The following is a 57,671-nucleotide window of genomic DNA, read 5'->3' as shown; positions in this document are numbered from 1 at the left end:
TGCGGGAATATCGCTCGAAACCGAGCTAAAACGCGAGATTAAATCGTCCGACACTATTTACTGGCTTGTCTCATTTATAAAATGGACGGGGCTGCGCATATTTAAAAACGAACTTGAAGCGTTTACTAAAAGCGGCAATAAACTCAAAGTAATTACCACCTCGTACATGGGTGCAACGGATGCTAAAGCGGTTGAGTTTTTAGCAAGCCTGCCAAATACCGAGGTAAAGCTTAGTTACAACAATCAGCAAGAGCGCTTACACGCAAAGTCATACTTGTTTATGCGTAATACAGGTTTTCATACCGGTTATATTGGCTCGTCTAATTTATCGCATTCGGCGCTTACCAGCGGCCTTGAGTGGAACTTAAAAATTACCGCGCAAGAAATTCCGCACATCATAGCTAAAACCAAAAGTACCTTTGAAACCTATTGGCAGTCGCCAGATTTCGAGCTGTTTACTGGCAAAGCTGAATGTAAAGAAAAGCTCATAAATTCACTTAATGAGCAACGTGGTATTGGCCAAGCAAGCAGCCAGTTTTATTTTGATATCACGCCAAAAACCCATCAACTCGCTATTTTAGAAAAACTAAGCGTTGAACGTAGCGTGCATAATCGCTTTAAAAACTTAGTGGTTGCTGCAACGGGCACGGGTAAAACCATTATATCGGCGTTCGACTTTAAAACTGTTTACGATAAAAACCCAAACGCACACTTTTTGTTTGTAGCCCACCGCGAAGAAATACTTAAACAAGCGCAAAGCGCTTACCGTGGCGTGCTTAAAAACAACGATTTTGGTGAGCTGTGGGTAGGTAACTATAAGCCACAACACTACAACCAATTATTTGCGTCAATCCAAACATTAAACAGCCAAATTGAATCGCTTAATCTAACCCACGATTACTACGACTACATAGTTATTGACGAAGTTCATCACGTAAGCGCAGCTAGTTATCGCGCTATATTAAATCACTTTACGCCCACAATATTAATTGGCTTAACCGCCACACCAGAGCGTCAAGACGGTGCAAATATACTCGATGATTTTTGCGGCGTAATAGCCACTGAAATTCGCTTGCCAGAGGCAATAAATCAACGCCATTTATGCCCATTTCAGTACTTTGGGCTAGATGATGACACAGACCTAAGCCAAATAACATGGCGCGGCGGCCGTTACGATATAAGCGAGCTAAGTAACCTTTATACAGGCGAGAACAACCGCGCTAACAAAATTATATCCAGCCTTGTTAATATAGCGACTAACGTTCAAACCATTAAAGCACTCGCATTTTGCGTAAGCCAAAAACACGCAGAGTTTATGGCATCTAAGTTTAACTTAGCAGGCATAAGCGCCGATGTGCTAACCAGTAAAAACACTAATGAGCGCGCAGCCAAACAACAAGCACTTCGTCAAGGTGAGATACAAATACTTTGCGTGGTAGATATTTTTAACGAAGGGGTCGATATTCCAGAGGTCGATACACTTTTATTTTTACGCCCAACTGAAAGCCTAACGCTGTTTTTACAGCAACTCGGCCGTGGCCTGCGCCTGCCCGACAACAGCCAAAAGCAATGCTGTACCGTGCTCGATTTTGTAGGCAACTCCCGCCCAGAATACGACTTTGCCAGTAAGTTCCGCGCGCTGATTGGTAAAAGCAACCAACCAATAAAAACCGAGATTGAAAACAATTTCCCGCATTTACCGCTGGGTTGCCGTATTGAGCTACAAAAACGCACACAACAAACAATATTAAAAAATATTCAGCAAGCAATAAACTCTAAACGCCGTTTACAGCAGCTGATAAATAGCTATCCACAACATACTAATGATGCGCTTACGCTCAGTAATTTTTTACGCATAAACCCGCAAGTCACGCTTGAAGATATATACAAACCAAAAGATAAAAAGCTCGGTGGCTGGCACTGGCTAAAAGGCGATGAAATACCCGCAGAGCAAGCCGATATTTACGCCGCGTATTACCGCGCTATAAACACACAATTACTTGGCTGCAACTCGCTCAGCTACTTATGCTTTTTACGTGATTTATGTAATAACGACTTTAACTTTACCCCTACGCCACAAAACCAACAGTACGCGCTTATGGCGCATTACAACTTTTGGGATAACACAGGCACAAGTTTAGGGTTTAAAACGCTTGATCAAAGCTTACAGGCACTTAAACACAAAGAGCTACAGCAGGAACTCGCGCAAGTGATCGCTCTGTTAATAAACCGTATTCACCAGCAAGAAAGCGATTTAGCGTGCTTACCTAATCACGCAATAAAATTACACAGCCGCTACACGCGCCAGCAAATACTCGCCGCATTTGGGGCGCACTCGTTTGATAAAAAATCGACCGCTCGCGAAGGCGTACTAGAATTTAAAAACCAAAACCTCGAGCTGTTATTTGTAACACTCAACAAGTGCGAAAAAACCTACTCGCCCACCACGCTGTATCACGATTACGCAATCAGCCCCACCCTGTTTCATTGGCAAACGCAAAACAGCGCCCGTCCAGAACACGGTCGCGGCCTGAGTTACATTCAACACCAACAAACAGGCAAAACCATCCTGTTATTTGTGCGCGAACAGGGCAAAGACGAAAACGGCCGAACTATGGGATTTGTAAACTACGGCGAGGTTAAATACCAAAGCCACAACGGCAGCCAGCCGATGAATATAACGTGGGAACTAACCAACCCCATGCCAAGTGAAATGTGGCACGAGGCTGGGAAATTAGCGGTTGGATAACTACCAGTTTATTTTTTATCTGTATTATATAGGTTATAAGGTAAGTTATTTGCCGCCTAATTTTTAATTTAAATGATTCGATCGTTATCATTCATTTTTAAAAACATCAATTGTTTCTCACCTTGGTATTTCGGGTTCCACTCTATGTCTTGATTATCACCCTGATAATGATACTCGGTAGTAGAGAAAACAACTTGAACAGAATGCTGAGCACATAATACTTTAAGTGCTTTGATGTATTGGTTTAGGTCATCATTGTGAATTTCGTGTTGCTTAGGCGTATCTAAAATTAAGAATTTAAAACAGAACGAATTATGCAGTGCCATTAACTCAATTAAAGCTGCGTGGTACGCTAATACAGCTCTAGTTCTGGTACTTCCCTTAAGTTGAGATATAGTTTCTGTACCGAGGTAAGGAGTAAAATCGTCTTTAAAAGTAATATTTCGGCTAATGTTGTTGGTATTTAGTACTTCTAGCCAGTTTAAAAAGAACTCTCGAAGATCAGCTTTGAGCTTTACTAATGCTGGTATTGAGTTTTTATCCGTACCAAAAGACTGATACTTTTCTAGAGCTTTATTACGCTCAGCGATAGTTTGAAAATGTTTATTTTCCAGTAATTCAACTTTTTCGATATCACTCTTTTGGCTTTGCAGTTCAAATATTTGATTTTTTAGTGCTGATATTGCATCTACCAGAGCCGATATCTCACTTTTTTCTAAAGATTGATTTCTCTCATCGATAATCGTTTGGATTAAACCTTCTAAGCTTTCACGTTGTTTCATGATTTGCTCGATTTTAATCTTATCTATATCTGCATTTCTTTCGAGATCTTTAATTTGGTCTTTTAAATACAATAAATTTTTACTGTAGGCATCTGAGCTTGAAGAAAACAAATGGCAATTACTAGAGCCACAAATTTCATTAAATGATAGGAATACTCGCCTAGCTTCTTCGTTCAAGTTAAGTGTTTCAACTTCTGTGTTAATCTCATCTACTATCTGTGCAATACCGCTTGTTCTCTTATTAATTTCAGCGATTTCAAGCGTTAAGTCTCTTATCGAAGCTTTATGTTTTGAAATTAAACGATCTAAAACATTAATCGAGTCATCATGGTTTGCGCCTGAACTCTTGAGTTGCTCTATTTCACTTTCTAACGTGCTAATTTCATCTTCTAATTCTTCTGAGCTTTTAGATATTAATGCGGCTTCCTGCTTAGCAATTTCAGCATGGCGTGAATGCAGCTCTACTTGCTTATCTAAATAATCTAAACGTTCTTTAGCCTTAAATTTTTCTTTCTTTTGGTCGAATGAGTGTTTGACTGGCAAATCAAATATCATTCTCATCATTTCTGAGAACTGGTCTTTGATAAAGTTACTTGGTGGGCTATAAAACTTGTTATAACCGTCATCTTGATCTAGGTAGTAGATTGGCAACATTGATGCTAAATAGGGACTAGTGCTTTTGTTATTATTGGTTACTAGGTTATCTACTGTCAGACCCAGCGTTTCAAACAGATATGCCGAATACTCCTTTTCATCATAAAACCTCTGTTTCTCGCCATTAGGCTCTGTAACCTGAATATCTATACCTTTGCTGTAAATTCTCTTTAATTGCAAATTTCCGATAGGAGATGAAACTTCTAAAATAGCGTGATTGCATCGTTCATAAATATCATTTCTAAATACGCTAGGATAGCCTAAGCAAAAAGCAATTGACTGTACTATAGGAGTTTTACCACAACCATTCTTACCAAATAGCTGAGTAATATTGTCGCCAAACTTTAGTAAATCTGATTGCCAACCAGAAAGACCATTTGAAAAAATTTGTATACTAATTAACTTCATTCCAACTCCATGTCTAATTGCTTAGAAACACATAGGTTTCTGTATGCTTTAGCTATCTCAGCTAGGTTACAAGCGAGGATATCCTCTTCATTAAAGGCTTTATCAATCACCTTCTTACCTAAAGTTGTGATTTTAATTCGCCCTTTATTATTCGGGATTTCTATCAAGTTTGAATATTCCAAAAAGCTAACTGCTTTCACGGTTCTAACTCGTAAGTTTGCTGACCAACCAACGTGTTGAGCCGAGCCTTTAAAGCCGGGCATGCTTGTTTCTAAGCTTTCACCAACAAGTTGGCCGATTTCTGATACTTTGGGTTTTCGTTTATCTTTAGCCATAAGTAGCACTATCAAACTGATCAGTGGGAGCTGAAATAGTGCTTCGTTATTTAACAAATTTGGCTTGTTATAACTGGAGCTATCAACGCGAATTTCGGTACCAGATTGTGCAATCTTTTCAAAAAATGTATCGAAATTCATGATTTCCCCTTAACTAATTCCGCAAATATGCCTCCGAGAATGAGCTCAGGGTTTAGATCATACATTAAGCCCTCAGACTCAAGCTTACTGACTAAATCTTTTATTGGAGATCTTAGGCTAGCTAAATGAAGTGAGCCATCACTACGAATGGAGCTATTTAAAAGTTCTCTTACCATGCTATTGATAGACTGTAAGTCGAACTCTAAAAGCACATGGCGGTTTTTTCTGTGCCATAGATCCCAATTAGTTTTGCATCTTGATATATACTCAACTTCCTCAATGCTAGCCCCAGCCGAGGACAGCGTTCGTTGAATGATTGATGCGCTTTTTATAACTTTACTATCTCCGCTTTCAAGCAAGTTATTGTATGCGTCCTTTGATATACTTAGTATCGATAGTAAGTCTTCAATAGCTATTCCTGCATATTGCTCAATACTTTCTTGAGTTAGCTCAGCTATTACACCACTTGATTTATTTTCTACTAGTTCAAGCAGTTTCATCAGTATTTCACGAGTTTCAGTGTGGCCTAAATCTACTTCGCTAAATTTGTAAATCGCATTCTTTGCAATAGGTTCGAAATTATCATCACCACTTTTTAAATGCTGTACATCAGTTTCAAACTTGAGCTTTGATAATCTTAATTTGATTTCATCTTCGGATAGTTCATTAGAGACTTCTTCTGGGAAACATTTGTTGAACCTATCAATTAACACTTCCGAGAACTTATTTTGAAAAGTCCCCGCTTCAATGTCTTCTATTACTTTTTCAACGTCATCTCCATTATTGATGTTGGTCTGAAAGACAACTGAATTGCAGTAATTATCGAAAACTACGGTATGTAAAAGCAGCTTACCAATAAAGCTATTTTTTATTTTCTCTGTACACTGCTTTTTCTGGTCTTTAGTTCTGGCTTTAAGGCCAAATAATTCATTTAAAGTCCAATTGTGGTTTTGCTTGCCATTAGTTTTAACTTGGTAAAAAACATAACTAAATCCATCGTCATCTTTTTTACGAATAACAAAATCATCGTGCAAGTCACAGTAAACCCTATCGATACCATCGTTTTCTAGAATAGATAGTGATGCCATCGCAGCTGATCTCACCTGTGCTCTATATGCAGCAAATGAATGACGCCCGCTTTGCTCCCTTGGTTTCTTTTTTTCTAACATCCTTTCGCCTTAGCTAAGCAGTTCGTTATTTATTTAAGAATTTTAAAAACACTAAATTACTACTTTTAAACACCAAAATTTCGCAACATTTAAAAGCTTCGCTTTTCGCGCGAGCAAGCTCTGCGCCTACAAGTTAAAGCGCGAGGTAAACTCCCGCCTACATTCATAAACACCAATCTACCAACATACTCCAACTCCCCGTGAGCACACCCGAAAGTTATCAATTGATGAGTAATCACTTGCATGGATGCAAGTTAAGCCGTGACTGGCACATGGATGTGCCTTACACGGCGCTTACGTTCACATCAATTTTTAACTTGAGGACACAGTGTGATCCTCGGGTGCGCCGAGAGAGTCCAGAGAGAGGTCGGCGGTAGCCTCTCTTTGGTTGCCATCGCCAACGCGATAAAACCTCGAATAGAGGTTTTTAATCCCTTTCCCAAAATCATATATAAATCACGGCTCAAGCCAATTCCTACACTTTAAAAGCGCTAGGCAAACTCACGCCTACGGCACATCCTACAAATTTAAAAGCTGCGCTTTTCGCGTGAGCAAGCTCTGCGCCTACAAACTAAAACGCGACTACAAACTAACCTGCAACCACTTGTTTAAACCGTGCGAATGTTCGCATGCTTTCATCAGCAATCATTACCTCATAATCTGGGTTTTGAGCAATTAGCTCATATTGCCCGTTTGGTAATTTATTAACTTTACGCAGTAAATATTGCCCTTCCCCGCCTATATCATCCCGCTCTATCGCCACTATTTGGCCGCGTAGCGATCCTGCTTTATCGGAAGTTATAAGCTCAAGTAGTAGTAAATCACCATCAAGTATTGGGTGTTTACCACCATTCATTGAGTTACCCGATGCGTGTGCAAAAAAATGCACTTGCGGGTCGAGCTTGCCCGCGCCAAGTGGTGCGTCCATCAATTCCATATCGCTTTCATCCCCTGTTTTAAAATGCCCACAGGCTATTTTTATATTGGGGAAGTACGGCAGCTTTAGCGCATCATCAATTGATTTTAAGTTAACTTCGGGCTCAGCGACTTGATCTAATTCAGGTTGTGGTGCATTTGGAAACGTAAACAACTCAGCAGTTGGTTTTGCTTGTTCAAAATGGTCTTTATTCCCAAGCCATAATTTTGCGTTGTTGGCTTGTGCCACCTGATAGGCCCAATTGCTTACTGCGAGAGATTTATCTGCATCGCAGTGAAAATACGCACTTAGCTCGTTACTAATAATTTGGCTGTTAACAACCAAGTTTTGCTTTTGCCAACGCTCGCGGTGCTGCTGTGCAGCTAAAAAGTCACGTTTATTGTTATTACATGTGCGATGCGCTGCCACAAAATTATGGCCTAAGTCGTTTGCGTAGCGGGCAAACGGTATAAAATGATCGACTTCAACATCGTTTTTCATTGGCTTTTGGCAATAAAAACAGCTGTTTGATTGCAGCTCTACCAAAACAGGTTTTGCTTTGGTGAGTGCGTTACGGTCAAAGCCAAATAAAAAATCATGCAGTTGGCTTTGCGGGCCAATAAGTGTTTGGTTGTGCTTTATGCTTTGAATTTTTTGTAGCCACGCATTTTTAGCTAAATACGTTACTAGATCGTAAAAACGCCTAAAACAACTAGCAATGCCTGCATTCAAAGTAATGTATTTAGGGTTTTTAGTATGCGGATATAAAAAGCACTCTTCTTGCTTGGCAAGTATTTGTAAGCGCCAAAGTGGGCCACTTTTTAAGGTTGCCATAGCGGCATTAAAAGTCGGCTTGTAAAAACCACTTTGCTTTAGCTGGCGTAAGTTACGAATATTGTTTTGTTGGCATTCAAACAATACGCTAATTACTTTTGATTGCGCACCGGTATTTTGTAAAAGCAATGCACTTTCACCAGTATGTTCTGAGGGAAACGGCATTGCATGATGCCAATACAAGGTAATGAGTTTGTCAGCAAGCGTTGGCAGTTCTATGACCAATTCACTTTGCTCTGATTGAAGTGGCTGTTCAACACATACATCAGCCAAAGCATGCAGCAATGCAAATTTGTAGGTTGCACTAAAATCGCCCTCAACCAGCATGCGTTGAATATACGCAATAAAGTCGAGTTGTTGTTGCATTGTGCTCATCATAAAACAGGCACTGCTTTAATTAGGGCATTAAGCCACACTTCGCTTTCGCGCTCTGCTCGTTGGTCGACCGTTTGCCATTGTTTTAGTATTTTAAGCTCGGTGTGGTGGGCAATTAATGCGGTTAGGCCATCTTCATTTAAATCGGTAAATTCGCGGCCATTGTGCACACGCTCTTGCGTGCCGTATTTAAACGACACATACAAAACACCGTTTGGTTTTAGGGCATTTTGTAGTTTTAAAAACACCTGTGGTAACTCTACTTTTGGTACGTGCAATAAACTGGCGCAACACCAAATGCCGTCGTACTTATTGGTACAATTTAGCTGCTGAAAGGTTTTAACCTCTACGGCTTGTTGTAAGTAATTACTGGCTAACTTTGCAAGCTCGGGACTTGCGTCAAATGCGCTAACAGTAAAACCTTGCTGTTTAAAATACATGGCATCGCGGGCGCTACCGCAGCCTGCATCTAATATATGGCCGTGTTTAGGGATAAGCGGTAAAAAATCAACGTAAAGCGCCGACATATCAACATTGAGCGTTGAGTCGCTAAAGCTTTGTGCGTTTTGATTGTAGTAACTGAGTGTTTTAGTGAGCACTAAATTCACCGCTCCTTGGTTTATTTATTAATCTGGCATTCATTTATAACTAATCTACAGTATCAACATTTAAAAATATAGAGCTACAACAATATATACGCCCTAAGTAGTATGTTTTCATTACAAAAAAGCACTGTTTAACCTTATAAATTCATGTTATTTACACTTTTACCTAATAGCTCTACACCTTTGAAAATGTTTAGGTTGTATAAAAAACACCCGCAGCTGTTTAAATCATTATCGCTTGTAAAACTTTACGAACACTTGCTTTAATCCCCTTAAAAACAGGGGTATTAATTAAATGCTTTAGGGTTAAAATGATGCTATTTTACACCGTTCACTTATTGGTCATTATAGTGTGCTATGTTTACCCATAAGATCGTTATTCAACTTTTTCTAGTATGAATATACTGTTGGTGTTGCTGTGTTTAAGTACCGAGGTGTTACTTACAATGAATGTTAGGTTTAGGTGGTTATTAGCTGTACTTTTAGCGCTTTGTTTAGGCGTGCCTAGCAGTGGTTGGGCGTCGAGCGATATTAAAAAAATTATACTGGCTACCGACACCATTGACGGGCTGGTAGAAAAAGACGGCTCTGGGCTTTATGTTGATATTCTTAGCAAAATTTTTGCTGCGCAGTCGATTGAACTCAATATTATGATTGTGCCTCAGTCTCGTGCTTATTTATGGACGGCCAATGGCAATGCCGATGCAATGTTAAGCGCAAGGCAAAATGAGGTAGAAGGCTTGTACTTTCCGGTGTGGCATTACGATATTACTTTTGTGTCGGCGATGTTTAAAAAAGATCGGTTTAAAGATTGGCAAGGCGAATACTCGTTACAAAACAGATCGGTGGGTACGTTAAGGGGTGCTAACTACAATAATTATTTGTATGTGCCGATTGATTTGCAGCAGGTTACCCAGCGAATTGAAGGCGTTAAAATGCTTAAGCTCGATAGGCTTGATTTCTTTTTAGATAACCGTAAAGCGCTGCAGCAAACCCTGATTGCTAACGCCACTAAGTTATCAAAAATGAATTTTGACCCACAGCAGTATCAAATCGAAAACATTGTGCCTGTAAAACAATACATTGCCTTTACCGATAACGCCAAAGGCCGCGAGTTAGCACAAATTTTTGACGCCGGATTTGCAAAATTACTTGCCAGTGGTGAGTTAGAGGCGTTGTTTATTGCTTACAATTACCTGCCTTTTCCCTTTCCGCAAAATATAGACTAGAGTAGTAATTACATATTGCTGTGGTTGAGTTTTTTATGAGAGTTGTATTTGCTTTAGTTATAAGCTTAATGTTGGCTTTTCAATGCGTTGCACAAATTACCCTGCCCCACTCTAAAATAGAAAGCCAACCAAGCACACCACAACAAGCCACTACCCAGCTCAATGTGCTTACAGTTGATTTAGGCACCCTCATTAGTAAACCTTTAATTCAACGAGGCTTAGAGTTTGAACAACAAACTGGTATTAAAGTTAATGTCACCAAAGTGCCTTTTGGCCAGTTATATAACGAAATAAACAAAGATTTAAGCTCGCCAACGAGCCAATACGATATTATTGCCTACGCCTCACTCTGGATGGTGGATTTTGCAGAAAATAATTACTTAGCGCGTTTAGATAATTACATAGCCTCCGACCCTTTAATTGAATGGAATGATGTATCGCGTTTTTTTAGAGACTTTAGCTCTAAATATAACGGCCAAATTTACTCGATTCCGCTCGATGGTGATATACATTTACTTTATTACCGCCTCGATATTTTAGAAAAATATGGTTTGGCTCCACCTAGAACCTGGGATGATTACCTTGCTATTGCTAAGCAATTAAATGGCGTTGATATGAACGGGGATGGCGAGGGCGATTTTGGTTCGTGCATTTCTAAAAAAGCCAATGAGCAATCGTATTGGTCTTTGCTTTCGATTGCGGGCAGTTTTTTGCAAAGCAAAGGCACTTCTCAAGGCATATTTTTTAATACAAGAACTATGGCGCCATTAGTGAATAACGATGCCTTTAAAAAAGCCTTAAAAATTTATAAAAAAACCACTGAATTTGGCTCTGCTGATGAGCTTAATTTTGATACCAATGATGTAAGGTATGCGTTTATAAGTGGGCGCTGCGCCTTAGCCATTGAATGGGGCGACATTGGTACTATGGCCGTGTTACCTGAATCTAAAGTAAAAAACAAAACAGGGGTGAGTATATTGCCCGGAGCTACTGAGGTATTAAACCGTAAAACAGGCCAGCTTGAACGTTGCAATGCTAACTTATGCCCGTTTGCCATTGGCGATATTAATTATGCTCCTTATGCAGCTTTTGGTGGTTGGGTAGGCTCAATTAATAATGCCAGCTCAAAACACAAAAAAAACCTCGCTTATAACTACTTGTCGTATGTTACTCAGCCTTTGCAATCGAATGAAGATGTGACCATAGGTGCCACCGGTATGAACCCGTATCGCACCTCTCAATTAGTTAACCACAAAAACTGGCTTAAACAAGGCATGAGTAAAAGTACGCTGCATTTTTACTTGGGCTCTATTTCTAAAACCGTTAATAACGCCAATATTATTCTTGATTTGAGAATTTTTGAAAACAACCGCTACTTTAGAGACATACTCGACACTGAAGTGGCTAAATACCTAAGGCACACCCAGTCTGTTGAGCAAACCGTGATTAATATAGAACAAGGCTGGAATAAACTAACCGATGAAATTGGCCGCGACAAACAGCTAAAAGCTTATAGGGCGTCGTTAGGATTAGTACCGACCCCTTAGTGATAGTGTTATTTAACTTATTGGCTATGCGGTATGCCTATACCAAACACGATTCCTAAATTCGTGAATAACAAGAGCTAATTTCCTATATTTGCCAACTATTAAATAAAACATAGGTAGCTAACATCGCTGCTTTAATTGATGTAAAACGGGCTAAATTTGTAGTCTGGTTTATACTTTAGTAATGATAACGCTGTAGCCTCGAGTAATAAAATGCTTAAAATCGCTTTTGTTGTATTACTGCTTAGCAGCTGTAACGTATTTGCTTGCTTTAAAACACTTAAAGTAGGCACAAATGAAAACAATTGGCCACCCTATGTAATTGCCGTTAACGGTAACCTGACGGGCGTTGAAATTGACGTGTTAAACACGATTTTTAACGGCTCATCTTTTTGTTTAAAATTTATGTTGCTGCCTACCTCATCGCGCGCTTTTGAAGAATTAAAAGAAGGCCGTATTGATGTTATTTTTGCCGCCAGTAAAACATTAGCAAGAGCTGATTTTGCCTATTTTAGCGATGCCTATCGTGATGAAGTAGTTCGCCTGTATAAATACACCGAATCGCCTGATTTAAATAACATTAGCGATATTTTTTATAAAGATTTAACCTTGGCGGTTAACCGTGGCAGTTATTATGGCGTTGCGTTTGAGCTGTTTAAACAGAACCACCCCGCTAACGTTATTATGATGCCTACGGCCGAAAAACGTTTTGCAATGCTCAATAAAAATAGAGTTGATTACGCAATTGAAGACGAACTAGCAGCGCAATATTTTATAAACCAATACCCAGCAATAGAAGCGGTTACTAATATGGCGGCCATCAATAAGAGTTCTATTCATTTAATGCTAAGTAAAAAAACCATTAGCCAAATAGAGTTACAAGCTATAAATGAGTTAATTAAGCAAAATAAATCCGCTATACAAGCCATTTACCCACATTACTGAACCCGTAGATTATTCTTTTACCTTTCATCTTGAAGCGCGGATCTGTATAATTCGCGGCCTATTATTTACTCTATTGCTTGTTTATTTATGCGGCGCCTTGCTGCAGCTTAACCCTGCCATTATTTTTCTAGGATTACTTTTTTTGATCTCCACCGCAAATATTACGATGCAGTTTGGCGCAGAGCCGTTGTTTGAAAACATTTCAGCTAAATTTGGTAACGGTAACCGTTACGGTTTAATTGGCGCTAACGGCTGCGGCAAGTCGACATTTATGAAAATTTTAAGCGGTGCGCTTACGCCTAGTGCAGGTAATGTGTCTATTACACCTGGGCTAAAATTAGGTAACCTAAGCCAAGATCAGTTTGCGTTTGAGCAATACAGCGTGGTTGATGCGGTAATTATGGGTGATGTGGAGCTTTGGAAAGTAAAACAAGAGCGCGACCGTATTTACTCTTTGCCTGAAATGAGCGAAGAAGACGGCATGAAAGTGGCCGAGCTTGAAAGCATTTTTGCTGAAATGGACGGTTACACCGCAGAAAGCCGCGCAGAAGAAATTCTGCTTGATGCGGGTATCGATAAAGAGTTTCATTATGGCTTAATGGCAAACGTAGCCCCAGGTTGGAAATTACGAGTGCTGTTAGCACAGGCGTTATTTGCAAACCCTGATATTTTGCTACTTGATGAGCCTACTAATAACTTGGACATTCATACTATTACGTGGCTTGCCAATGAGCTTAACCAACGTAAATGCACCATGATCATTATTTCCCATGACCGTCACTTTTTAAACTCGGTATGTACTCACATGGCCGATATTGATTACGGTGAGCTGCGTATTTACCCAGGTAACTACGAAAAGTACCTTGAAGCTTCAGGCTTACAACGCGAGCAATTACTTGCTGAAAACGCGAAAAAGAGCGCTGAAATAGACGAGTTACAAGACTTTGTTAACCGTTTTGGTGCTAACGCCTCTAAAGCGAAACAAGCCAGCTCGCGCGCTAAAAAAATGGATAAAATTAAGCTTGATGAAGTTAAATCATCGAGTCGTATGAGCCCATCACTCAACTTTGATGAGGGCAAAAAAATGTATCGCCAAGCGCTTGAGCTAACCAAGCTCGGCCATGGGTTTGACGGTGAAACGTTATTTACTGGTGGTGATTTACTACTCGAAGCCGGTGCTAAACTGGCGGTTATCGGCGAAAACGGCGTGGGTAAAACCACCTTTTTACGCTGTTTAGTTAACGAGCTTAAAAGCAACGAGGGCGAAGTTAAGTGGTCAGAAAACGCCACGTTTGGTTATTGCCCACAAGACAGCACCAAAGACTTTGATAACGATTTAACCTTGTTTGATTGGATGTCGCAGTGGCGCACCGCTAAGCACAACGATTTAATGGTACGTGGTATGTTAGGGCGTTTATTATTTACCGCAGACGATTCAAATAAAAAAGCGCGTAACTGTTCAGGTGGTGAAAAAAACCGTTTGTTATTTGGCAAGTTAATGATGCAAGACGTTAACGTACTGATAATGGATGAACCAACTAACCACATGGATATGGAAGCCATTGAAGCACTTAACAATGCGCTAAAAGACTTTAAAGGCACGCTTATTTTTGTAAGCCACGATCGTGAGTTTGTATCGTCACTGGCAACCCGTATTGTTGATATTAAAGACAAGCAGGTAATTGACTTTCAAGGTACGTTTGACGAATACCTAGCGAGCTGCGAAGAAAATAAAGTAGCTTAAGAGCTAGGTTAAAGGTTAAAGGTTAAAGAAATAGCCTAAACCATTTAAAAGCGGTGCGTGTTTAAGCGCCGTTTTTTTGTGCCTGTAATTTGGGTTCGGGGTTCGGGGTTCGGGGTTCGGGGTTCGGGGTTCGGGGTTCGGGGTTCGGGGTTCGGGGTTCGGGGTTCGGGGTTCGGGGTTCTGCAGAATTTTGCTTGGTATCAATTCAAACGCAATTGGTAATTTATTTAATAAAAAAGGCAAAGAAAAGCTGTATTTTTATTTGCTCATTTGCCTCTCATTCTTTGCACTTTGTGCAAATAGGTTTTAAGTTATTTATTCACCACAGAGATTAAGAGGCGCTGCGCTGAAAGAGTAGGTTAAAGGTTCATTGCTGATACAACTAGGTGTACAAACTATTTGTACAAGCTCGCTGCTCGCCACGCGAAGCCCGTTATCTTCTTACTCGCTTCTCTGTGCTCAAACAAGAAATTAGATTTAAACGTTAGATAAAATGCGCGAGGTAAACTCCCGCCTACGGATATGATTAACATCTGGATTTAACGTAGGTGGGGCTTTATGCCGCGCAAGACCATTATTCACAAAGAGGGCAATGAGACGCTGCGCTTTTAGAGGAAATAAAAAAAGCCAACTACTATCCTGTAGCAGCTTTTTTATAGACACTGCATTTTACCCGCGCCTCGCAGCCCGCAGCCCGCAGCTCGTGACCTTTAACCTAAATAATATAAAAAAGGAGCATTGCTGCTCCTTTTTAAATTTTACTTAGGCTTATTTAATATCAAACCGGTCGGCGTTCATCACTTTTACCCATGCGGCAACAAAGTCGTGTACAAAACGAGTTTTGTTATCGTCTTGAGCATAAAACTCTGCCAGTGCACGGAGTATTGAGTTTGAACCAAATACTAAATCAACCCGCGTAGCCGTGTACTTAGTTTTACCACTAGCGCGGTCAACTATGTTGTACTCGCCTTTAGCTGCAGGTTCCCAGCGGTTGTTCATGTCGGTTAAATTAACAAAAAAGTCGTTACTCAGTACGCCTACCTTGTCGGTAAATACACCATGTTCACTATTGCCATAGTTAGTGCCTAGTACGCGCATACCGCCTAGTAATACGCTCATTTCTGGTGCTGTTAGCCCCATTAATTGGCTGCGCTCTAGTAATAGCTCCTCGGCTGATACGGCATAGTCTTTTTTCAGCCAATTTCTAAAACCGTCATGAATTGGCTCTAATGGCTCGAATGACTCTGCGTCGGTCATGTCATCACTAGCATCGCCACGCCCTGGGGCAAACGGTACGGTTATATCAACTCCTGCCTTTTTAGCCGCTTGCTCAACCGCAGCGGTGCCGCCAAGTACAATTAAATCGGCCATACTAACAGGCTTAGTTAAACTCGCTTGCAGTGTTTCAAGTGCGCTAAGTACTTTAGCTAAACGCGCAGGCTCGTTACCTTGCCAGCTATTTTGCGGAGCTAGGCGAATACGGGCGCCATTTGCACCACCACGGTGATCGGAGCCTCTATAAGTGCGGGCGCTATCCCATGCGGTATTAATTAAGTCGGTTTCACTTAATCCACAATTAAGTAGCTTCGCTTTTAAATCGGTTATTTCAGCGTCGCTTAGGGTGTAATCAACTGCAGGAATAGGATCTTGCCAAATTAAATCTTCGCTGGGTACATCGGCGCCCAAATAACGTGATTTTGGCCCTAAATCACGGTGGGTTAACTTAAACCATGCGCGGGCAAATACGTCAGTAAAGTACTCAAAATCGTCATTAAAACGCTCAATAATTTTACGGTACGCTGGGTCGAGCTTCATTGCCATGTCGGCATCGGTCATTATTGGGTTTAAACGAATCGAAGGGTCTTCCACATCAACGGGTTTATCTTCTTCTTTAATATTAACCGGCTCCCACTGATGAGCCCCTGCAGGGCTTTTTGTTAGCTCCCACTCGTAATTGAGCAACAATTTACAGTAGCCGTTGTCCCATTTAGTTGGGTAGGTTGTCCATGCGCCTTCAATACCTGAGGTCATGGTATCGCGGCCAATGCCACGGGTTTTATGGTTATTCCAGCCAAGGCCTTGCTCGTGCACATCGGCGGCTTCTGGCTCTGGGCCTAAGTTTTCTTCTTTGCCGTTACCATGCGTTTTACCTACTGTATGGCCACCTACCGTTAGCGCTGCGGTTTCTTCATCGTTCATTGCCATACGTGCAAAGGTTTCGCGCACTTGTTCTGCGGTTTTAAGTGGATCGGGTTTACCATTCACCCCTTCTGGGTTTACGTAAATTAAACCCATTTGCACTGCCGCTAATGGGTTTTCCATGGTATCGGGTTTATCAACGTGGGTATATCGCTCATCACTTGGCGCAAGCCATTCTTTTTCTGCGCCCCAATAAACGTCTTTTTCTGGATGCCAAATATCTTCACGGCCACCGGCAAAACCAAAGGTTTTTAATCCCATTGATTCGTACGCCATATTACCGGCTAAAATAATTAAATCGGCCCATGAAAGCTTGTTGCCATATTTCTTTTTAATTGGCCATAATAAACGGCGCGCTTTATCTAGGTTGGCATTATCTGGCCACGAATTAAGTGGTGCAAAACGTTGATTACCGGTACCACCACCGCCTCGACCATCAGCTAAACGGTACGAGCCCGCAGAGTGCCATGCCATACGGATCATCAGGCCTCCATAGTGCCCCCAATCAGCTGGCCACCAAGGTTGGCTTTGAGTCATTAAATCTTTTAAATCGGTTTTAAGTGCTTCTAGGTCGAGTGAATTAAAAGCGTCGGCGTAATTAAAGTCGCTGTCGTAGGGGCTGGTTTTGCTATCGTGCTGATGAAGAATGTCTAAATTAAGTGAATTTGGCCACCAATCTGTATTGGTGTTTTCGGTTGTAGTATTACTGCCGTGCATAACCGGGCATTTACCCGCTTTATGATTATCCATATTGAGCTCCTTTTTAAGTATAAATAAAAACGCCCATGCTTACTGCTTTTGGTATTCACCAATTGGGAGCGCTGTTATTTTATTGCCATTATATTAGGGTCTGTTGACCTTTGTGGATTAAAATTCGTTCAAACTAGGGGCGGTTTAATCGCGGCGCGAGGTTTGTAACCTAGTGGGCTAAGTCAAAACCGAGCAACAAAGAGTAAATCGCCCCTGGGCAGAACCCTTCGGGCAGCGCCTGTTTGGAATTGATGCTGCGTTATCGCCTATTTATGGGGAATAACCACACCACATAGGCTCTGCCTTGCCTAAATACCAAACAGACTACTGCAAATTTAACCTTAAAAGGTCAACAGACCCTAATGACGTTTATGGTCTCTGCTTATTCAATATACGTGTAGCTGCTTTGATACGCTAGGGCAAAGTAATGCTTTAAAACGATTACTCTCATTTATAAATATGATGATGCAGCCAATGTTTGTGCTTAGCGTAAATAAATATTAAAACTTTTTATAAAATAGATGATCGTTATTAAAAATAGCCACGTAATGTACGATGAAGGGTTTGAAAGTGACTTAGGTTTTCTTAAGTGCACAGTGGAATACCCCCCTTCGCCATGAAATTATAGTTATAAAAGGTGTATAAGTTACTTATGCACCTTTATTTCTTTCTAATTTTTATCTATTTGAATTTAGTTAAGTAAAAATTCAGGTAGGCAAACTTACAATAGCACCTATCTCCTATTGTTCCCTTGATATGTTGATGTAGTTTTTTCCAGCCCAACTTGGGCTGGATTTTTTTTGCCTGTAATAAAGGATTTTTGAGTTAATTCCAGCTTCCCTATCCTCACCCTAGTACCAATGATGTGCGCATGTTAAAGTTAACAAAGCGATTAACTAATTTTTTAACTAGGCATATCAATGCGTTTTTATTTTTTACTATTTATTGTATTTATTGGTGTTTTTTCATCTGCGGTGCAAGCTGCTGATAAAAACACCGCAGCACTCAACGAGCAACAACAGCGTGAATTAGCACAGCTAGAAGCCCCTTTGTACAAACCATTACTTGAACGTTATATTCTCGACGAATTAAAGTCGGTACGCCAAGATCAACAAAAACTGCGTGAAGACGTGACCAAACAAGTTACGCATGCACAGTTAGACACCGCCGATCGGGCGCTTACCTACACCACAGATACCATTAATAATGTATTTTTTATTATTACCGCCACCGCGTCTATTTTGGTATTAGTGGGCTGGAACTCGTTACGTGATGTAAAGAACAAAGTAGAAGATATAGTAAACACCCGAGTGAGTGTTATTACTGATGAGTATGAAGATCGCTTGAAAATATTAGAAGAAAAACTGCGAGTACGCTCTGAAGAAATACTCAGTAACCAAGAACGCATATCAATCACTAATGAAGTTCATTCGTTATGGATGCGAGCCAACCTTGAAAGTGATATTGCGAATAAAATTGAAATATTCGATGAAATTTTAAAACGTAAACCAGAAGATGTAGAAGCCATTGCCTACAAAGCGGATGCTTTATTAGAATTAAATGAGACTGAGCAAGCTATTGAGCTTTGTAATCAAGCAATTGATATAGATAGCGACTATGGTTACGCATACTGGCAGCGCGCCTGTGCGTATGCTTTAACGCATGAGCATGCAGATGCTCTAGCCGATATAAAAATGTCGCTTGAATACTCACCCAACTTACGAAACGAGCTACTTCATGAAAGTGCCTTTGCCAGTCTGCATGATAACGACAGCTTTAATGCGATAGTTTCAAACGAAGCCTAAACTTCGTTGCCTACAGGGAGGGTGGTAAAAAGCGTGAGCAGAACGCGAAAGTTTTGCTCAGTTTTTACTTATTATTACAAGGATGTAAGCCAGTAGAATAACTTAGGCGCAGTTATCGACCCCACTAGGTTAGAAGCTCGCGCCGCAATTAAACTGCCTCTAGATTAAACAAATATCAATCTACAAAGGTCAATAGAGCTTAGCGTTTAAAGAATAAGTCTATTGACTTAGTAAGCAGCTCGTCGAGCTGCTCTTCAAAGTCTTCTATGTTGATTTCAAAATGATTTAAATACGCTTTAGCCTGCACTTGAGATAAGTTGCGGTTTTTAACGCTGTATTGCCGCTCATCTTTTTGCTTATCGTATCGAGGTAAAAATAATAACTGCGCATAATAAGGCGACTTAATATGCTTGTTCGCAAAGCGACAAAAGTCTTCAATGTGGTCTGCGCCCTCAGGGCCTAAACAGCCAGGCTCTACACGATACATTACACGAATTTTTTTCTCGTCACTTAGCTGCATAATTAATAATTACCTAAAAAATAATACCCTAACCACTTTGCCATCTTTAATTTGATAGCTTGAAATAAGCTCTGAACGTTTATCTATCACGTTCGGATCGTTAGAGCAGGTTTCTGATAGCTCATGGTCAATCACAATGTCACCATGCACAATACGCTTAATAGGTGATGAGTGAAGACACTTTAGCTTTTTAAACATAATGCCATAACGCGCAATTAATTTTTCTTTACCTTTAAATAATAGCTCATTCGGGAAAATATAAAACTCAACATCTTCATCATACATACGAATAAATTCTTCAATGTTACGCGCGTTGTAGGCTTTAACTAATTGCTCTATAACAGCAAGTGACTCACGAGACTGTTTTGCTTTGGCTTGTTGCCTTGCTGTAAGTGCCTCTTTTGCTTGCGTTACTGCTTGCTCAGCCTCGACGACCGCTTGTGCTTTATCTACTTTACTTTTAGGCTGTTCAACCGGCTTCGTTGATTCGCTGCCAAGTACTTTAGAATCATCTGCAGTCACTTTCTTTACATCGGGTTGTTTAGGTATGTTAACCTCTTGAGTTAACGTATCAAGTGCATCTTGTTGCGGCTGTACTTTTTCTGGCTGTGTCAGTTCAGCATTGTTTGATGATGCCGATTGCTCTATGGCATGACAGTTTAATGTGAAAGCGGCGAATAAACACGCATATATAATGAATGAAGGTTTCATGGTTTTCCTAAGTACAAAGACAAAATGCAATTAACGCGCAACATAGCAAATTTTACCCTCATGAGATAGTTATTATAGCGTTATAGCTCATTACCAATACTGCTCAACCGTAATATGCCCCGGCTCTTTTCGACGATTACGCTTATAGTTTTGAGCCACTAATAACTCACTGGTATCTTTAACCATTTGCGGATTACCACACAACATAAACTGCGCATTATTGGGAGTAGCACACAGCCCCACATGTTCAGATAGCGCGTTATTTTCTATCACTGTGGTTATTCGCCCAGCTAAACCTTGTAAAGGCTCCTCACGGCTAACTACTGGCACATAATTAAGCTGCCCTGGATGAGCCTTTAATAACTTATTAATTAGCTCCTGATAGCTTAAATCGCTATTTAGGCGCACCCCATGCACTAAGTTGATATGTTTGTATTTTTGCCATACCTCACTTTGCTGCAATATAGATAAAAACGGGCCAATAGCGGTGCCGGTGCTAAGCATCCAAAGTTGTTCACTCGCTGGCACTTCGTCAAGGGTAAAAAAACCGCTAGCACGGCGCTCTATTAGTACAGTGTCACCTGGGGTAAGTTGTGCTAAATGCGATGACAATTGGCCATCGACTACATTAATTAAATAAAATTCTAAATTTGGATCATCTGGTGCGTTAACATACGAGTAAGCACGAGCAATGCGTTTTTCACCGTCCATAACAGAAAGCTTTGTAAATTGCCCTGCTTTAAACGGTTCTACATCGGCGTTAACCGTTAAGCTAAATAACGATTCATTCCACCATTTAACTGACTTTACTGTGGCATCAATCCAATTAGACATAATTACTCCAGAGTGTAAAACGTGTTTTAGCTATCAGCTATCAGCTATCAGCTATCAGCTATCAGCTATCAGCTATCAGCTATCAGCTATCAGCTATCAGCTATCAGCTATCAGCTATCAGCTATCAGCTATCAGCTATCAGCTATCAGCTAAAACTTTAAAGTGGTTCATTTTAAAAGCAAGTTTTATAACTTAAACATTAGCATTAAGTTATAAATACTGACAGGGAAATAAATGAGAAGGCAGCGAGCTACGGGTTTCGAGTATCGAGCAACGAGCTAGTGCTAAAACCTGAGACCTTTAATCTACTCTTTTAGCGCAGCGTCTCTTTGTCCTCTTTGTGAATAATGACCTTGCGCAGCATAAAGCTCCGCCTACAGTAAATTCAGAAGTTAACCATATCAGTAGGCGGGAGTTTACCTCGCGCATTTGTGTTTAATATCCTAGACCTGACGCGATATAAAATCGCTGCTACGCAAGGCACTTACTGCTAAAAACAATTTTTCACCACAGAGGGTTCCGAGGCGCTTTGCGCTACACAGAGGTAGATTGGTATTTTTTAAGCATTTCTCTGTAAACTCGGTGTTCTCGGTGGTAAATATTTTTTAAATTAATGACCTTACGCGGCATAAAGCCCCGCCTAAAATAAATTTAGAAGGTAACCATATCAGTAGGCGGAAGTTTACCTCGCGCATTTTAATCTGACATCTAAAGTCTAATTTCTTGTTTAAACACAGAGAAGTGAATGAGAGTAAATGAGAAGACAACGGGCTTCGGGTGACGAGCTGCGAGCTACTGCTAAAACCTTTAACCTTTGACCTTTAACCTGAAACCTAAAGCCCGTAGCTCGAAACCCGTGGCCCGCACCCCGAGACTCGAATCTCACACCTAAATTTCAGGCATAAAAAAAGCCGCATAAAATGCGGCTTTGGGGGTTTAGTCTCACTTCACTTTGGGCGTGTCTCCAAAACTTAGTGAATACGTTACCAAGGAACTGTTGTATTTATTAAATTGACTCTAGGGCAATTTTAACCATTTCGTTGAACGTGGTTTGACGCTCATCTGCAGGTGTTGCTTCGCCTGTGATTACATGATCACTGACGGTAAATAATGCCATTGCTTTTGCACCGTATTCTGCTGCTACGCCGTATAAGCCAGCTGTTTCCATATCAACAGCGAGTACACCTAGTTTGTCTAGATCTTTATAAAACGTGTCGTCTGCTTGATAAAAAGTATCCGTAGTAAATACGTTACCTACTTTTGCATCAATACCTAAATCTTTAGCTGCATTTACGCCGTTTAAAAGTAGGTCAAAGTTAGCAATAGCAGCAAAGTCAGTACCACGAACGCGGGCACGATTTACGTTTGAATCTGTGCTTGCACCTTGTGCAAAAATTACGTCGCGAATTTTAATATCGCTACCAATACCACCACAGGTACCTATACGAATAATATTTTTAACGCCAAAACTGACAATAAGCTCACGAGCATAAATTGACATTGAAGGAATGCCCATGCCAGAACCCATAATGCTCACTGGCTTACCTTTGTAAGTTCCAGTAAAGCCGTACATGTTACGTACGCCGGTTACTTGCACTGCATCATCTAAAAAGTTTTCAGCAATATATTGTGCGCGTAGCGGATCGCCTGGCATTAATACTGTTTCGGCAAAATCACCTACGTTTGCACTGATATGCGGAGTACTCATCGATTGTTTTCCTTTTGTTTGGCTAAAAGCCCTATTACTTTAAAAATAGCGAGCGTATTTTTAAGTTACTTAACTGTGTTCAGCTTATCAATAAAGCCATCACCATATTCTAACGCTTTAAGGTTAAACCATTGTGCAAGCGTTTGGCCAATATCGGCAAAGCTATTGCGTTCGCCCAGCGGGGTGTTTTTCATCCCTGTCTGATAGGCAATAACCGGCACATATTCACGGGTGTGCTCAGACCCTGGAAAGGTCGGGTCACAGCCATGATCGGCGGTGATCATTAATAAATCATCCGGCTTTAATTGCGCTAAAATAGTGGGTAAGTAATCATCAAACTCTTTGAGCGCTTTCGCATAGCCAACAGGATTTCGGCGGTGACCAAACTTTTCATCAAAATCAACTAAATTGGTAAAAATCAAACTGTGATCCGGCGCAGTCGCCACCACTTCGCTGGTTTTTTCTAGCAAGTTAATTAACCCTGGCGCTTTATGCTTTTGGGTAATGCCTTGATGCGCATAAATATCTGAAATTTTACCAATACTGATAACTTCGCCACCGTCTTTTGCAAGTACATCAAGCAATGTTGGCGATGGCGGTAATACTGAATAATCACGACGATTACCTGTTCTGGCAAAATCTTGATTATTAGAACCCAAAAATGGCCGCGCAATCACTCGCCCTATATTCATTTCATCAAGCAGCGCCCGTGCGATTTCGCAAACTTGATAAAGCTTCTCTAGGCCGAATGATTCTTCATGCGCGGCTATTTGAAACACACTATCAGCTGAGGTGTAACAGATTGGTTTACCTGTTTTTACGTGCTCTTCACCTAGCTGCTCTAAAATCGTGGTTCCTGAGGCATGGCAATTGCCTAAAATGCCCGGAATACCTGTGCGAGCAATAAACTCGTCTACAAATTCTTGTGGGAAACTCGGCTGTGTTTTAGGGAAGTAACCCCAATCAAATAACACTGGCACGCCTGCCATTTCCCAATGACCCGATGGCGTGTCTTTACCGCTTGAAAGCTCTTTTGCGTAACCCCATGCACCTTGTGGTTCATGTCGCTCAGCAACTAAACAGGGTTCTTTACCAGCGGCTTCACATGCATCCACTAACCCTAATTTTGAAAGGTTAGGAAGCGAAAGCTTACTGCCAGTCTCGTCATAATATGCCTTGAGTAAATGTGCGAATGTATTAGCACCAACATCACCAAATTTATCTGCATCGGGTGCTGCGCCAATTCCTAAACTATCCGCCATTAAGATAATTGCTCTTGCCATTGTGACCTCACATCTGTTCTAGGTGGTTACTTTATCTGCTCTTCGAATTTTCCGTACAGGACATAAGTCCTGTTTCATAAAACCTAAACATTATAAATTTGCACTCTTAAGCGAAGCAAAAGAGATTAATCGTGTCTTTTTTGCTATTGTGATCTACCAACAATATATCCTTCTGTGTGGGTGAGAACTTTAGTGACACGAACTATTATAGCTATTGCAGGCGCATCGGCGTCCGGCAAATCTCTATTTAGCCAAACTATTTACAATGAATTGGTAAATGAGCTTGAACCAGGCGCTATCGCCATTATTGAAGAAGATGCTTATTACAAGGATCAATCGCATTTGCCGATGGCACATCGTACGCAAACGAATTACGACCATCCTGATGCATTTGAACACGAGCTATTGCTTGAGCATTTAACGCAACTTCGTAATGGCCACTCTGTTGAAGTACCAACTTATGATTATGCTCAGCATACACGTAGCGATAAAACGCGCCGTGTGGCTTCGGCTAAAATACTCATTGTAGAAGGTATTTTATTACTGAGTGATAAAGCGCTTAATAAAGAATTTGATATCAAGGTGTTTATAGATACGCCATTGGATATTTGTTTAATGCGCCGAATGCAACGCGACATGGAACAAAGAGGCAGAACATTACAATCTGTTGTTGAGCAATATCAAGCAACTGTTAGACCGATGTTTTATCAATTTATTGAGCCTTCAAAGCATAACGCTGACTTAGTTGTGACTCGAGGCGGTATGAATCGCGTTGCGATTGATATTATAAAAAGTAAAATAAAGTACATTTTACAAGAATAACAACGGGAAACGTTTGTATGACAACATTTATGAGCTTAGTAGGCATGCTAGTGCTACTAGGCATCGCTTTTGCGGCCTCAACTGATCGCAAAGCAATAAAACTAAGAACCGTGGGTATCGCATTTTTAATGCAAGTCATTATCGGCGGTTTTGTACTGTTTTTTGAAGCTGGCAAAAATGTATTAGCGAGTATGTCTCGCGCCGTTTCATCGGTTATTGGGTATGCCAACGATGGAATTGGCTTTTTATTTGGCCCATTAGCATCGCAAGATACGCTAGGGTTTATTTTTGCCATTCAAGTATTGCCAGTGATTGTGTTTTTCTCAGCACTTGTTGCTGTGTTATACCACTTAGGCATTATGGATTGGATAATTAAAATTTTAGGCGGTGGTTTACAAAAATTATTGAAAACCTCTCGCACCGAGTCGCTTTCAGCCACCGCAAATATTTTTGTTGGCCAAACTGAAGCGCCACTCATTGTTAAACCGTTTATTGCGACAATGACCAAATCTGAGTTATTTGCCGTAATGGTAGGTGGTTTGGCCACCGTAGCAGGCTCTGTAATGGCTGGTTACGTAATTATTGGTGTAGACCTTAAATATTTAATTGCAGCCAGTTTTATGGCAGCACCAGGTGGTTTCTTAATGGCAAAAATGATAGTGCCAGAGACAGAAACACCTAAAGATGATTTAGCCGATATAGATTTAGGCGACGACAAACCGGTTAATGTTATTGATGCAGCAGCATCAGGCGCAGCAAACGGTATGCACTTAGCATTAAACGTAGGTGCCATGCTTTTAGCATTTGTTGCACTGATTGCGTTATTAAACGGTTTATTAGGCGGTATTGGTGGGTTGTTTGATTACCCTACATTAACGCTACAAGAAATTTTAGGCTACTTGTTTGCCCCTGTTGCATGGTTATTAGGTGTACCGTGGAATGAGGCAATTTTAGCCGGCAGCTTTATTGGTCAAAAGTTAGTAGTAAATGAGTTTGTTGCTTACTTAGACTTTATAAATTATCGCGATACGTTAAGTGCGCATACACAAGCAATTGTTACCTTTGCTTTGTGTGGCTTTGCTAACTTATCATCGATAGCCATTTTACTAGGTGGATTAGGCGGTATGGCGCCTAGTCGGCGAAAGGATATCGCACGCTTAGGGCTCAGAGCAGTGTTAGCAGGATCTATGGCTAACCTTATGAGCGCAGCAATTGCTGGGTTTTTCCTCTCGCTAGCTTAGAAACTTAATGAGACGATCCAACTGTTGCAAAACAATAGGATAGCGCTTTAAGGGGTTAAAGCACTATCTGACTTGAACGATACTTCACCAAGGGCCGCAAGGCCCTTTTATCGTTTTTATAGCCTCTATTTTCTAAATCCTCAGCAATTCATACCTAAAAATTCCTAGCAAAGCTTTCATTCACGCACTCCTTACGCCATCAAAAGCCATCATTGCACTTATACCAATCCGCAATAATACTTAATCATTTTGCGGGGCTAAACGTGTCGCTACCTGTGTTAAAAAATTCTCATTTAGAACAACTAAATAGCGAATTTTTTGCCTAGCTATCAACTCGTTTTTCCAGCCTCAAAATAGACCACTTAATTAAGCGAATTGGTATTACTAAAAAATATGAACAACTGTGTAGCTGTAGGAGCATTTACTTATTAGCCCTTTACAAGGCACTTGAGAGTATAAAAGGTAGCGAAGTTAACAAGAATGAATGGCTGTGAAGAGGTAATATAGGCATTATTGAGTGGGAACTTTTTGAGTTTTTCTGTGCTTAGGCGTGTTTATTATTGTCTATAGGCTTAATTTTTTACATAACGTTTAATGTAAGCTTCATAGCCAGACTCAGCCTTAAGCTGCTCAAGTGCTTGATTAAAGCGTTTTACTACCACAGGTGAAGTGGCTTTGTTAAAGCCAATATAGTTGCCTTTAAGCTCATCCACATGAATTTGCTTGAGCTTCACCAAGTCATCCCTAGAGTACCCAAATGGCTCAGTTTGATGATCAATAGTAAAGTCAGAGCCAATAATTAAATCGATGCGTTTTTTAAAAAACAGTCGCATAAATGAGTCTGCTTCACTAAACAGTAGTAAGTTTTTATCGGTAACAAACCCAAGTCGACGCACCAGCATTTCATAAATGTCGCCTCGCACTATGCCCAACGAGTAGTTTTTAGCTTGTGAAATATCATTCATCACAATATGGTCGCTAGTTTTTAATTTAAAAAAGTAGGTTTGGCTCGATACCAAAGGTCCCACCCATTCAAAAAGAGGAATACGTTCTTGCGTTTTTGCTAGAGAAATGATGGCTGAGTGTGGGTTATTTTGCACTAACTGGTAAGCACGCTTCCAAGGTAACATCATAAATTCGCACTCTAGTGCGGCACGAGCACAAGCATCTTTCACTATATCATGATTAATACCCGCTAGCTGCCCAGCTTCATTTTGAAAATTGTAAGGGGCAAAGCTTTCGGTATAAATAACCAATTTAGGCGCATTAGCCTGGATATTATGGCTAAATAGCAACCCTAACGCTAATAATGTAAATTTAAAAATAAACACCCCCTATAATTTAAGTAATAACCTTAACCTAGAAAGCGTACAGAAACTATTAATTTATAGCACTTTTATAATGTTAAAAATAGCAGGTGATTTGAGAGTGACTATCGTTAATAATACCAATCCGCAATAATACTCAATCATTTTGCGGGGCTAAACGTGTCGCTATCTGTGTTAAAAAATTCTCATTTAGAACAACTAAATAGCGAATTTTTTGCCTAGCTATCAACCCGTTTTTCCTGCCTCAAAATAGACCGCTTAATTAAGCGAATTGGTATAAATTTACAGATGGTGGGGAGATATTCTTAAATTTTAGACACAAAAAAAAGCGCCTTAAGCGCTTTTTTTCATTTTACTTAAAAGTAAAATTATAGAGCTGTGATGTTATCAGCTTGAGGACCTTTTTGACCTTGTGAAAGAGTGAACTCTACACGTTGGCCTTCAGCTAAAGTTTTGAAACCTTCGCTTTTGATTGCTGAGAAATGTGCGAAAACGTCTGGACCATTTTCTTGCTCGATAAAACCAAAACCTTTAGACTCGTTGAACCACTTAACTGTACCTGATACGATGTTAGACATAGTATTATTCCTGATATAAAAATTAAATTGTGCCCTAATGGGCGGTGTAGCAAAAAATGAGATGGTACTTAAAAACTTCAGGACGGTACTACAAGTATTACTTATACAACAACGAAATGGAGATTTATAAATTATCATGCTTTCTTTCTAGCTGCGGACTACTATATAGAGTTACAGACTCAAGTCAACCCTTAATGCGATTTAATTTATAAAATAGCTTAAGCAGCCCGCTTTATAAATTAAGTACTTGTTTAAAGAGCTTAAAATTCAAATTCTAGTGCCATTCTAAAGCTATGATTTTTCTCTGACTGGCTGATTTCAGTAATAAAACCGGCTTCCCACTTTAATTGTTTTTGTCCATCAAAGCGATGTAACCCTATAAATCCGGGGCCAATACCGACAAAGTCTTCGCCAAGGTAAACCTCAACCGCGGGCTGAAAAGCAGACAAATAGCGGTAGCGATATTGCGCTCTAAATTCGCTTTCCCACTCATTTTGTATATCTTGGCCCCACTCATACACTAAAAATGCATTCATAGTGAGACTTGCACGACCAAACTCTTTTTCAATCACAAAACCGGTGGTTGCTTCGTATGCGTCGGCGTCATGCTGTTTTTCAAATTCAAATAACGCGCCCCAATCAGCCCATAGCCTGCCCTGCTCTATTAACTGCCAACGAAGTTCTAACTCATACGCTTGCAAGCCAAAGTCACCATTATCATCGCGCTCGCCCACTAAATAGCCTTCCAATGCCATGGTGTCGTTAATTGCGCCGCCTAAGCCAACGCGCTGCGCTAAAATATTACCATTGTCAGTTTGATGTGACACAAGCCGCCACTCTAGCTCGCGCTCAAACGGCAACACATAAGGATGATAAACTTTATCAACCACTATGCCATCAGCATAAGCCAGCTTAGGTATTAATAAACAAAAACCAATTAATACAGTGGCTGCAAATAGGTTTATTGCTTTCATGATTGTTCCTTAGTTATTGATTTAGGAATAAAATAACAAACTGATAAAAATAACACGCTGCTCAGCACATAACTTAAAACACTGGTTAAATTAGGCGTAGCCTCATAACCGATAAGTGCGCGCAAAACCCGTCCAAACTCTGAGTTTTCAGTTAAAATAGCACGTAAATCCCATACGGTTGCCGTTGTTGCTATCAAATCAATTTGGCTCGCCAAATCAAGTGCCACAACCAGTTTTGCCGCACTGTTTAATGCTAACAATACCAATAAAGGGATAAGCCCAAAGCGCTGTTTGATTGCACTCAATAAAAAATACAACAACACACTAAAGCTACTGCATATCCCTAAACCTAAAAAAGTGCCAATAAATAAGCTTTGTGCTGCTTCGTTGTTTTGCCAAAAGCCAATCAGGTAAATAATGTAATGACTTAAATAAAGAGTCATTACACTGATAATCGCAATCATAAATGCAGGCGTTGCTTGTTTAATGGCGTAGTACAGCGCACTGATAAACACTAAAATACATAAAGCAATTTGGGTATATTCTAAACCCTGGTAGTCGAACAAGGGACTAATTAGCGGAGCACTTTTTACAAATAAAAATGATAGCCCCACACCTAAAACAAGCATCCCCAGTACCTTCACTAAACTTTGCTTGGCAATCACTTGGAGTAAAATAAGTAAAATGGCCACCGGCAATAACTGATTGAGGCTCATCACAAGGCTAGTTATTAGCATCAGAACCCTCCTTTTCGGTCGCTATTACAACACCACGCGCCGTATTGGGCGAGAACTCGCCAAAAAATTCATAACGCCCAGGAGTTAGCGGCCCAATATAAATAACGCTTTTGCGATTAGGGTAAAGTACTTTCTCTCGGTTGAGATCGAAACTGTCGAATTCTTCAGGCGTACTATCTTGATTTTCGATTAACAAGCGTACCTTTTTATTGGCCGGCACCACGATTTCTGCGGGATAAAACAAATGATCTTTAAGTACAATAAGATAGTCTTTACTGGCGGCGTTAAATGATAAAAATACGCAACAATATAAATAGGGGTGAATAAGTCGTTTAATCACATTTAGCTCCTGCAAAAACTACCTGTACTTTTAAGCCGCCCAAATCGCTATCTGTTAAATTAATTTCAGCGCTATAAATAGCAATAATGTGCTGGACTATTGCCATGCCTAAGCCCGCACCTTGTTCACCCGAAGGATGTTGGTCACCGCCAACGCGATAAAACGGTTAAATATCCGTTGTTTTTGATCGTCCGTCATACCTGGACCGCTGTCTTCTATTTGCCAAATACGCTGCCTGTGCATCTGCTTTAGGGTAATTTTTATTTGTCCGTTTGCAGGCGCGTACTTTATAGCATTACTCAGTAGGTTTGAAATCAACGTCACTAAGGTAAACTCATCACCGTTAATAGTAAAGTCATCTCCCTCAAGGCTAATAGTGTGATTTTTAGCCTCTATTTTTTCATATAGTTGGCTAACTACTTCTTGCGTGATCGCTAATAATGACTGTTCTTTAAACTGCTTTTGCCACTGCTCTGGCTGAGTACGTCCTAGTATTAGCATTTGCTCCACTATATTGGTGAGTCGATTTATACCTTGAGTCATGGCTTGTAATTCTTGGTTATCGCCTTGTTGGGCGGCCAAATTATGCACATTAATTTTTAAACTGCTCAGGGGTGTACGTAATTCATGGGCGGCATCTGAGGCAAAAAAACGCTCTCGTAAATAGGCCGTTTCTACGCGTTTAAATAAGTCGTTTAAGCGGCTGATCACTGGTTTTATTTCTTCATCCGTCACCTGCCAATTGATCGCTGTGAAATCATTTGCTTGGCGCAGGGCTAACTGTTTTGATAAACGAGTTAACGGTGCCAGTGCATATTTAACAAAAAAGCTAATAAATAGCGCAAGCAAAGGAACCGCCCATAACATGGGTAACATGGCTGATAAAATCACCGCCTCGGCAAGCTCAAACCGCTTAGCAATCGGCTCGGCAACAATAACGGTGCGTAAAGAAGTAGCAAAAACGAATACCCGCATTCGCTGCCCTGCAATATTAAGCGTTTGAAAACCTGCTTGATATTGGCTCAAATCAAGATTTAATTCGTCAGAACCGCTAAGTAGCTCACCACTTTGCCAAATTTGATACAGTAACTGGGCGCTTTCTTGCATTTTTGGCGCCATAGCGTTTATAGATAGAGGCTGTTGCATCAAGACTCCAGCCACTACTTTTAGCTCACTATCGAGTAATTGCTCACCATGGCTCATACTTTTTTGATAGCCTTTTACTAAAGCTAAAAAGCAGGTTAACACCATCATTGACAGTAAGATAAGTGTTAAACGCTTACGAATTGACATAGAGCATGGTTACCTTTGTAAATTCAAGTTTGTGCAATCTAGGGGCGTTTTAATCACGTGAGCTATCTCTTTCCCACAACATAGCCAATACCACGGAGAGTTTTAATAAAATCGCTGGGGAATTTTTTTCGTAGGTGATGAATATGCACCTCAATGGTGTTAGAGCCAACCTCTTCACCCCATTGATAGAGTTTATTTTCTAACTGCTGCTTAGATTGCACGCGACCTTGGTTTTCCAGTAACGCTTTTAGCAGCATGTACTCTTTTCGCGGCAGAGAAAGTAGCTCATCGTTAAGTGTGACACTGTGCGCTGACGTATCCATAGTAACATCACCACATTGTAATAAGCTCGACTGAGCTTGATTTACACGTCGGCTCGCTACGCGCAAACGAGCAAATAATTCGGCTGGTTCAAATGGCTTAGCTAAATAATCATCAGCCCCCATATCAAGCCCTTGCACTTTGTCATCTATGCTACTGCGAGCGGTTAGTATCACCACCGGAATGACTTTTTTTTGTGCTTTTATGTGCTTTAAAATTTGCGAACCATCACCATCAGGTAAGCCTAGGTCAAGTATAACCAACTCTATTTCGCCACTGCCTAAACATTGCAACGCATGCTTAACCGTTGCGCTGTGTTCTACACTGTAGCCTTCTTGGCGCAATGAGCGGCAAAGCCCTTGCGCCACAAGATGATCATCTTCAACTAATAATAAATGCATTGTTTGTTTTGTTATCTCTTTAGTTTTTTATCAACTTTAGCTAATAATTGGCTAATTGCTTGCTGACGATATTTGTCCGCTTTAGCGCGAGTATCACGAATACCGGCCGCTTGTGCAACTAACAAATGGGCTTTGGCTTGCTTATATTCACGTTCGTCGTATAAAAACTCACCATACAAGTAATTAGTATCAATGCCTTTTTGATTAAAAGCGAGTGCTTGCTTAAAAAACTTATCGGCGGTGTCATCATCACCAAAGCCAATTGGCCACCCTGGTACTTTACTGTATAAAGTTGCCAGGCTGGCATACGCTGAGCCACCTAAAGCACTGTCGTCTATTTTAAGGGCTTGCTCTAATGATGCCTTTGCATCTTTGGCATAACCCAACGCCCCTAAGCCGCCTTTTGCACCCGCAAAACTTGCCAGCACAATGCCGTTCCATGTGTAGCTATTTGCTGAATTAGGATAGTTTTCGATAAATTGAGCACTTTGCTCACTCAGTTGAGTAAAGGCTTTGATTTGTGCGTCATCTTTAAGCTCATAATTAGCGACCGCCCACTGCTGTTGAATAGCGAGTAAGTCGCTTTGTTCATCTGCAAATACCGGCGATGAAAACACACTAACAATGCTTAAATAAGCTGCTAAAGTAAATTTTTTCATAATAAATCCTCTATTATTTAGGGTCTGCTGACCTTTCAAGGTTGAATTTGCAGCAGCCTGTTTGGTATTTAGGCAAGGCAGCGCCTATGTGGTGTGGTTATTCCCCATAAATTGGCGATAAAGCAGCATCAATGCCAAACAGGCGCTGCCCGAAGGGTTCTGCCTAGGGGCGATTTACTCTTTGTTGCTCGGTTTTTACTTAGCCCACTAGGTTACAAACCTCGCGCCGCGATTAAATCGCCCCTAGTTTGAACAAATTTCAATCCGCAAAGGTCAACAGACCCTAGTGAACAACTAACCTAAAAAGCTTTTTATTTTAGGGAGTTGTTTAGCAATTGCGTTATCTACAATACGTGGAAAAACGCCATTGATACGTGCAAAAAGTTTCTCAGGAAAACCAATAAATCGTCTGGTTTTATTTGAGTTTAATAACGCAACTAACTCATCAGCCACCAACTGCGGAGAGTCCATTTGATTACCAAGCGCTTTGTTCATTGCTCGCGTTTGAGCATCATTAATGTCGGTATCAGTTGCTCTAGGTGCCAAATAAGTAACTCTAACGCCAGTGTCTGAAAGCTCTCGTGATAACGCTTCGCTAAAACCACGCAAACCAAATTTACTGGCACAATAAAGTGTTTGATATGGGTAACCTATGCTGCCAAAAGACGACCCAACATTAACTATGGTGCCTCTATTCGCTTGCAGCTGCTCTAAAAACAGCTGGCATAGTTTCATCGGGACGGCTAAATTAGTGCTCAGTAGATTATCAATTTGTTCACTACTACAACTACTTAAGCTTTGCATAACATTAATGCCTGCATTGTTTATGAGTAATTTAGCACCGCCCAATTTTTTGGCTTTAATTGCCAATGCCAGCATGTTTTCTGCAACGGTTAAATCTCCCACAAAAGTCATACTACCTGGGCACTGGCTACTTAGCGCATTTAGCGCATCGCCATTACGCCCTACTAATAGTAATTGCCAACCTTGTGCGTGCAGTGTTTTGGCAATCGCTTGGCCAATTCCCCCTGTGGCTCCTGTTAACACACATAAGCCGGTATTCATGCGTGTTGCTCTTGTGCTAATGCTTTAAAGAACGGCTCGTCATCTAAAGCGCGAAAAATATCACCGTACAAACGATAAAAACATTTTGCGCCATGTAAAATAGCTTGCTGATCGGCCTCATTAGTAATTTTGTTCATCAAGTTTTCAAAAAACTTTACGTGCTCTATATCAAGCGCACCATGAGAGGTTAAATAGCTAAATGCTTTTTTAGGTAAACCAACTGCATCAGCAATATTTGAAGCTGCGCCATCAGCCAGGGCAATTGAAGTCCCTTCGAGTACATGAACCATGCCAAAAAAGCTTAATGGATTTTTACGAGCGATACTGTCATACGCATACGAGACCATCATTTCGGTAGCAAATTGTGGCTTACTATGGCGCACACTTTCTTTATCAAAACCACACGCGGCAATATCGTTAAGCACCCATTCTTGATGGCCAATTTCCTCTTCAATGTATTCGGCTACGGCTTCACGTAACCATTCTTGTTCGTCGGTCAAACGGGCACCTAACGACATCATTAATGGCACAGTATGTTTTACATGATGGTAGGCTTGCGCTAAAAATGACGCATACTCTTCAAGTGATGCTTGGCCTTTAAAAACGCGCTGTATAATTGGCGCAGCTAATAAGTACTCACGCTCGTTTTGAGTTTGTGCTTTTAATGTATTAAAAAAATCAGTCATGGATCACTTCTCCAAGTCGGTAAAATTGTTCAAAAATAAGGTTAAATTGCTGGCTAATAGCCTGGCGCTTAGGACGATTATTGGTCGTTAGTAACCCTTGCTGAACACTTAAAGGCAGAGCTAACCGATGCCACTTTTTAACTTGTGCATAATCGGGTAACTGTTGATTTATAAATTTCATATGCTCACTGAGTTGTTGCTCACTCAACTCAGGGATTGCATAAATAATCGCGGTTAAAAAAGGTTTGCCTTCACCAAAAACAACGGCTTGTATAATCGCGCTTTGGCTCAATATTAATGACTCAGGCCATTCAGCACTGACATTACGGCCCATGCTGGTAATAATCAGGTTTTTAAGTCGCCCTTTTATGAAGAGCTTATTGCCATGCTGGGTCACTAAATCGCCTGTTGCATACCAGTTATTTGGGTTATGCGGCGCTTGATTTAAATACCCTAAAAATAGCTCACCCTTTATGTACAACTGGCCTTTTTCGATTTTGGTTTGTATGTGCGGCAGTACAGTGCCGGCACTCTTTAAATCATCATTTTTGGGCGTATTTAAACTTACGACAGATGCCGCCTCTGATAATCCATACCCCTGATAAACAGGTAAATTAAGCTCTCTGGCGGTGGCAATTAAAGCATCACTCACGAGCGCTCCGCCAACTGCAATAAACTGTAATGACTTTGGCGGCTGCCAACCTTGTTTTGCAAACGCAATTAAACACGTTAATAACTCAGGCACTAAAATAAGGGTGTTAGGTTTTACACTGTCAATTGCACTAATAAGTTTTTCAGGATTTTTTAACCCTGAACCAACAAAACCCAATTCGTTTAACGGCATTAAATGTACACAACCGCCACTTAATAATGGTGCATAAATACCTGCAATATTTTCCAGTAATACAGGTAATGGCAGTAAACATAAGTGAGTTGGTTTACTTATACCTATTTGCTCACATAACGATTGTGCAACTTGCATTTGGCTATGAGTTGATAAACACACCCCTTTTGGCTCGCCTGTAGAGCCTGACGTGAAGGTGATTTTTTGCGTGCCCTCAAAGTAACTAATCGATTCTTTAACGTTGAGCTGATAAATATATAAGGTGTAATGATCAAACAAAGTAATAGACAATGTATGCGCACCCAAAGAAAGCCTTGGCATATCACTTATAAACAGCTGTGCACCACACTGTGCCAACACATATTGCGTTTGTTGTTGACTAAAAAAATGGGCGATCGGTATAGCCACTTTATTAGCAACGCTGGTCGCAGCATCAAGTACCAACCAAGCAGGTGTGTTATCAAGTTGAAATGCAATTGCATCAGCATCTGAATTAGCAAAAATTTCCACTACTTTATTAATTTCTTGAAGCAGCTCAGTGCCTGTGAACTGTTGTGTTTGATTCGCAAAATGCGCAACTACCGCCGGCTGAATAGCTAAATCATTTAAGCTATTTAACATACTCATACCGCCTCCAGCGCATTGATTAATGCCGTAATGCCATGTGTATTTTGTTGTTTAATATCAAGTAGCATTGGCGTATTAAGTACTTGTAGATGTGCTTGCTCTAAATTAACAATGCATACTGTAGGCTGGTTCGCGTAGTAACTTCCCCAGCTTTTTGGTTGCTCAACAACACTGCTGTTAGCCAATGCAATTTCATTACACGTTACCCCTAATAAACGCAATAAAGCGCGTACATGTTTGGTGGCACAAAAAACCAAATTAGTAGCACCAATAGCTCTTAAAGCTTCATTAACAATAATAAAATGCGATAACGTGGCTTTTCTGTGTGTTGAATAGAGATTACCTAACTCAAACACTCTACTGCGCTGTGTGCCCATTGGTAAAAACTGCTCAATGGGCGCTGCTAAATATTGTTCAATAAATAAAGGAGAAGTGGCGTTTCTAAGCCCTAAAGTGCAATGCCCTTGCTGAGTTTTATACTGACAGAGTAATGGCATAAATGAAGTTAGGCTGGCATTGTACGCAGCTAAAAAGCCTTGTTTTACTGTATCTTCAAGGCGCTGACGGTGTTCATCACATTCTCTGGCGCTCACAAACTGTGTGAACGACTGAAAAAGTGTTGATGCTGACTGTTGTTGTTGAGCTAATTGCATAAAAGCATCGCCTGTATTAAATCTATAGGTAGAATTTAATAGGCGAAACTTAAATAAAACTTAAGGTAAATTAATTTTTTAAAAAATTTAATTTAGACTGGCAATAACGGTTTTATTACGGCCCGTTTCTTTTGCATGATAGAGCGCTTTGTCGGCACATTTGTATACTTGATCAATATCATCACTGTGCTGCGGCCATGTAGCAATGCCGATGGAGACATTTATACAACCAACTTTGGCCATCGGTGTATTCGCCACTTCATTACGTAACCGCTCAGCAATAACAAACGCACTATCGCTATTTTCGTTCGGTAATATAAGTAAGAATTCCTCCCCACCAGTTCGCGCGACAATATCATCTTTGCGAGATACCTGCTTGATCACACACGTTAAAGTTTTTAGTACCTCATCGCCCACATCATGGCCAAAGGTGTCATTAACCCGTTTAAAAAAGTCGATATCTATTTCTAGAACCGCAAAGGGGATCTGTTCTTGAATTAATTTATCTAACAATAAATACAAACCTCGCCGATTATGCGCACCAGTTAGCGGATCGGTGAGTGCATCTTGGCGTAATTGCCCCATTTTCGACTGCAGTATATTAACTCCTTCTAACATGGCTGCTTTAAGTTGCTGACTTTCAAAATACCAAGATTTAATACTTTTAAGATTCGCCACGTTTTGTTGATCAGTCGATAAATTTGCACTGTCAGCTAGTAACCTAAGGGGCTTAGCAATAAAATGCGCTAACACACCAATCAATACAAAAGTAATTAATACAATTGGTAGCATTCGCTTAAGCACCAGCCCTTGAAAAGTATCTAACGTGGCAAGTGTTGCCACCTCACTACGCTGGGCAACTACGCCCCAATTAGCAAGTTTAACGGGCGAATATCCAGCAAGCATAGACACGCCTTGGCTATTTAAAACCCGGGTGTATCCATCTTCGCTTTGCAAAACACGCTCTATTACTGGGTTATTAATGACTTGTTCGCCAATCCGCTCAGTCTCAGGATGATAAAGTAAGGTTTTATTATCAGCCACCACATAAAAGTATGCCCCGCCATCGTAACTATGCTGTTTTAATAAGGCGTTTAAAATGCTCTGTTGTTCTAAATAAAAGCTACCGCCAATATAGCCATAGTAGTTACCAATCTCGTCAAATAAAGGATAAGAAAGTACAACAATTAAGTTATTCGCAAGCGATACATAAGGACGACTAACCAATGGACGCTGTAGTTTAAAGGCTTGTTTAGAATGAGGTGAATTAACGGTTTTATTAATAATATTTAATGAAACAGGTGAGGCCGCTTTAACGACACCTTGCATGTTAATTGCTACCGAATTAAAGCTATGTGTTTGGTTTAAAAGGCGGTTGGTTTCAGCTTGGAGTAACTCAGTATTGGTAATGTCTTTAGCAATAATTTTGGCTGAAAACTCAAGTTGCTGCATCGCAGCTGCTAAAAAGTGATCGGTCGCCGAGGCAAGCTTACTAGCAAATACATGGTTACTTTTAAGAGTATCTTCTATTACCCGTTCTTTTTGTACTTGGTAACTAATGTATAAACCACTGAACAAAATAGCGGCTGTAGCAGTGATAGCTAACAACAGAATTAATTGCCTAAGTTTAAAAGTAAATGGTGATCGAAAACGCAACTTATTATCATCCTAAGCAAATAAAAACGACTGCTATGTACTACATATATCCTAAATATAATACAGAAATTAAACTAAGTAGCCTAATTTTTGTTATTTTTGGAATAATAAAATGACATTTATTATATATGTCGGGTTTTGCAGTTAAGCTCAATAATAGTTAAGCTGCATGCACTTTATTTTTATTTAGCCTTGAGGTGTGTGTTGCTAAATAAGTACCTGTTGTCGTCTTCTCTTTTTTTAATCGGATGTTTCATGCCAATAAAATCTTCTTTTGCCGATTCTGCGCTGTCGCTTGAACAGCAACTTGGGCAAAAACTTATGCTCGATTTACGCTACTTTTGTCACCAAGGCAGCAGTAAGCGCTGCAGAACAGCATTAACCGAGTTACCAGATACACTAACCAAAGCGATTAGCCGTTATGATATTGGCGGGGTTATTTTATTTTCTGAAAACACCCAAAGTATTGAACAAATAATTAGCCTTAATCAGCAACTGCAACAAGCTGCGTCTCACTCTAAATCAGGCTTACCGCTTTTTATTTCAATTGACCAAGAAGGTGGACGCGTAGCTCGACTGCCACGTGATGTTGCCACTTCATTTACTGGTAATATGTCAATTGGCGCCACCTACCCTGAGCATGGCACTTATTTCGCAACTCAAACCGCGAATGTTCTTGCCACGGAGCTTTCAGCATTGGGGATTAATGTAAATTACGCGCCAACCGTTGATGTAAACATGAACCCAGACAATCCTGTCATTAATGTCCGCTCTTTTAGTGAAAACCCAAATGATGTAGCAGTATTAGGTGCCGCACAAGTTAGTGAATTTGAAAAAAATGGCATTATTAGCGCACTAAAGCATTTTCCTGGGCATGGCGACACCAATGTAGATAGTCATACCGGCTTGCCTAAAGTGATGCATTCAAAAGAGGTGATTTACGCACAAGATTTAGCGCCCTTTAAACACATTATTGAGCAGCATAGTCCGGGCATGATAATGACTGCGCATATTCAATACCCTGAGCTTGATAGCAGTACCTTGACTAATGTTGATGGCAAACAAATGATCAAGCCCGCGACAATGTCGCGTAAAATCATGACCGATATTCTACGTAAAGAACTTAACTATCAAGGTGTGGTGGTAACCGATGCACTTGATATGGCAGGTATTAGTCACTTTTTTAGTCCAACTCAAGCAATTATAAACACCTTTGCCGCTGGGGTTGATATTGCGCTTATGCCAATAGAGATTAGAACGCCAGATGACATTAAAAAGCTCGATGCTCTCATTGAGTCATTAGTCAGTGCGGTTAAATCAGAGCAACTAAACGCACAGGAAATTGCGCATTCAGCACAGCGTATTACCTCACTTAAAAGTAAATTTAAATTAAACGCTTTTCCTGATCCCATTAAAGCATTAGCCAATGCTAAGCACATTATTGGTAATAAAGCACATCGCGAATTAGAAGCGTCACTGGCATTAGCGGCGATCACCCAAATAAAAAATAACAACAACACCTTGCCACTTAAGCTTACTGCTGGCCAACACATTCATATTATTATGCCCGATACGCGTAAATGTATTGCCATACAACAAGCCATAATGGCACTGAGCTCACACGCATTAGTTTATAGCTGTAGCAGTTTACAAGGTTTTGACCCTGTTGAGGCTCAGCGTAATATAAACCAAGCTGATATTATTATTGCCGGAAATGCCACGCCTAATCAAAGCGCGGTGGAAATTGGCGGGATGGATGATTTAGCCGATAACCCAGACTTTGCCCTCAATAACGCAGAGCAACCTAAAGCACTTGAATCATTACTTAAAATGGCTAACAAGCAACAAATACCCACCGTGTTTATTAGTTTGCGAGCTCCTTATGATATTGCGCAGTTTGGCGACTCTGCCGATGCAGTATTAGCTTCATATGCTTATAATATTGACGTAGACAAAAACGAGCAAGTATCTGGGCCTGCATTTACAGCACTTGCTAAAGTATTACTCGGTCAAGCCCCTGCTAAAGGCAGCTTACCGGTAACTATTAAACAATCAAAGAGCCACTAATATGAAACTCAATTGTGATTTAGGTGAAAGCTTTGGCGCGTGGAAAATGGGGCTTGATGATCAAGTAATGCCGCATATTGATATGGCAAACATTGCCTGTGGTTTTCATGCGGGCGATCCTAGTGTTATGGCCAATACTCTTAAGCTCGCTAAACAGCATAATGTTATGATTGGCGCTCACCCAAGCTACCCCGATAAACAAGGATTTGGCAGACGCTCAATGAACCTGAGTGTGGCCGAGCTCACTCAGTGTTTACACTACCAAATAGCTGCCCTTGATGGTATGGCAAAGGCACAAGGATTAACCCTTAACTATGTTAAACCCCACGGGGCACTTTACAACGACATGATGAAACACCAGCCACTACTTAGTGCTGTGATGGGCGCGGTTGCCAGTTACCCTGCTGACCTAAAATTAATGATACTGGCCACGGCCGATGCTAAACACCACCATACAATGGCACGTCATCTTGGACTAACGCTTGTTTTAGAAGCGTTCGCAGACAGGCTATATACAGCTCAAGGGCACCTCGTAGCAAGAAATATAGCAGGCAGTGTGCATGATAAAGCAGCATTATTGGCACAAGTTAAACAGCTTTTAACTAGTAACAGTGTGACTACCCAGTCAGGAAAATCGTTAAAACTTAACGCCGATAGTATTTGTGTGCACGGTGATAACGCCCAAGGTGTTGCGCTTATTGAAGACATAAAGGCTCTTTGCAGCGCAAGCGTATAACTTCCTCTAAGCTGTAAACCCCCTTTACAGCTTTTACTTTCTTTTATCACCTTCATTCATTGGTAGTTTTAAATACTGGCTTCGTCGCATCTGACTGTTAATTATCCCTCTCCTACCCTATAAATAGAGCAGTGATTTAAAACAGGGATAAATAATGAAAACGCTTTTAGCTATGAGTCTTATACTGGGCAGCAGTCAATTAGCTGTTGCCAATACCGATACATTACAACTTCAAGATATTTTCAATCTTGAATATGCCAACCAAATAGACATAACAGAAGACGGTAAAACCGTGTATTTTGTCCGCAACCGCATGGATATTAAAACCGACCGTAAAGTAGGCAATATTTGGTCTGTTGATTACAGCACTGGGCAACTACAACCATTAACTTCTGGTGTATATATGGATTACTCGCCAGTAGTCTCTCCTGACGGACAGCGACTTGCTTTCATATCAAACCGAAATGGTAGCAACCAAATATATATTAAATGGTTAAAAACAGGGGCTATCGCTAAGGTTAGTAATTTAACTAGCAATCCAAGCTCACTAACTTGGACTCCTGATTCAAACCAGCTGGTGTTTAGTATGTTTGTTCCAATGGCGGCGTCTGCGCCTGTCAGCTTACCTGGAAAACCAAAAGGTGCCACGTGGGCAGAGCCTGCTAAATATATTGACGATGTTTATTATCGTGCCGATGGAGGGGGTTATACTGAAAAAGGGTTTAGTCAATTATTTACACTTGATGCCAATGGCGGTAATGCTCAACAACTCACCAACGATAATTTTAATAATGGTGGGGAAGTCAGCTTTAGTAAAGACGGTAAAACATTGTATTTTTCTGCTAATCGCAATGAAAATAATGAATTGAAGCCCACTAACACTGAGGTATATCAACTCGATTTAGACTCGCTAGCCATTTTCCCTCTAACTGAGCGTAATGGGCCTGATCAACAACCTAAAGTGTCACCTGATGGCAAATACCTTGCCTATACAGGGTATGACGACAAGCGTACTAATTACGAAAACACCCAACTCTATATTCGCGATTTAAAAACAGGGAATACTCAAAGCCTAACCACCGATTTTGATAGAAGTGTTGGCCAAATTAAGTGGAGTGCGAACTCAAAAGGGCTTTATTTTAGCTATGCCGATGAAGGGCAAACTGCGCTGGCTTATCAACCTCGAAGTGGCAAACGCAAAGTGATTACCGAAAAAATAGGCAGTGTTGCGTTTGGTCGCCCTTATTCCGGTGGCGATTTCGATATTAGTGAAAATGGTCATGTTGCATTTACATTGGCCGATACCCAGCGCCCTGCTGATGTAGCCACAATAAAGCGCGGTAAAGCGCAGCGCTTAACAGATTTAAATTCTGATGCACTTGCAACCAAGCAACTCGCTAAGGTTGAAGAATTATGGCTTAAATCAAGCCACGATGAGCTGCCAATACAAGGCTGGGTTGCTTACCCACCGGGTTTTGATAAATCAAAAAAATACCCACTAGTGCTTGAGATTCATGGCGGCCCTGTCGCTAATTATGGCCCGCACTTTAGTGCCGAAGTACAACTATTTGCCGCTAAAGGGAACGTGGTTTTATACATGAACCCACGTGGTAGTGATTCATACGGTAAAGAGTTTGCGCAAACCATTCATCATAATTACCCAAGCAATGATTACGATGATTTAATGACTGGGGTTGATGCGCTTATTGCAAAAGGGTTTATTGATGAATCTAAGTTATTTGTAACAGGTGGCTCTGGCGGCGGTGTATTAACAGCGTGGATTGTAGGTCATACAGATCGTTTTGCTGCAGCCGTGGTTGCCAAACCGGTGATAAATTGGATCAGCTTTGTACTCACTGCCGATTTTTATCCATTCTTTGCTGACTATTGGTTCCCAGGTAAACCATGGGATCATATTGAGCATTACATGAAACGCTCACCAATCAGTTATGTTGGCAATGTTAAAACCCCGACCATGTTACTCACGGGTGAAGCAGACTACCGTACGCCTATTTCAGAAACAGAGCAGTTTTATCAAGCCTTAAAATTGCAGGGGGTTGATACCGCGATGGTGCGTATTCCAAACGCTTCACATGGTATTACTGCCCGTCCATCTAACTTAATGACCAAAGTGGCTTATATTCAATGGTGGTTTGATAAGCATTCGAAATAAAACGCAGAGTTATGAGTGACGAGCTATATAAGCTCGTTGCTCGAAGCTCACAAGTGTAAACCCCCTTTACAGCAATAATGTGAGTAACCCCTTACATACTCAAACTAAATATCGGACTTAGCTTCAGACTGAGTTGGTAAAAAATCGGTTTATAGAAGAAATAGTGCTGTGAGTTAGTAAAAAATCGGTTTGAGTCACTGTTTATAAGCCCTCAGTTAGTAAAAAAAGGTTTTATAAGCTGCAGCAGTTAGTAAAAAATCGGTTTATTACTTTCTAAACCCTAGTTAAAAATCTTTAAATTAAGCATTTAAATGCTCAAATTGAGGATTAGAAAGGCAAATCTACCCTTAATGATGAAGAGAATGGCTGTTTTTATCATGGTTAGTTAAAACCTGATCTGTATTTTAACTAGCTAGTTAAATCGTGATCTGCTTTCAGTATGTTAGTTAAACTCTGATCTATATGTGGTAAAAAGCGGGTAATTTATTGTGCTTACCAGTGTCAAAGCGTAATCAACATAAAGCCCTCCAGCCGAGCATAAACATCCTTTAAATTTTATTTACACTTTTAACCTGCATTGCATTGAAAAATCTCACTAACCAAATGGCTAGTAAAATACTGATCTATTAAATTTTGCCTTTATGCAAGCATAAAAAAAGGGCCTTGCGGCCCTTAAGTAACACTATCTAGTTGAATTAAAATTGGTTCATGGTGTTAGCTTCACCACCGGCTTTGAGTGCATTCTCACCTGAGAAGTACTCTTTGTGTGTATCGCCAATGTTTGAGCCTGCAAGGTCTTGGTGTTTAACAGACGCTTGCTCACGACGGATTTCTTGACGCTGTACATCACGTACATAAGCCAGCATACCTAAGTCACCAAAGTAACCTTCAGATAGAATATCTGTGCTTAATGCTGCTGTGTGGTACGTTGGTAACGTGATTAGGTGGTGGAAAATACCCGCTTCACGTGCACCATCGCGTTGGAAGTTTTGTACTAATAAGTCAGCGGCTGCTGCAAGCTCTGTTGCATCCATTTCTGGAGCCATAAGCGCTTTGTTATCATCAAGACTTGGGTAAGCGCTCAGGTCACGACCTTCTTCCTGCCATTCTTGGTATACTTGCTCACGGAACTTCAGCGTCCAGTTGAACGATGGTGAGTTGTTGTATACTAATTTAGCATCTGGTACTTGCTCTTTTACGCGATTAACGAGTTCAGCAATTTGTTTTACATGTGGTTTTTCTGTTTCAATCCACAGTAAATCAGCACCTGACTGTAGGCTCGTTACACAATCTAGTACTACACGGTCTTTTTCAGTGCCTTCGCGGAACTGGTATAAACCATTGTCTAGGCGTGTTGGCTTACAAAGCTGACCATTAAGCTTCATTGCTGTTTCGCCTTCATTTAAGTCATCAACACTGTTTACTGGGGTTGTTTCTAAAAATGCATTGTATTGGCTTGCTAAGTCACCTGGTTTTTTTGAAACCGGTACTTTTTGCGTAAGGCTTGCACCTAGTGAATCGGTACGCGCAACGATAATACCGTTATCAATACCTAGCTCTAGGAACGCGTAACGCACTGCGTTAATTTTTGCTAAAAAGTCTTCATGTGGAACCGTCACTTTACCTGCTTGGTGACCACATTGCTTAGCATCTGATACTTGGTTTTCGATTTGGATAGCACATGCACCCGCTTCAATCATCTTTTTAGCTAGTAGGTAAGTTGCTTCTTCGTTACCAAAACCGGCATCAATGTCAGCAATAATTGGTACAACGTGCGTTTCAAAGTTATCAATTTTGTTAAGTACTGCTTGAACGTCGCCGCCGTTTGCTTTTGCGTCGTCTAGTTCATTAAATAAGTGGTCAAGTTCACGTGCATCCGCTTGCTTTAAGAAGGTATAGATTTCTTCGATAAGTGCCGGTACTGATGTTTTTTCATGCATACTTTGATCTGGAAGAGGACCAAACTCAGAGCGAAGCGCTGCAACCATCCAACCGCTTAGGTATACGTAACTGCGCTTAGTTGTTTTTTGATGGCGCTTAATTGCCATCATCATTTGTTGCGCAGTAAAACCATGCCAACAACCTAAAGACTGTGTGTACTGGCTTGTGTCTTTATCGTATGCAGCCATGTCTTCACGCATGATGTCTGCTGTAAATTGTGCAATATCAACACCAGAGCGAAAACGATTTTGTAAACGCATACGTGTTGCGTATTCAGGATTAATTGTTTTCCATGCACTGCCTTGTGATTGGCATAATGTTGCTAGTGTATCTGTTTCGCCTTGATATGTTGTCATAATAAAGTCCTTCGAACGGGTATTAATATTTATTGTTGAGAGAGTGACTACATCACGTTAGCTCTGTAGCGCTTAATTAAACATTAGGCTTATTTTTTAGATTTAGTAAATTTATAGTTTTTATTGCGGCTATACATATAGTGAATGACTAAAAAGCATTCAAAGCCACTTTTTTGCGATATGGTAGGTGTACGCATATAAAAAATTGCACACTGTCGGACCGTTTAAGGATATTAATTATGAGCCACACTCTCACCCATTCAGGACTCAGCGTTGATAAGCAACTTGCTGAATTTGTTAAAAAACAATTATTACCTGGTACCCATCTTGATGAACACCAGTTTTGGAAAAGCTTTGCCAACATAGTGCAAACACTTACACCATTGAACAAGTCACTACTGGCTAAGCGTGAACAGCTACAAAAGCAAATTGATGACTACCACCTTGCAAATAAAAATGCTGACCAAGCTCAGTATCAAGCGTTTTTAAAAGATATTGGCTACCTAGTTGATGAGCCTGAAAACTTTAGTATTGAAACTCAAAATGTAGAGCCAGAAATAGCGCTGACTGCAGGGCCACAACTAGTGGTGCCGGTTAGTAATGCACGCTTTGCGCTTAATGCAGCTAATGCACGTTGGGGGTCGTTGTACGATGCTTTATATGGAACCGATGTATTAAGCGAAGACGACGGCGCCGAAAAAGGCAGCCAATACAACCCTGTTCGAGGCTTTAAAGTAATGGCTTACGCAAGGCAGTTTTTAGACAAAGCATTACCGCTTGAAAATGGCTCGCACATTGAAAGTACAAATTATTCTATTGTTGACGGCGCCCTTGCTATTACCCTGCGCGACAGTTCGCACACCACACTTAAAAACCCTGAGCAACTGATTGGCTATCAAGGTGAAGCACAAAACCCGAGTGTTATTTTACTTAAAAACAATGGATTGCATATTGAGCTGCAAATAGACCATCACCACCCTATTGGTCAAGCTGATAAAGCAGGGTTAAAAGATGTGGAGCTAGAAGCCGCACTAACAACCATTATGGACTGTGAAGACTCGGTTGCCGCAGTGGATGCAGAAGATAAAGTACAAGTTTACAAAAACTGGCTTGGTTTAATGCAAGGCAACTTGGTTGAAACGTTTAGAAAAGGCGACAAAATGGTCGACCGCACGTTACAAGCTGACCGACAATATACAGGTCTTGATGGCCAAAAACTGTCCCTCAAAGGGCGCAGTATGATGTTTGTGCGTAACGTGGGACATTTAATGACAAATCCAGCCATTACCGATGTAAGCGGCAATGATGTGTTTGAAGGCATTATGGATGCCATGTTCACCGCAACAGCTGCTTTGCACGATTTAAACACTAAAAACACGATTAAAAATTCAACCGCGCAAAGTATTAATATTGTAAAACCGAAAATGCATGGCCCTGATGAAGTCGCCTTTGCTAATACTTTATTTGGTATGGTTGAAGAGGCACTGAGCTTGCCTAAAAACACCCTTAAAATGGGTATTATGGATGAAGAACGTCGAACATCAGCCAACTTAAAAGCATGTATTCATGCAGCAAAAGCGCGTGTTGTGTTTATTAACACTGGCTTTTTAGACCGCACTGGCGATGAAATTCATACCTCAATGCAAGCGGGTGTTGTGCTGCCGAAAGCGGCTATTAAAGCACAGCCTTGGATCAGCGCTTACGAAGATCGCAACGTTGATATTGGCCTAGCCTGTGGCTTAAGCCATAAAGCGCAAATTGGTAAAGGTATGTGGGCAATGCCAGATAAAATGGCGATGATGATGGAGCAAAAAATAGCGCACCCTCAATCTGGCGCAAATACCGCTTGGGTGCCCTCCCCTACTGCCGCCACATTACACGCAATGCATTATCATGATGTTGATGTATTTAGCCTGCAGCAAAGCATTGCCACGCGTCAAATAGCAAGCCTAGAGAGCTTACTTACACCGCCGCTCATGCCAAACCCTGAAACGCTATCAAAAGAAGATATTCAAAGCGAGCTTGAAAACAACGCGCAAGGTATTTTAGGCTACGTAGTACGTTGGATTGACCAAGGAATAGGCTGCTCTAAAGTGCCTGACATTAATCATATTGGTTTAATGGAAGACAGAGCCACCTTACGTATTTCAAGCCAACATATCGCCAACTGGCTACATCATGGTGTATGTAGCAAAGAGCAAGTACAAAAAGTGATGGCAAAGATGGCTAAGGTTGTTGATGGCCAAAACGAGCATGACAGCCTTTACACGCCAATGGCAACTAATGAGCAGACATTAGCTAAAAGTATTGCGTATCAAGCTGCTTTAGCACTGGTATTTGAAGGGGTTAGTCAACCGAGCGGTTACACAGAGCCGCTACTACACAGCTACCGCTTGAAATATAAAGCACAGCACTAACTTAAAACTTAACCTAAAAATAAAAAAATCAGCTTTACTAGGGTCTGTTGACCTTTCAAGGTTAAATTTGCAGCAGTCTGTTTGGTATTTAGGCAAGGCAGAGCCTATCTATACCCAAATTACCTTAATCTGCGAGTTTCAGTTGGAATTAAAAGCTATTTTGACAAGGCATTGATTGAAAATAATGGTTATTCCCTTGTTAAAATCAATAACGCAGCATAAATAGCTTTTAAACCAACCCGTAGGGCGTTTCACAGGAACTTACTCCCTTCGTTGTTCCTTTTTAAAAGGGAGGACCATTATTGCAAAGGGAACGCCTTGATATTAAGTCCCTGTGAAACGCTGAATTCTGTATATTAAGGCAATTTGGGTATAATGTGGTTATTCCCCATAAATAGGCGATAACGCAGCATCAATGCCAAACAGGCGCTGCCCTTTGGGTTCTGCCTAGGGGCGATTTACTCTTTGTTGCCTACATGGATGTAGGTAAGGGGCGTGAGCAGGACGCGGAAGCTTTGCTCGGTTTTTACTTAGCCCACTAGGTTACAAACCTCGCGCCGCGATTAAACCGCCCCTAGTTTGAACAAATTTTAATCCGCAAAGGTCAACAGACCCTAAGCTAATTTTTAATAACGCTAGTGAATAATCACTATTCAAATCACTACGAATTAATTTTTAATAGTCGCGTTATGATAAACATTTTGTACGTCATCGCAATCTTCAAGCATATTGATAAATTTATCAAAGTTGGCAATAACTTCTTCATCAGTGATTTCAACATGTACTTGTGGCACAAAGGTAATTTCATCAACCTCAAAGTTAATGCCTTCAAATGCCTCTTCCAGTGCCGTTTTAGCTTTAAAATACTCAGTATGCGGTGCAAACACCGATACTTTGCCATCTTCAGCTTCTACATCGGTTACATCAACGTCAGCCATCATGAGGGCTTCTAACACAACTTCGTCGTCATCGCCTGCAAATCCTAAAACAGCAAGGTGATCAAACATATGTGCAACACACCCAGGTGTACCTATTTTTGAATCTGTTTTAGTAAACGGTAAACGTACATCTTTAATTGTGCGATTTGGGTTGTCGGTTAAACAGTCAACAATCACCATACAATTACCAGGGCCGTAACCCTCGTAACGGGCTGAAGAGTAATCTTCCCCTGCCCCACCGGCTGCTTTTTCAATTGCTTTTTCGATTACGTGCGCAGGAACTTGGTCTTTTTTTGCTTTTTCAATTAAGCGGCGCAATGTTTGATTTACATCGGGATCAGGTTCACCACTTTTGGCTGCAACGTAAATTTCTTTACCGTACTTCGAATTTACTTTAGTTTTTGCGTTGGCTGTTTTAGCCATCGAACTTTTGCGGACTTCAAATGCTCTGCCCATCTTGTGCCTCTATTGAATACATTTGGTTTGCGATATTTTACCAATTCAAACCGTATTGGGCTAGTGGTTCAATATGCTATGCTGTGCAAAAGCAGCTGGGTATTAATTTAAATAATACCCATATGTCATTAAATAAATAAAACGAAGCTCAATTTAACATAACTCAACTTTTTCAGCGTAATTGTCAATTAATGACACCAACTCATCAAATGCATGAATAACAAAATCGGCTTGTTCGGCATACCCGGGGGTCACATCAGGTGCATACAAACAGGCACGCATATTAGCATTGTGCGCCGCTTGTATGTCGTATAAATAATCACCAACATAAATCACATTATCAACCGGCATTTCCCATTGAGTTGCAACCGTTAATAAAGCGCTCGGATCGGGTTTTGCTGGTGCGTCTGTTCGGGTGAGTACTGTTTCTATTGGTAGCGGGTTATTCTGTAACTTTAATGTCGCCGCCTTATCAAAATTACGTGTAACAATGGCCATAGGTATGTTTTTAGCTTGTAGCGCTTTAACAGCCTCTACAACGCCAGGTAGAAGCTTAGCCGATTGTGCATCTAACAACTCATGCTGATGCACTATATTCATTGCTTCTTCACGCATATAGGGGGAAGGCAGTTGTTCTATGTAATCGAGTAAGTCTTGCTCTGCAGGGCAACCTACTTGGGCTTTTATCAATGAAAAGTTTAATTCTGAAGATACTAAAGTTCCGTCTAAATCAAAAATAACACCTTTGATTGCCTCAATTTGCGTTTTCATTTCATTCCTTGCGCTAAATAATTAGCTCAGTATGCTAGGTTTGGCTTAGGTTATCTAAACCTTTAATAAAAAGTATATCAATAAACATATAAAAAACAGCTCAGTCCATTGAAATTTAATTATAGCTCATTTGATAACGTAATAGTTTGGGTTTGTATAACTGGTATAGTAAAGACTTTACGATGCAATTAATTAACTCGATCAGCTATAAAGGAAAGTGCGCACCCTCTAAAGGTGCGCAATAATAGTGGTTATTTCGGCTCAAATTTCGCTTCAAGCCAGGTATCGGCTTGGCTAAAGTTTAAGGTTTTTATCTGTCCTCGCCCTTCAACATTCACCATATTCACTTGTGCAGGCCACAAATCACGCAGTGCACCATGACTCATTCTAATGCCCTCAATCTCATCGGGAATAGCAGCTTCTTGGTACACCCAAAAAAACTTACCATCCACTTGTGCACCTACATAATTAAGGGTGAGGGGCTCACCGCTCAAGGTTTGTAAGGCAACATGAGATTCAACATACTTGGCAAAGCGTTTTTGGTCACGCTTGTTACTCATAATATCCACTTTGCCTTGAAACAAGTTACCAACAGCATGCTCTGTGTCATGTAAATAAAAACGATGCATCAATTCAATATTGTGCGTACGCTGATTAAATAACACCGTTGTAACGGATGATTTTAATTGATGCGCCATACTTGGCGCAGCAATTAAAAAACAAACAATAATAAGCAAAAAACGCATTATTATTGATCCTCGTCGTTATTTTTTTCGTCTTTTGGCTCGTCTTTTTTCAGCTCTGTTTTGATATCTTGCATAATATCGCGGCTTACTTTTGCCTTACTCTTTTCACGTTTATACACTTCAATACGCGAAGGAATAATACGACGTGGGTAGTGGTTATTTTCTACATCAACATCCGCTGTTTCCCAGCCTGGATCAACCGTTACTGAGGTAAGCGGTTTGTTTTTGTCGGTAATAATCAGCTTTTGTACGTTTTTGTGATTACGACGCCAAATTTCTGCAGGAATATAACGTTCCTCTTTAGTGCCATCTTCATACGTTAGCTCTAAAAGAATTGGCATCACTAAGCCACCGAGGTTTGAAAACTCCATCACGTAGTAGTTTTTGTCTTCTTCAAGCGCGCGATCAAGTGTTTTACGCTCCCACGGCTTTAAGCCTTTTAAAAACTTGTTGTACGTATTACGCTCTTTGTTTGTAACGGTAAAGCGGTCGTTTTCGTCATAAAAGTCTGTCACATCTGGATTTTGTTCAACCCACGTTTTTTTACCTTCAGCGCGATTACGCTCAACAAATAATGAACTTGGCTTATCAGCTTCAATATCACGTAAACGTTTAAAGTCGATATCTGGATTTTTAGTGTCTAAACGTAATTGATATACTTTATCAAGCGAGATATCAACATGGTCTGTGGTGTAGAACCAACCACGCCAAAACCAATCTAAATCAACACCTGAGGCTTCTTCCATAGTACGGAAAAAATCAGCGGGAGTAGGGCGTTTATACTTCCAGCGCTGAGCGTACTCTTTAAAGGCAAAATCAAATAATTCACGCCCTAAAATCACTTCACGTAAAATATTTAATGCCGCAGCTGGTTTAGTGTAGGCGTTAGGGCCTAAACGTAGCACGCTGTCTGATTGCGTCATGATAGGCACTTGAGTCTCTGACTTCATGTAAGCAACAATGTCACGTGGTTCAACGCCCCATGGAATGGTTGGATCCCATTCACGCCCAGCAACACCGTCTAAAAAGCTATTTAAACCTTCATCCATCCAAGTCCATTGGCGCTCATCTGAGTTTACAATCATTGGAAAGTAGATATGACCCACTTCATGAATAACAACACCAATTAAAAAGCGCTTTTCTGCTTGAGAGTAAGTGCGTGTACCATCGTCTTGTAAATCTGTACGTGGGCCATTAAAAGTGATCATTGGGTATTCCATCCCCCCTACAGGGCCATTAACTGACTGCGCAGTTGGGTATGGGTAATCAAATGAATACTGTGAATACACTTCCATCGTGTGTACAACCGCTTCAGTTGAGTATTTCTTCCATAAGTCGCCACCTTCTTTAGGGAAGAACGACATCGCCATAACGAGTGGTTGTTCATCACCACCTTGCTGGTAACCTTTAGCATCCCACATAAATTTACGTGATGATGCCCAAGCAAAGTCACGAACATTTTCTGCTTTAAAATGCCATGTTTTTGTTTTGTCTGTACCGGCTTTTTCGTTTTCGAGCGCTTCTTCTTCGGTAACAACAAACACAGGGCGTTTTGCTGTTTCAGCTTCTTTTAAACGCTTGCGCTGAGTGCTGGTCAATACCGAGCTTGGGTTATCAAGCTTACCAGTTGCCGATACAATATGATCCGCAGGAACCGTAATTTCAACATCGTAGTCACCAAACTCTAAAGTGAACTCACCACTGCCTAAAAACGGTTTGTTTGTCCATGCTTCGTAATCGGTGTAAGCCGCTAAGCGAGGAAACCACTGTGCAACTAAGAAAATATCGTTACCGTCTTCTTCAAAATGCTCGTAACCTGCACGTGCGCCTACCGCGTCTTCTTCAACGAGGTTAAACGCAAAGTCCATACTAAACTCAACATCTTTACCGGGTTTAAGTGGCGTATTTAAATCAATGCGCATTAAGGTATCAACCACAGTCACGCGCAGCGCTTTACCATCTTCATCTTTAACATTGCTGATGGTGTAACCCAGTTCATTATCGTCCATAAATTGCTGACGACGTAAATCACCTAAGCTTAACTTAGCTGGTTTTGCATCTGGTTCGTTTTGTAGGGTACTTTTAAATGTTTGCGTGGTTTCTGCAATTGAGTCATTTTTAAAAATATTTTGATCAAGCTGAAGCCATAAATACTTTAATGTATGCGGAGAGTTATTTTTATATTCAATTGTTTGACTCCCCGTTAAGCGACGCTTTAGCTCATCAAGCTTTACATCAATATCGTAATCAACGCGTTGTTGCCAATAATTTTCAGCAGGGGCACCAGCTGCACTGCGGTAAACGTTAGGCGTAGGTAAAGCTTCATCTAGTTGACGAAACTTATCAACATAGCTGCCTTTAGTTTGCTCAACAGATGAGGCAAGCACAGTGCTTGCCATTGCCAAAGGCAATACAAACGCACTGAGTGTAAATAAATTTTTCTTCATTGTTAATCCTGATCGATTTTAGTAACGCTACTGTGACAAATTTACAGCTTAGCTTCAATAAAATAGCGATAAAACCCTGCTTTTATAGGGTGATATTCCCCACCTTTTTGTAAATACAATAAATAGCGTTTTATACAATAAAAAAGAACGGACATTTCGTCAGAAATTGAATAAAAAAACAAAAGCAATTAATACGCTAAACAAAACTGTAAAGGGGGTTTACAAAACACACTGGCTATTAGGGTTTGTTGACCTTTCAAGATTAAATTTGCAGCAGATTGTTTGGTATTTAGGCAAGGCGGAGCCTATGTGGTGTGGTTGTTCCCCATAAATAGGCGATAACGCAGCATCAATAACAAACAGGCGCTGCCCGAAGGGTTCTGCCTAGGGGCGATCTACTCTTTGTTACTCGGTTTTGACTTAGCCCACTAGGTTACAAACCTCGCGCCGCGATTAAACCGCACCTAGTTTGAACAAATATTAATCCGCAAAGATCATCAGACCCTATTAAAAGTAGAGATAAAAGCAAAAAACACAGCTATTTTCATTAAAAAAGCTAAATAACGCAGTTTTAGGTTGATCTTTACTATGGTTTGTAATTAGAATCGCCCACTTTTTTAATTTGAGAGCATTTTTTTAGCGTTTCTCTCAAATATTTTTTGTTCTAACTAGTCGTAACAAGTGTGGTGAGTTTATGGATTTTTATGTCCTAAAAAAGCAGCAAAAACTAATTGCAATACCAGCAGACGTGCAAAATTGTAAGCAGTATATAAACTCGGGTTATCTGTATATTGATAAAGTCGCTGCTTGTAATGAAACTAATGCACTGCAAGTATTACAAGCTAAAAAAGCCAAAGCATTAAAGTGGCCTTTAACAATCGCGCTCGCTGCTTTGCCCGTTATTTTTATAGCTTGGTATACTTTAACCTAAAGCGATACTTGCATCTTTAATTGCCTTGGGTATATTGGCGCTCTTATGGTTTTTTAAGAGCGCAAAATGAAAGTTCTTCACACTTCAGACTGGCACCTAGGTCAGCAATTTTATGAACATGATCGCCGTCATGAACACCATGCTTTTTTCTCTTGGCTGTTAACCACCCTCGTTAACCAACAAATCGATTTATTGCTTGTTGCAGGTGACATTTATCATACTGCCACACCGAGTGCTAACGCCGAAAACCAACTCTATCAATTTATAAAAAACGCCAAAGCCCAGTGCCCACAATTACACGTTGTTATTATTGCGGGTAATCATGACTCCGCTAATCGTATTTTGGCTGCACAGCCCTTATTAGCCCAGTTTGATACTCATGTGGTAGGGCGGTTTGATCCTGCTAAACCCAGTGACGTTGTAATAACGATTAATAACGATGATAAACGCGCTGTGGTACTCGCTATGCCTTTTTTACGCACCAGTGACATAAGCACGCTTAGCCAAACCGAAAATGGCCCCAGTTACGCACAGGGCGTTGCAAAAGCCTATGAACTTGCTCTTGAACATGCGCTAACACTTAACGCTGAAAATACGCCTTTAATTGTTATGGGTCATTTGCATGCAAAAGGCGGTAATATTTCCGGTGACTCTGAACGTAATTTGGTCATTGGCGGTGAAGAAGCTATTTCAGCGTCGGTATTTGGTAAGCAAGCCAATTACGTCGCACTAGGCCACTTACATAAAGCACAACTAGTGGCTAAAAATGAGCAAATACGTTACAGCGGCACACCTATTCCAATGTCGTTTTCAGAAAGAAAGTATACCCATCAAGTAAATGTGGTTGAATTTAGCGAGCAAAAAAACCAACCGTTAAACACCGCTGTAAACCCCCTTTACATTCCGCGCTTAGCAGAAGTCATTGTACTTCCTGAAGGAGAGTGTGTGCCTTTAGCGCAGCTGTGTGAGCAAATAAAAGCACTCGATACAGAGCAATACGACATTGCTCCTTACTTACGAGTAAAACTTAAATCAAGTGATATCGATACCACCTTTCGAGAACAAATTGAGCAAGCACTTAAAGGAAAACAGGTTAATTTTTGTGGCATAGAGCGAGTTCGTGACCAGCAAATGAGTAATTCCTCAGAAACGGTATTTGAAGATTTAAGCTTTGTTGAAATGCTCAACCCAATTAGCTTACTCGAACAAGCATTTAATAATGATAAAGATATGGCCGCAGCAACCGTGCCCAATGAATTAAAAGCACTGTTAACCGACGTAATTGAAGAACTTGAACAGGAGCAACTGCTATGAAAATAACGGCTGTTCGTATTCATAATTTAGCCTCTATTGCCGATGCCGAAATCGACTTTTTAGCCTCACCACTCAAAGACGCAGGCCTCTTTGCCATTACAGGTGACACCGGCGCAGGAAAAAGCACCGTACTCGATGCTATCTGCTTAGCACTTTATACTAAAACTGCGCGTTTGAAAGGCGATAAAGGTAACCTAATTGATTTTAATGGCGATAACATTAAGCTTAACGATGCCCGCAATTTATTGCGCCGTGGCAAATGGGAAGGGTACGCCGAAGTAGATTTTAGTGGCCAAGACCAACAGCTTTACAGAGCACGTTATAGTATTCAACGTACGCATAAAAAAGTAACCGGCAAACTTAAAGTGGCCGAACATACTTTACATAGCCTACCCGATGAAACCTTAATTGCTGACAAAAGTGGCACCTTAAAAGCCATAGAAAATAAAATAGGTTTGACCTTTGAGCAGTTCTCGCGTGCGGTGTTACTAGCACAACATGAGTTTGCCGCCTTTTTAAAAGCCACTGGCGATGAGCGCGCGCAGCTTTTAGAGTGCCTGACTGGCACCGATAAATTTAGTCGAATAGGGCAGCGTATATTTGAGCGCAACAAAGCTATTAAAGATAAATTTGAATTACTAACGGCAAGTTTAGCCAGTTATACGTTATTGTCTGACGATGAGCTGAGTGAAAAACAACAAACGCTGGCTGATTTAAAACAACAAATTGAACACACTAAAACAACTTTAGCAACGACAGAGCAAGGCGTTAATTGGTATAAGCAAGCACATAGCTTAGAGCTGACATTAAAAAATGCTCAGCAAAACGAGCAACAAGCACATGCCGCACTCAATGCTGTTAAAGCGCAAACTGAGCAAGCAAAACAAGCGCAAAGTGCGCTTGAAATTAAAGATAACCGCCAGCGCTGTGAAAGCTTAACAGCGCAAAATAGCCAGTTAAATACACAAATAAAACAATTAAACGAGCTTGATCACAACGCGCTGATCACCGAGCAAGCCAGTAACGTTAAAAAACAGCAAAACGAATTAGATACAGCAAAACAACAAAAGCTAACGGCAGAGCCTCTGATTGCAAAAGCGCGAGAGCTCGACAGCCAATTAGCAATATATAACCAAACTATAAAAAGTCTGACTCAACAAAGCGCCAAAGAGCAGCAACAATTAAGTGATTTACAACAGCAGCTACAACAAAACAAAATAAGTGCAGAGCAAGCCACAACTCAAATCACAGGGCATCAGCACTGGTTGAACGAGCAGAGTCAATTAAAGCCATTGGCAACTGATTGGAACTATTTTCATCATAGTTTTAAGCAGTTTTTTAATACTCAGACACAACTAAAAACAACCCAGCAGCAAGCTCAGGCTCACGCAGAGCAACAAACAATACTCACAGCAAAACTTAGCGAGCAAAATAAACAACTCGAACAAGCAGAGCAAACGCTTACAACGCAGCAGCAAAGCCTAAATAAGCTAAACCAGCAGCACGCTCAATTTAACATTGAACAATGCGACATTAAGCTTAAAAACATTGATTATTTAAAAGATCAGCGCACACGCTATAAGCAGTTTAACCAAGAATTAAAACACACGGTGCAACAGCAACGTGATGTGGCAGAAAAGCTCAGCCACAGTGAACACACTAAAACTACGCTGCTTACGCATTTAACCAGCAAAGAGCAGGCACTTAAACACGCAGAGCAAGCGCTTAATCAAGCGAGGCTTCGTGCCAGTGAGCATGTTGAGCATTTACGCGCACAACTGGTTCCAAATGAGTCGTGTGCCGTTTGTGGGGCTACAGAGCACCCGTTCGCGAGCAATCAAAGCCAACCTTTTACAAACCTAATAACCGACTTTGAAAATGCATATAATAACGAAAAGCAGCAACACCAA

At 40.7% G+C, this 57,671-nt stretch carries 44 protein-coding genes (2 of these 44 cut by a window edge); 15 read left to right on the top strand and 29 right to left on the bottom strand.

Annotated features, from left to right (window positions below; genetic code table 11):
- Positions 1-2,749, top strand: partial view of a DUF3427 domain-containing protein gene (locus PSM_RS15785; protein ID WP_013462866.1) — the 3' portion only. It extends 404 nt beyond the left edge of the window; the window shows 2,749 of its 3,153 coding nt (coding positions 405-3,153); its start codon lies beyond the left edge, outside the window; its stop codon occupies positions 2,747-2,749.
- A gap of 68 nt (positions 2,750-2,817) precedes the next feature.
- On the opposite strand, the gene PSM_RS15780 is transcribed toward PSM_RS15785, so the two are convergent.
- The 5 genes from PSM_RS15780 to PSM_RS15760 all read right to left on the bottom strand — a co-directional run bounded on the left by PSM_RS15780 (position 2,818) and on the right by PSM_RS15760 (position 8,962).
- A complete protein-coding gene (locus PSM_RS15780) occupies positions 2,818-4,593 on the bottom strand; it encodes an AAA family ATPase (protein WP_013462865.1) in 1,776 nt (591 codons plus the stop codon).
- Positions 4,590-5,069, bottom strand: a complete 480-nt coding sequence (locus PSM_RS15775) for a hypothetical protein (protein WP_013462864.1) — start codon at positions 5,067-5,069, stop codon at positions 4,590-4,592. The genes PSM_RS15780 and PSM_RS15775 overlap by 4 nt, the downstream gene beginning before the upstream one ends.
- Entirely contained in the window at positions 5,066-6,238 is a 1,173-nt protein-coding gene (locus PSM_RS15770) for a dsDNA nuclease domain-containing protein (protein ID WP_013462863.1), read from the bottom strand. The genes PSM_RS15775 and PSM_RS15770 overlap by 4 nt, the downstream gene beginning before the upstream one ends.
- Before the next feature lie 589 nt (positions 6,239-6,827).
- Positions 6,828-8,366, bottom strand: coding sequence for an HNH endonuclease signature motif containing protein (locus PSM_RS15765; RefSeq protein ID WP_013462862.1), 1,539 nt, complete (start codon positions 8,364-8,366; stop codon positions 6,828-6,830).
- Positions 8,363-8,962 carry a class I SAM-dependent methyltransferase gene (locus PSM_RS15760; RefSeq protein WP_013462861.1) on the bottom strand — a complete coding sequence of 200 codons (600 nt, stop codon included), beginning with the start codon at positions 8,960-8,962 and terminating at the stop codon, positions 8,363-8,365. Before PSM_RS15760 ends, PSM_RS15765 begins: the two co-directional genes overlap by 4 nt.
- Before the next feature lie 452 nt (positions 8,963-9,414).
- On the opposite strand from PSM_RS15760, the gene PSM_RS15755 reads away from it, so the two are divergent.
- The 4 genes from PSM_RS15755 (at position 9,415) to PSM_RS15740 (ending at position 14,433) form a co-directional block, all read left to right on the top strand.
- Positions 9,415-10,197: a substrate-binding periplasmic protein gene (locus tag PSM_RS15755; RefSeq protein WP_013462859.1), complete on the top strand. Its 783-nt coding sequence runs from the start codon at positions 9,415-9,417 to the stop codon at positions 10,195-10,197.
- A 35-nt stretch (positions 10,198-10,232) separates the two neighbouring features.
- The gene (locus PSM_RS15750; protein WP_013462858.1) at positions 10,233-11,744 is read left to right on the top strand and encodes an ABC transporter substrate-binding protein; all 1,512 of its coding nucleotides are present in this window, start codon (positions 10,233-10,235) and stop codon (positions 11,742-11,744) included.
- Positions 11,745-11,957: 213 nt separating this feature from the next.
- Entirely contained in the window at positions 11,958-12,689 is a 732-nt protein-coding gene (locus PSM_RS15745; RefSeq protein ID WP_013462857.1) for a substrate-binding periplasmic protein, read from the top strand.
- 142 nt (positions 12,690-12,831) lie between these two features.
- Positions 12,832-14,433, top strand: coding sequence for an ABC-F family ATPase (locus PSM_RS15740; RefSeq protein ID WP_081844653.1), 1,602 nt, complete (start codon positions 12,832-12,834; stop codon positions 14,431-14,433).
- Between the two features lie 768 nt (positions 14,434-15,201).
- On the opposite strand, the gene katG is transcribed toward PSM_RS15740, so the two are convergent.
- Positions 15,202-17,382, bottom strand: a complete 2,181-nt coding sequence (gene katG, locus PSM_RS15735; RefSeq protein WP_013462853.1) for a catalase/peroxidase HPI — start codon at positions 17,380-17,382, stop codon at positions 15,202-15,204.
- A gap of 920 nt (positions 17,383-18,302) precedes the next feature.
- On the opposite strand from katG, the gene PSM_RS15730 reads away from it, so the two are divergent.
- On the top strand, positions 18,303-19,187 hold the full coding sequence (locus PSM_RS15730; RefSeq protein WP_008467888.1) for a tetratricopeptide repeat protein: 885 nt from the start codon (positions 18,303-18,305) through the stop codon (positions 19,185-19,187).
- A 199-nt stretch (positions 19,188-19,386) separates the two neighbouring features.
- On the opposite strand, the gene PSM_RS15725 is transcribed toward PSM_RS15730, so the two are convergent.
- The 5 genes from PSM_RS15725 to PSM_RS15700 all read right to left on the bottom strand — a co-directional run bounded on the left by PSM_RS15725 (position 19,387) and on the right by PSM_RS15700 (position 24,243).
- Entirely contained in the window at positions 19,387-19,707 is a 321-nt protein-coding gene (locus tag PSM_RS15725; protein WP_013462852.1) for a hypothetical protein, read from the bottom strand.
- A 9-nt stretch (positions 19,708-19,716) separates the two neighbouring features.
- Entirely contained in the window at positions 19,717-20,418 is a 702-nt protein-coding gene (locus PSM_RS15720; protein WP_013462851.1) for a nuclear transport factor 2 family protein, read from the bottom strand.
- Positions 20,419-20,508: 90 nt separating this feature from the next.
- Positions 20,509-21,252, bottom strand: a complete 744-nt coding sequence (locus PSM_RS15715; RefSeq protein ID WP_013462849.1) for a ferredoxin--NADP reductase — start codon at positions 21,250-21,252, stop codon at positions 20,509-20,511.
- A 1,006-nt stretch (positions 21,253-22,258) separates the two neighbouring features.
- A complete protein-coding gene (deoD, locus tag PSM_RS15705; RefSeq protein WP_008110728.1) occupies positions 22,259-22,960 on the bottom strand; it encodes a purine-nucleoside phosphorylase in 702 nt (233 codons plus the stop codon).
- A 65-nt stretch (positions 22,961-23,025) separates the two neighbouring features.
- On the bottom strand, positions 23,026-24,243 hold the full coding sequence (locus tag PSM_RS15700) for a phosphopentomutase (RefSeq protein WP_013462848.1): 1,218 nt from the start codon (positions 24,241-24,243) through the stop codon (positions 23,026-23,028).
- 192 nt (positions 24,244-24,435) lie between these two features.
- Between PSM_RS15700 and udk the strand changes: the two genes are divergently transcribed.
- Together udk and PSM_RS15690 are read left to right on the top strand one after the other, a co-directional pair.
- On the top strand, positions 24,436-25,065 hold the full coding sequence (gene udk / locus PSM_RS15695; RefSeq protein ID WP_013462847.1) for a uridine kinase: 630 nt from the start codon (positions 24,436-24,438) through the stop codon (positions 25,063-25,065).
- 17 nt (positions 25,066-25,082) lie between these two features.
- Positions 25,083-26,306 carry a NupC/NupG family nucleoside CNT transporter gene (locus PSM_RS15690; protein WP_013462846.1) on the top strand — a complete coding sequence of 408 codons (1,224 nt, stop codon included), beginning with the start codon at positions 25,083-25,085 and terminating at the stop codon, positions 26,304-26,306.
- Positions 26,307-26,878: 572 nt separating this feature from the next.
- Here the strand turns inward: PSM_RS15690 and PSM_RS15685 are convergent.
- The 13 genes from PSM_RS15685 to PSM_RS15625 all read right to left on the bottom strand — a co-directional run bounded on the left by PSM_RS15685 (position 26,879) and on the right by PSM_RS15625 (position 38,420).
- Positions 26,879-27,637 (bottom strand): substrate-binding periplasmic protein, encoded by a 759-nt coding sequence (locus tag PSM_RS15685; protein WP_013462844.1) that lies wholly within the window; start codon positions 27,635-27,637, stop codon positions 26,879-26,881.
- Between the two features lie 365 nt (positions 27,638-28,002).
- On the bottom strand, positions 28,003-28,212 hold the full coding sequence (locus tag PSM_RS15680; RefSeq protein ID WP_008467029.1) for a cold-shock protein: 210 nt from the start codon (positions 28,210-28,212) through the stop codon (positions 28,003-28,005).
- Positions 28,213-28,472: 260 nt separating this feature from the next.
- Complete coding sequence (locus PSM_RS15675; protein WP_013462843.1) at positions 28,473-29,186, bottom strand: hypothetical protein; 714 nt, start codon at positions 29,184-29,186, stop codon at positions 28,473-28,475.
- Positions 29,183-29,923, bottom strand: a complete 741-nt coding sequence (locus PSM_RS15670; protein WP_013462842.1) for a hypothetical protein — start codon at positions 29,921-29,923, stop codon at positions 29,183-29,185. The genes PSM_RS15675 and PSM_RS15670 overlap by 4 nt, the downstream gene beginning before the upstream one ends.
- Positions 29,910-30,263 carry a cupredoxin domain-containing protein gene (locus PSM_RS15665; RefSeq protein ID WP_013462841.1) on the bottom strand — a complete coding sequence of 118 codons (354 nt, stop codon included), beginning with the start codon at positions 30,261-30,263 and terminating at the stop codon, positions 29,910-29,912. Before PSM_RS15665 ends, PSM_RS15670 begins: the two co-directional genes overlap by 14 nt.
- A 108-nt stretch (positions 30,264-30,371) precedes the next feature.
- Positions 30,372-31,556: an ATP-binding protein gene (locus PSM_RS15660; RefSeq protein WP_013462839.1), complete on the bottom strand. Its 1,185-nt coding sequence runs from the start codon at positions 31,554-31,556 to the stop codon at positions 30,372-30,374.
- Between the two features lie 62 nt (positions 31,557-31,618).
- The gene (locus PSM_RS15655) at positions 31,619-32,278 is read right to left on the bottom strand and encodes a response regulator (RefSeq protein WP_013462838.1); all 660 of its coding nucleotides are present in this window, start codon (positions 32,276-32,278) and stop codon (positions 31,619-31,621) included.
- Positions 32,279-32,289: 11 nt separating this feature from the next.
- Positions 32,290-32,937 carry a hypothetical protein gene (locus PSM_RS15650; RefSeq protein WP_013462837.1) on the bottom strand — a complete coding sequence of 216 codons (648 nt, stop codon included), beginning with the start codon at positions 32,935-32,937 and terminating at the stop codon, positions 32,290-32,292.
- A gap of 294 nt (positions 32,938-33,231) precedes the next feature.
- The gene (locus PSM_RS15645; protein ID WP_013462836.1) at positions 33,232-34,002 is read right to left on the bottom strand and encodes an SDR family oxidoreductase; all 771 of its coding nucleotides are present in this window, start codon (positions 34,000-34,002) and stop codon (positions 33,232-33,234) included.
- A complete protein-coding gene (locus PSM_RS15640) occupies positions 33,999-34,688 on the bottom strand; it encodes a TenA family transcriptional regulator (RefSeq protein WP_013462835.1) in 690 nt (229 codons plus the stop codon). Before PSM_RS15640 ends, PSM_RS15645 begins: the two co-directional genes overlap by 4 nt.
- On the bottom strand, positions 34,681-36,159 hold the full coding sequence (locus tag PSM_RS15635; protein ID WP_041695980.1) for an AMP-binding protein: 1,479 nt from the start codon (positions 36,157-36,159) through the stop codon (positions 34,681-34,683). The genes PSM_RS15640 and PSM_RS15635 overlap by 8 nt, the downstream gene beginning before the upstream one ends.
- On the bottom strand, positions 36,156-36,812 hold the full coding sequence (locus PSM_RS15630) for a thermostable hemolysin (RefSeq protein ID WP_013462833.1): 657 nt from the start codon (positions 36,810-36,812) through the stop codon (positions 36,156-36,158). Before PSM_RS15630 ends, PSM_RS15635 begins: the two co-directional genes overlap by 4 nt.
- 87 nt (positions 36,813-36,899) lie before the next feature.
- Positions 36,900-38,420, bottom strand: coding sequence for a sensor domain-containing diguanylate cyclase (locus tag PSM_RS15625; RefSeq protein ID WP_013462832.1), 1,521 nt, complete (start codon positions 38,418-38,420; stop codon positions 36,900-36,902).
- Positions 38,421-38,723: 303 nt separating this feature from the next.
- On the opposite strand from PSM_RS15625, the gene PSM_RS15620 reads away from it, so the two are divergent.
- From PSM_RS15620 to PSM_RS15610, 3 genes are all read left to right on the top strand, one after another.
- A complete protein-coding gene (locus PSM_RS15620) occupies positions 38,724-40,535 on the top strand; it encodes a glycoside hydrolase family 3 protein (protein ID WP_013462830.1) in 1,812 nt (603 codons plus the stop codon).
- Position 40,536: 1 nt separating this feature from the next.
- Complete coding sequence (locus PSM_RS15615; protein WP_013462829.1) at positions 40,537-41,271, top strand: 5-oxoprolinase subunit PxpA; 735 nt, start codon at positions 40,537-40,539, stop codon at positions 41,269-41,271.
- Positions 41,272-41,425: 154 nt separating this feature from the next.
- Entirely contained in the window at positions 41,426-43,444 is a 2,019-nt protein-coding gene (locus tag PSM_RS15610) for a S9 family peptidase (RefSeq protein ID WP_013462828.1), read from the top strand.
- A gap of 695 nt (positions 43,445-44,139) precedes the next feature.
- Here PSM_RS15610 and PSM_RS15605 read toward each other — a convergent pair.
- Positions 44,140-45,741 carry an isocitrate lyase gene (locus PSM_RS15605; RefSeq protein WP_013462827.1) on the bottom strand — a complete coding sequence of 534 codons (1,602 nt, stop codon included), beginning with the start codon at positions 45,739-45,741 and terminating at the stop codon, positions 44,140-44,142.
- A 239-nt stretch (positions 45,742-45,980) separates the two neighbouring features.
- Here PSM_RS15605 and PSM_RS15600 point away from each other — a divergent pair, with 239 nt between their 5' ends.
- Entirely contained in the window at positions 45,981-48,158 is a 2,178-nt protein-coding gene (locus PSM_RS15600) for a malate synthase G (protein ID WP_013462826.1), read from the top strand.
- Positions 48,159-48,826: 668 nt separating this feature from the next.
- On the opposite strand, the gene PSM_RS15595 is transcribed toward PSM_RS15600, so the two are convergent.
- The 4 genes from PSM_RS15595 to PSM_RS15580 all read right to left on the bottom strand — a co-directional run bounded on the left by PSM_RS15595 (position 48,827) and on the right by PSM_RS15580 (position 53,516).
- Complete coding sequence (locus PSM_RS15595) at positions 48,827-49,552, bottom strand: YebC/PmpR family DNA-binding transcriptional regulator (RefSeq protein WP_013462824.1); 726 nt, start codon at positions 49,550-49,552, stop codon at positions 48,827-48,829.
- Positions 49,553-49,705: 153 nt separating this feature from the next.
- Positions 49,706-50,323 carry an HAD family hydrolase gene (locus PSM_RS15590; RefSeq protein ID WP_013462823.1) on the bottom strand — a complete coding sequence of 206 codons (618 nt, stop codon included), beginning with the start codon at positions 50,321-50,323 and terminating at the stop codon, positions 49,706-49,708.
- A gap of 251 nt (positions 50,324-50,574) precedes the next feature.
- Positions 50,575-51,069 carry a DUF6702 family protein gene (locus PSM_RS15585; RefSeq protein ID WP_013462822.1) on the bottom strand — a complete coding sequence of 165 codons (495 nt, stop codon included), beginning with the start codon at positions 51,067-51,069 and terminating at the stop codon, positions 50,575-50,577.
- A gap of 2 nt (positions 51,070-51,071) precedes the next feature.
- Complete coding sequence (locus tag PSM_RS15580) at positions 51,072-53,516, bottom strand: M1 family metallopeptidase (RefSeq protein ID WP_013462821.1); 2,445 nt, start codon at positions 53,514-53,516, stop codon at positions 51,072-51,074.
- A gap of 694 nt (positions 53,517-54,210) precedes the next feature.
- Here PSM_RS15580 and PSM_RS15575 point away from each other — a divergent pair.
- From PSM_RS15575 to PSM_RS15565, 3 genes are all read left to right on the top strand, one after another.
- The gene (locus PSM_RS15575; protein WP_013462818.1) at positions 54,211-54,447 is read left to right on the top strand and encodes a hypothetical protein; all 237 of its coding nucleotides are present in this window, start codon (positions 54,211-54,213) and stop codon (positions 54,445-54,447) included.
- Positions 54,448-54,513: 66 nt separating this feature from the next.
- Complete coding sequence (locus tag PSM_RS15570; RefSeq protein WP_013462817.1) at positions 54,514-55,761, top strand: exonuclease SbcCD subunit D; 1,248 nt, start codon at positions 54,514-54,516, stop codon at positions 55,759-55,761.
- Positions 55,758-57,671, top strand: the 5' portion of a protein-coding gene (locus PSM_RS15565; RefSeq protein ID WP_013462816.1) for an AAA family ATPase. Its footprint extends 1,737 nt past the window's final position; the window shows 1,914 of its 3,651 coding nt (coding positions 1-1,914); the start codon lies at positions 55,758-55,760; its stop codon lies beyond the right edge, outside the window. The genes PSM_RS15570 and PSM_RS15565 overlap by 4 nt, the downstream gene beginning before the upstream one ends.

Origin of the sequence: Pseudoalteromonas sp. SM9913 (genome assembly GCF_000184065.1) — a bacterium.
GTDB lineage: Bacteria > Pseudomonadota > Gammaproteobacteria > Enterobacterales > Alteromonadaceae > Pseudoalteromonas > Pseudoalteromonas tetraodonis.
The sequence above is the reverse complement of the archived record's forward strand: the minus strand, read 5'-3'. Positions and strand labels throughout refer to the sequence as shown.

Excerpts from the sequence above, each read along its gene's own strand:
- PSM_RS15780 (WP_013462865.1), bottom strand. The coding sequence starts at position 4,593 with ATGAAGTTAATTAGTATACAAATTTTTTCAAATGGTCTTTCTGGTTGG.
- PSM_RS15775 (WP_013462864.1), bottom strand. The coding sequence starts at position 5,069 with ATGAATTTCGATACATTTTTTGAAAAGATTGCACAATCTGGTACCGAA.
- PSM_RS15770 (WP_013462863.1), bottom strand. The coding sequence starts at position 6,238 with ATGTTAGAAAAAAAGAAACCAAGGGAGCAAAGCGGGCGTCATTCATTT.
- PSM_RS15765 (WP_013462862.1), bottom strand. The coding sequence starts at position 8,366 with ATGATGAGCACAATGCAACAACAACTCGACTTTATTGCGTATATTCAA.
- PSM_RS15755 (WP_013462859.1), top strand. The coding sequence starts at position 9,415 with ATGAATGTTAGGTTTAGGTGGTTATTAGCTGTACTTTTAGCGCTTTGT.
- PSM_RS15750 (WP_013462858.1), top strand. The coding sequence starts at position 10,233 with ATGAGAGTTGTATTTGCTTTAGTTATAAGCTTAATGTTGGCTTTTCAA.
- PSM_RS15745 (WP_013462857.1), top strand. The coding sequence starts at position 11,958 with ATGCTTAAAATCGCTTTTGTTGTATTACTGCTTAGCAGCTGTAACGTA.
- katG (WP_013462853.1), bottom strand. The coding sequence starts at position 17,382 with ATGGATAATCATAAAGCGGGTAAATGCCCGGTTATGCACGGCAGTAAT.
- PSM_RS15730 (WP_008467888.1), top strand. The coding sequence starts at position 18,303 with ATGCGTTTTTATTTTTTACTATTTATTGTATTTATTGGTGTTTTTTCA.
- PSM_RS15725 (WP_013462852.1), bottom strand. The coding sequence starts at position 19,707 with ATGCAGCTAAGTGACGAGAAAAAAATTCGTGTAATGTATCGTGTAGAG.
- PSM_RS15720 (WP_013462851.1), bottom strand. The coding sequence starts at position 20,418 with ATGAAACCTTCATTCATTATATATGCGTGTTTATTCGCCGCTTTCACA.
- PSM_RS15715 (WP_013462849.1), bottom strand. The coding sequence starts at position 21,252 with ATGTCTAATTGGATTGATGCCACAGTAAAGTCAGTTAAATGGTGGAAT.
- deoD (WP_008110728.1), bottom strand. The coding sequence starts at position 22,960 with ATGAGTACTCCGCATATCAGTGCAAACGTAGGTGATTTTGCCGAAACA.
- PSM_RS15700 (WP_013462848.1), bottom strand. The coding sequence starts at position 24,243 with ATGGCAAGAGCAATTATCTTAATGGCGGATAGTTTAGGAATTGGCGCA.
- PSM_RS15690 (WP_013462846.1), top strand. The coding sequence starts at position 25,083 with ATGACAACATTTATGAGCTTAGTAGGCATGCTAGTGCTACTAGGCATC.
- PSM_RS15680 (WP_008467029.1), bottom strand. The coding sequence starts at position 28,212 with ATGTCTAACATCGTATCAGGTACAGTTAAGTGGTTCAACGAGTCTAAA.
- PSM_RS15675 (WP_013462843.1), bottom strand. The coding sequence starts at position 29,186 with ATGAAAGCAATAAACCTATTTGCAGCCACTGTATTAATTGGTTTTTGT.
- PSM_RS15670 (WP_013462842.1), bottom strand. The coding sequence starts at position 29,923 with ATGCTAATAACTAGCCTTGTGATGAGCCTCAATCAGTTATTGCCGGTG.
- PSM_RS15660 (WP_013462839.1), bottom strand. The coding sequence starts at position 31,556 with ATGTCAATTCGTAAGCGTTTAACACTTATCTTACTGTCAATGATGGTG.
- PSM_RS15655 (WP_013462838.1), bottom strand. The coding sequence starts at position 32,278 with ATGCATTTATTATTAGTTGAAGATGATCATCTTGTGGCGCAAGGGCTT.
- PSM_RS15650 (WP_013462837.1), bottom strand. The coding sequence starts at position 32,937 with ATGAAAAAATTTACTTTAGCAGCTTATTTAAGCATTGTTAGTGTGTTT.
- PSM_RS15645 (WP_013462836.1), bottom strand. The coding sequence starts at position 34,002 with ATGAATACCGGCTTATGTGTGTTAACAGGAGCCACAGGGGGAATTGGC.
- PSM_RS15640 (WP_013462835.1), bottom strand. The coding sequence starts at position 34,688 with ATGACTGATTTTTTTAATACATTAAAAGCACAAACTCAAAACGAGCGT.
- PSM_RS15635 (WP_041695980.1), bottom strand. The coding sequence starts at position 36,159 with ATGAGTATGTTAAATAGCTTAAATGATTTAGCTATTCAGCCGGCGGTA.
- PSM_RS15630 (WP_013462833.1), bottom strand. The coding sequence starts at position 36,812 with ATGCAATTAGCTCAACAACAACAGTCAGCATCAACACTTTTTCAGTCG.
- PSM_RS15620 (WP_013462830.1), top strand. The coding sequence starts at position 38,724 with ATGCCAATAAAATCTTCTTTTGCCGATTCTGCGCTGTCGCTTGAACAG.
- PSM_RS15615 (WP_013462829.1), top strand. The coding sequence starts at position 40,537 with ATGAAACTCAATTGTGATTTAGGTGAAAGCTTTGGCGCGTGGAAAATG.
- PSM_RS15610 (WP_013462828.1), top strand. The coding sequence starts at position 41,426 with ATGAAAACGCTTTTAGCTATGAGTCTTATACTGGGCAGCAGTCAATTA.
- PSM_RS15605 (WP_013462827.1), bottom strand. The coding sequence starts at position 45,741 with ATGACAACATATCAAGGCGAAACAGATACACTAGCAACATTATGCCAA.
- PSM_RS15600 (WP_013462826.1), top strand. The coding sequence starts at position 45,981 with ATGAGCCACACTCTCACCCATTCAGGACTCAGCGTTGATAAGCAACTT.
- PSM_RS15595 (WP_013462824.1), bottom strand. The coding sequence starts at position 49,552 with ATGGGCAGAGCATTTGAAGTCCGCAAAAGTTCGATGGCTAAAACAGCC.
- PSM_RS15590 (WP_013462823.1), bottom strand. The coding sequence starts at position 50,323 with ATGAAAACGCAAATTGAGGCAATCAAAGGTGTTATTTTTGATTTAGAC.
- PSM_RS15585 (WP_013462822.1), bottom strand. The coding sequence starts at position 51,069 with ATGCGTTTTTTGCTTATTATTGTTTGTTTTTTAATTGCTGCGCCAAGT.
- PSM_RS15580 (WP_013462821.1), bottom strand. The coding sequence starts at position 53,516 with ATGAAGAAAAATTTATTTACACTCAGTGCGTTTGTATTGCCTTTGGCA.
- PSM_RS15575 (WP_013462818.1), top strand. The coding sequence starts at position 54,211 with ATGGATTTTTATGTCCTAAAAAAGCAGCAAAAACTAATTGCAATACCA.
- PSM_RS15570 (WP_013462817.1), top strand. The coding sequence starts at position 54,514 with ATGAAAGTTCTTCACACTTCAGACTGGCACCTAGGTCAGCAATTTTAT.